This is a genomic window from Nonomuraea sp. NPDC002799 (assembly GCF_053592075.1).
In genome coordinates, this window is the sequence record NZ_JBSFVA010000003.1 from 1 (window position 1) to 55,485 (window position 55,485).

Consider the following 55,485-nt stretch of genomic DNA (forward strand, 5'->3'; position numbering starts at 1 on the left):
CGACAATGCCAGCAAGCGCATAACGGACGAGGCGACACCAACCTGGCGAGGAACGTACTAACACAAACATGGGCAAACCAAATGCCCTCTGAGAAGCGTAGAACTAACAGACCCGGTCAGCGATATGGGGCCGGGCAGCACCACATGGTTTGAACTGGTGTTTCTTTCTGACGGTTAGGTTGTTCGGCAGTACTCGTTGGTGGCTCCGCTGAGCAGGCTGCGGCGCTGAATCCGCCACTCCAACGGCACCACAACGTGCTCGTCTTCATCGGGTGGGCAGAGAGGGGTTGGCGCGACTGGAGCGGGCGGTGCACGTTGCAGTGCTCGGCCTACTCCTCCAGGACCGATCGAAGGTGGCGCTCATCGTAGATCAGTATCCGATCGGTGCATTCGGCTCGGACGGTGCGCGCGTCCGCTGACGGGGCGCCATGGAGTCATCTTCGCGCACCACAACCTCCTGCGCACTCGAGACTTGGGTGGAGTTCCCCGCCTACCCGCACCGTAGCGGAGGGGGCCAGCACAAAGCGCGAGCACGACACGTACGAGAGGCAGCCCCGGCGCCACCGCAAGGCAATCGAAGGTCTCAGACGAAGACTCAGCCCCGCCGACGATCTCTTCCTTCCTGGCCTACCTGCATGAGGAGACAACCCTGACAGGGGAAGGAGCCTCTTTCTCCTCCACTGGGTCGGTGAGCGCGCTCTCGTTCGCTACAGCGTGATCGTGACCGCTACCCGACCATCGGCCGGTGACGAGCCAGAGTTCATAGTGGAGCAGCCATTCGCTTGTCCACGGCAGGATGGTCGTGGCGAGGTACATGCTGTCGTTCCATTCCCCGGGCAGGTGGAGACAGAGATCGCCGCCCGGGTAGATGTGCGGGAGCGCGGTGGCGCGTGGGTGCAGTTCCAGCTCAGGGTCGACGACGATCACCCGGGGCCATGTTCGGTGCCGGTAGGTCACCTGCACGGTGTAGATCTGGCAGATCGGCGCTGGCTGCAGTGGCACACGGCACCAGAGACGGCCCTTGTGTACGCGGGTCTGGGCGTGCGGCAGGACCGCGTGAATCGCTGCGGCCTGCCGCCCCAGATTAAGCGCGCGCCGCGGGATGCTGGCCATAGAAGGTGTTTCTGCCCGTATGTGGACCGGTCGCAGTCGGCGACAACCTGCCGGTCCGGCCAAGTCGCAGGGCACCGCTGCTCTCGCCGATCCGGGCGGCGACCCGCTCGACGGAGGTGTGCATCGCCTTCCGGTCGAACGACTCAGTGAGACGGGTGAACACCTGCCGGTACCCCTTACCCTCCATGGCGGCCAGCTCGTCGACGAGTCTCCTGATCTCGTCGAACCACTGGTAGAACGCTTTCCTCCGCTCGGGGTACTCCTTCCACTTGTCGGTGAAGTTCTCTTCTTCATGCGCCGGGTTGGGCACCCACCAGGTGCCGTCGTGCTGCGTGATGAAGCGCGGCATCCCGTCCAGGACCTGACGCAGAGCGGTGAACAGATCGACCTCGTCCTGGTAGGCGTGAGCGGCCAGGGTGGTGACCAGGATCGACGGCGGCCGGCTGTCGGGATTATCCCCAAACATGATCATTTTGTGCCACTTCAGGACTTGGACGACCCGCTGGAGCGTGGTGCGGACCGGCCAGGCCGGAACGTCCGCGACGCTGGGGTGGCCCTTGGCCTCCAGCGCGCGCCGCGGCCTGGCCTGCTCTCGGAACCATGTGGCGTATCCCCGGGGATTGCTGTGCTGCCATTTCACCAGGTCCTTGTCGGTGAGGAGGATCCCGGTGGGTGGGTGGTCGACGTCGGCGATGGCGGGCAGGACGTCCAGATGGAAGCCGGTGTAGACGAGTTGCCAGCAGCGGCGCTTGGGCTCGATGCGGAGTGGACCGTCGGTGTGCCCCTGGCCGATCTTCCACCTGCGGTAAGCAGCCAGGTGGTCGCCGACCCGACCCTTAAGATCCTCCTGGGAGATGCTCGCCTTAGCCAGCGGGAGCCAGCACACCGAGTCGATGTCGTATTCGCCCGTCGGCCGGTCGGGACGGACGACCGTGCCCAGGAGGAAGGACCCCTGCGGGTAGATCCTCCAGTCGATCCCGCCGTTCTCGGCCAACCAAGCGCCGACCTCCTCATAGCGTTCGACGGCGCTTTCGTATAGGTGCGGTGAGATGTCGAGAACTTCGACGGCGCCGTTGATCAGATCGGAGAGCATCCCCGAGAGCGTGTCGAGCTCGGGTGACTTGGTTTCCATAATCATCCCTCACGTGCGGGGTAGTACGGGGCGAACACCGGCGCGCGGTGATCGCAAAAAAGCCGGTGGACAGCAGGAGAGACGTCCCGGCTGACATGCCCCGCGAGTCCGTAGAGGGTCTGAATGTCGACCCTGTCGAGCGCGACGGCACCGGTGGGGACGGTCGGGTTGATACGGAGCACGTTCTCCTTGCCGACGAAGTGCCGGGCCTGCTTGGCGGCGCTCTCACTCTGCGCCCGCATGAGGATCTCGACGGCGCCGCCGGCCCAGGGCAGCAGCCCACCACGATCGAGGCGACGGTGACGACTGCGGACCTCGGCGGTGGTGCCGAGACTCAGCACCCGGATGGACTTCAGCGGGACGTTCAGCGGGCCCACCGCCTCGGTCAGCGCCACCATCGTCGGATTGTTCGCCCACAGGCCGCCGTCGACGAGGCGGGCGCCGTCCAGCGGCAGGCCGGGCAGGTAGGTCGGGGCAGCCGAGGTAGCGAGAGCGACGTTGACCGCGCTCTCGCGCCAGTCGCGCTTCAGGGTCGGCAAGTGGGGCGTGCGGAAGAGGTAGACGTCGTCACCCGCGAGGTTGTAGCTGGTGATCACCAGCCGTTTGGTGCTCTCCCCGAAGGTCCGCTCGCCGAACACCTCGGCGAGCGCCAGCCGCAGCGGTTCGGTGGCGTACTTGGCCCGCACCAGATGACGCGCCGTCCGGAGCCTGCTGCGGTTACGGAAGATCCGCGGCCCGTGCTCGATGTAGAAACGGACGATCTCCTTGGCCGGGACGCCCAAGCCGAGCCCGAGGGCGATGATCCCACCGGTGGACGTGCCCGCGATGAGATCGAAGTGGTCGACGAGCCGGGTGTCGAGGTCCTCCTCGAGCCGAACCAGCACCGCGGCGGTGTACATACCGCGAAAACCCCCGCCGTCGAGGGACAGGATCTGAAAACGCTCCATCGGCACGCCCGACTCCCCGGGTACGTGATCTCGAGGAGGCCGCCTCTAGCGGCTCTCCACTATCAACAGTACTTAATACCACAACAGATTCTTCAGAGTGTACTTCACTCCAGATGACGTAACCTTTTACACGAGAAGCACCCCCGACCGGCGGGTGGGCCAGGCGATCCGACATGATGGGACAACAAGATCGGGCAAGGGGACTGAGATGAGCACGCAGGCGTTCGACCGGACACGCCTTCGAACCGCACGCGAACTCGCCAAGTGGAGCCAGGCAGAACTTGCGGCTAAGGCGAAGCTGACCCCGGCCGCGATCAGCCAGTTCGAGAGCGGTGCCACGCGTCCCAAGCCCGAGACGGTCGTGGCGCTCGGCGAACTCCTGGACGTGCCTGTCGAGTTCTTCTACACCCCAATGTCCGACAGCCACGAAGGTTTCTTTCGGAGCCTGCGCAGGACATCCGTCGTCGACCGGCGGCACGCCCGCGCAGTCGGGCAGGTCGCCCACGACCTCGTCCTGCACGCCGCCGGGGCTGGCCTGTTCCCCGCCCACACCGTTCCCATGCTCCCCGCGAGCGGCCTGGATGCTGAGGCGTCCGAGATCGAGCAGAGCGCCGCACACGTCCGGTCGCTGTGGGGTGTTGCCCCTGGGCCGATCAGCGACGTCGTCGGTCTCCTGGAGATGCACGGAGTGGCGGTGATCAGGCTTCCCCTCGGCAATACCAATGTCGACGCCTTCTCCCTGCCGTTCGTCGACCATCCGGTTGTCGTCCTCAGCACAGACAAGAACGACCGCGCCCGATCACGGTTCGACTGCGCACATGAATTGGGGCACCTGATCCTCCACGGCGAGCAGATCTGGGGCGTCAAGGAAGTCGAGACCCAGGCCCACCAGTTCGCCGCGGCCTTTCTGATGCCCGCTGAAGACATCATCGACCAACTGCCGAGTAGACCTGATTGGCCGGTGCTATTCGAGCTCAAGCGTCGCTGGCAAGTCTCCCTGGCTGCGCTCCTCATGCGGGCCAAAACACTTGGAAAGATGAACGATCGCGCCTACCTCACCGCTGTCAAGACGATCTCCGCTCGCGGATGGCGGCGGGTCGAGCCTGTCCCGCTAGGGGCTCCCGAACAGCCGTCCTCGCTCCTCGCCTTCCTCGGTTCTCCTGAGAGTGCTGAAGCCAGGGCATTCCTGCCAGCCAACGTCGTAGACAAGATCTACAGAGCATCAGCCGCATAATCCTGGTTCGTGGGCGACCGTAGCCTTTTTAATCTGCAGGTTCGAGTCGCTGTATCTGCTCTGACTACGTCGCCATGATCAAGTTTTTACTTCCGGCGACGTCCTATTTCGGGCCTGCAGCCAGGTATTTATAGAGGTGACAGGGATCGGTGGCCCGGATGGTCGGGCCACACCAACGTGACACCCACAACATCAACGCGGGCACGAGCAATCGAGTCATCCGTCCCGCACACCGCCTCCTGGTTCCGTCCGATTGGCGCCAACGATCGGCTGTTGCGGGGCCGTCTGTCTCGTTCCTCCTGCCGGCGCTCCTGCGCATCTGCGCCAGAACCGCCGCTGTCGCTTCACTCGTCAGCTTCGCGAAGAGCGGCACACCACGACACCGCGCCACAGCGGCCTGCGCACCCGTGCCACGGTGACCGTCGGATTCGGCTTGACCAGCGCCATCCAGGTGGGCGTCGATACCCCCTGTCCGACACGGCCATCCATGCGGCGGATTGATCACCACGGACGTGCTCGCCCGATCACGCCGCCGCATTGGCCGCGCCGGATGGCCGCACCAACCCGTGCATCACCGCCCGCACAACGGCGATGACGACCGGGGCCGCTGTGGCCGCTCTATCCCAGCCATCGCCGACCGTGGCCGACAGGGCCACGGCGCGATGGATGCCCGGGGCGGGGACGTGGCCCGTGCCCTCGCCCCCGCCCCCGGTTACGCACCCGCACCATGCCGAACAGTGCTTCCCTCCGCGCTGCTCACCACCACGTCAGCCCGACCGAACAGCACCGAAGAGAACAGGAACGAGACACACGATGGCCGAAGGACGCACCTTCAAACGCTGCTCCTGCCGCGACGACGACGGCAAAACGCTCGGGCAGCAATGCCCGAAACTACGCCGACCCGGCGGCGGGTGGAGCTACCGGCACGGCATCTGGAACTACCAGATCGAACTCCCGCCCGCCCCGGACGGCAAGCGGCGCGGGCCGCTGCGCCGCGGCGGGTTCGACTCCCAAGACGCCGCCGAAGCCGAACTCGGCCGGGTGCGTGACCTGCTGGCGCTGGCCGATCCGCGCGAGCCCGCCACTCGCACCCAGATCGCCGACCTGATCAAACGCACGTTGGCCGAAACCGACACGCTGCCCAACGTGGAGACGGTCCGCCGCAAGGTCAAGACCGGGCAGCATCTGACCCAGGAGATCACCGTCGAGCAGTGGCTGGCCGAGTTCCTCAACCGCAAGCGGAAGATCGAGGAGACCACCCGCCGGTCCTACGAGGGCCACATCCGCCTCTACCTGACCCCCTATCTGGGGCGGCTGCGGTTGGAGCAGCTCAAGGTGAGTGACATCGCGTTGATGTTCGAGCAGATCGAGGAGTTCAACGACACCATCGCCGAACGTCGCGCCGACCCCGACCCGCAGGTGCGGGCCACGGTCAAGCACCGGCGGCCGATCAGCATCACCACCATGCACAACATCCGCGCCACCCTGCGCCACGCGCTCAACATGGCCATGCGGCAAGACCGGCTCATCGACTTCAACCCCGCTGCCGTGCTGGAGATGCCGGCCAAGACCCGGCCCAGACCTGTGGTGTGGACCGAGGACCGGGTCCGCGCCTGGCAGCAGGACTTCCGCACCTACCGGGAGACGCAAAGGCAACGCCGGGGCGGGCGGCGGGTCGACCCGATCGACGCCTACACCAGCGTGCCGCGCCCCTCCCCGGTCATGGTCTGGACGCCCGCGCACACCCGCCGGTTCCTCCAAGAAGCCAAAGCTCACCGGCTGTTCGCCCTCTACCGGCTCATCGCGCTCCGCGGGCTGCGCCGCGGCGAGGCGTGCGGACTGCGGTGGAAGGAGGTCGACCTCGACCGCTGCACCCTGACCGTGAACTGGCAACTCGTCCAGCTGGCCTGGCAGGTCCACGAAGGCACCCCGAAAACCGACGCCTCGGTACGCACCATCGCCCTGGACACCGACACCGCCCACGTCCTGCGCACCCACCGCCAGCAGCAACTGCAGGAACGCCTGGCCATGGGCGAGGCCTGGACCGACACCGAGTTCGTCTTCACCCAACCCGACGGCAACCGGCTGCACCCCCAGCACGTCTCCGACCAGTTCCTCTGGCTGGCCTACCTGGCCGGCCTGCCGCCCATCAGGCTCCACGACCTGCGCCATGGCGCGGCCTCGCTGATGCTGGCGGCCGGGGTGGAGATGAAGGTGGTGCAAGAAACGCTGGGGCATACCTCCAGCGCGTTCACTGCCGACACCTATACCTCCGTCTACCCGCAGGTGGCCACGGCGGCGGCCGAGAAGACGGCGGCCTTGCTGTTCGGTGAGGACGGCCAGGCCGAGGCTGGGAAACTCATCTCGCTGAGGAGCTGACAGTCGGATTAAGCATCCGGCCCCGCACTCGCCGCCTACTCGCGGCGAGACGGGGCCGCTGCTCTTGACGGAGAAGCCGGGGCCAGTGAATGATCATGGAATGTGCGGGGTTGGTGCACACGAGCACGCACGGAGCACGCAACCGCCAGAGGAATATTCTAGAACGCATCCGATCCCGCATCACCGCAGGTCAGAACATGATCAAAGCGCGCCCTGCAGGATTCGAACCTGCGACCGTCGGATTAGAAGCAAGATCCTTTAGTGCGCCCAGTGCCGTCTGGTGGTAGTTCGTCCCGCCTCCACCCATTCTGCGTGTCCGGCACTACCGGGTTATGACGGTATGTGACGGGGCGTACAAGCACGCACCGAGCACGGCCGGAACTACCGCGATCACCCGGCGGCCACAACAGAGTCATCGCCCACATCGAGTTAAGTCGACTGCGAGAGGCAGTCTCAGCAGCAACCTTCACGCACCAGTCAAGCCCTGGGCGACCGAGTCGCCCTGGAACCCATTGCCTGACGAGCCGACGCCGACGAAACCGGCTCAGCGGCATCCCCCACCAGTACTCACATGCGTCTTGAACTGCATGGATAGAGTTTTCGGCAGGCGCACCCCACGCCGGGCCCCAGTGACCTTTCATCTGGCCGATCTGGACGTGGCGCTGCTGGCGCAGCTCGATCCCGGTGGACCGGGCCTGGCAGGTCTGGGCTCTGCGGGCGCTGTGGCTGTACGCCGATGCGATGTGGGATGCGGTCAAGGCCACCAAGCCGGGCGAGGGCACCCCGGCCGCCCGCAACCTCTACAACTGCGTGGCCGCGCTGCGCGACCGCGCAGGCGCTGCACAGCGGCGGGGAGTAGGCGCACCAGGTGGCCGGCGACCCCTACCCTGGCGACGACGACGCCGGGGATGTCGGCATGTGGGCCAAGCGGTTCGACGGGCCGGGCATCGCGGTGCGGCCCATGCCCACGGCGCAGATCCCGAGCCTGATCGCGATGTGTCACTGGAGTACTCGTTGAGCGACATGTGCACGGACGTTGACGTTGTCATTTATGGGCGCCGGGTACGTCGCTGGAGGTGCGATCAGGTGCCCAACTCGCGGTATTGACTGGGAGCGGTAATGAGTCAGTGGTCCTTTTCGATCGAGCATCGGACCCAGCCGGGCGCGGTGACATTCGATGAGCTCGGAAACAAGCTGTGGCTGGCAACCGAAACGGGCGACCTGGTCACCTTCCGGCTGTACAACCGGGCGGCTCAGGTACTCGGCGGCGGATACCTGGAGCCGGTGGCCGTCTTGCCGCAGCGTGACGGCCTGAAGGTCGTGGTGGTCGAACGCGCTGGCACGGTGCTATCGGCGGCACGTGCGGCGGCTGGACGCCGGGATGCGCGGGTCGTCGCCGACCTCGGACGGACAATCACAACCGCGGTGTACCTACCGGATGCTGGGCGGGTGCTGGCAGCAGGCGACAGCGTGGCCGTCACCGTCGATTTGACCGACGGGTCTGTTACGACGCTGACAAGCGGGCTGGTGAAGCCGCAGGCGGTGGTGGTCGATGAGCAGCGGCGACGCGCTGTCGTTCTTGATGAAACGCCCGAAGGCACACGGCTTCGGCTGCTGGATCTGGACAGTGGTGCGCTCACCGAACGCGCAGGGGAGCCACTGGACGGAGCTGCCGCGATGACTACGGCGCTAGCGGGTGTGGACGGAGTATTCGTGGCCACCGAACCCGGCGGTGCGCTCACGCTGGTCCGACTGGAGGCCAACGCCGAGGAACCCGGACCGGATCTCGGCGGTCCTGTTCGGGGTCTGGCGCGGTGGGGTTCGCTGGTGCTGCTGGTGACGGACACCGACATCGTCGCTCACGAATGGGGTCTGCAGCCGGGCCCGCTGGAGATGTTCACGCCGATCGGCCCGGTCTTCACCGGAGGGTACTTCAGGGCCGTAGCCGATCTCGATGGGCAGGGTCTGACGCCCGCGGACGTCGAATTTAGCGTTGAGGAGGGTATTGAGGCAGGATTCGTTTCGGCCGGAATCGAGCCGCCCGAGCCCGATGGTGGCTGGCCGATCGTCGTGGGAGCCGGGCACAGGCCGGGCGAGTATCACTTGATCGCCCGCCGCGTCGCTACCGGCGAGGAACTGGCCCGTCACCGCTTCCGCATCACCGGTTACTGGCCGGATGACAAGCGCGGCCCGACGGTCGTGGTGACCGGAGAAGCGCCGGTGGCCGTACCCCTGGCCTGGGGAGGCACATGGCAACACCAGCCTGAAGGCATCGGGGCACCGAAGGAGTGGGGGGTCGCTGTGGTCCTGGTGAACACCCTGGATCAGCGTTTCACAGACACCACCGCCCAGGCGGCGAAATCGGCGTATACCAGCCATCTCATTCTCGGAGACAAGTCGGCGCGCGGATACTACGACGAGGTCTCTTTCGGCAAAACGACGGTGTCATTGGTCGGCGATGAGGTGTTCGGCCCCATTGATGCCCCCTACTACCCCTTCGGTATCCGCCGTGAGTGGGGAACCGTCTTCTACCCCATGGGCGGCAGATGGGGCGGCTGGCGGCCTTTCCTGCAATTCTGGGACGAATGCGGCGACGCATTCTCGGCCTACCTGCATGAGCGAGCGATCGAAGACGGCGATCCCGGCTGGGCCGAGCGGATATTGCAGGCGGCCAAAACCATCGTCTTCGTGTTCCCTACGTCCGAGGCGCCGGCAACGGACGAAGATCCCGCCAGATTCGTGTGGGGAGAAGCGATGCTCGAGTACCCGCCCCGGGTCTGGTGGATGGACAGCACGAGGCACGGCGTATCAAAGCCCGGCATCATGATGCCCGCGAAACTTCCCGATCAGTTTCCGAACGTGGCGACAAAGGATCTCGCAGAGGTGCTCACGCACGAACTCGGTCACGCCGCAGGGTTGCGCGACCTCTACAAACAAGAGTACACCGCAGAGATCATTGCAGGCCGGGAAATGACCGGCTTCGATATGATGGGCACCAATACGTTCAAGTGGCCGCATTTTTCGCTGGCTCACCGGCGGCGCATGAAGTGGATCGACTCCAGCTGGATCAGAAGGTTCGACTTCGATGCCAACCCCATCGGCGGCACGGTCACCCTCCACGCGATGGAGTCCCTGTCCGCGGACTGGAGACCGGAGGACGGCCACTGCGCGGGGATCGAAGTACCGATCCGCGGCCGTGACTTCTACTATTTCGAGTACCGCAGCCGGCAGCCAGGGCAGGTCGGCGATCAGTTGTTGGACGATTACGGGCGCGGGGTGAACCACGTCGTGCTGGGGACCCACATCAACTTTGACCCTGCGTTCACACCGGAGCGCCCGCATATCCTGCTGCTGCCGCCAGACGTCGACAGGGACGGCCCGTTTCTCATCACCGCCGGCGAGGACTACAAGGAAACCGATACCGACGGCGTTCCCAGCAACGACAGTGCCTACAACTTCAGGCTGGTTCTGGACGAGAATCCGGGCGGCGACACGGTCCAGGTCAGCGTTCACTACGACCCTGTGCAAGTACCGCAACTGCGCATCGAGCCGACCCGCGGACACGACGGAGAGTGGAAGAGCCCGGACATCAACGTGATCGGACCCTTCGGCCGCAACTTCGTCACCGCAGGACGAGATCACACCATTGAGGTCATCGTGCGCAACGTCGGCAACCTGGCCGCGAAGGAGGTTAAGATCCGCGTGGCTTGGCTGCCCTTCACCACCACTCCCGGCTCCTGGACCCCGCTCCCCGACCCTCCTCCGCTCGACATCCCGGCCAAGGGCGCCGTGGTCTACAACGTTCCGTGGCGCGTGCCGAAGTCGCCGTCCCTGAACGGCGTCCCCGTGTGGCACTTCTGCGTGCGGGCCGACATCACCGCATACGTCGTGGATCATCCTTCCCACAATGAAGTCACGGTCAAGGACAACTGGTCGCAATCCAACTTCAACAGGGTCTACACCCCGTTCGGCTCACCATCCGCCCGCAGTCGCACCGGCGTCGCCATCACCAACACCTCGGCCCACTCGGCCGCCTTTCGCACGGCGGTGAATCAGAACAGCGCACTCTTCCGTACCTACCTCGGCAATACCTGGCTGCGCCTGGAGCCGGGCGAAACTCACGTCACCGAGTTGATGTACGAGTCGCTGGCCGGCGACGCGGTACATGGTTCAGCGTTCATGGATGCGTTCCACGAGAACGAAGGACTCAGCAACGACGTCGGCCTAACCACGAGCATGATCGGCCCGGGCGATTCCTGCGGGGTCGCACATCAGTGGTGTGGCGCGCAACTGAATATCGTGGCCGGGTATCTCACCAGGATCGAAAGCCTGCGCATGACCTCGGACGGAGTGTTCGGAAAGGTCATCGGCGAGCGGGACAATGATGCCGAGGTGCTGAACTACGGCGAGGTCAACGTGGTGTTTTGGCTGGCAGACCAGGAGGAGACAACCGTCGCAGCCTCTTGGTACGGCGACCAGTTCGGGGTCAACCCGCCAAACCACATCCAAGAGGCCGCCTGGGCAGGTGAGGAGGTCTATGCCGAAGCGTTCTACGCGAGCGCCGCGGTTTGGGCGTCGTGCCGTTCCAGCACTTACCGACTGGTCATGGAGAACTGAGCGCGGCCACCGAGCGTGCCCGCCGTCGATCTGCGCTTGTCTGACGCAACCCACGAGATCCGCCGGCCCGGTGACGACTTCCGCAAGCTGGGCGCGCTCCTCGGCCGCGGCCCCGCAGGCAACTCCTCAGATGAGGGCCTCCACCACATCGACGTGGGCCGCCGAGTTTGAGAAGTTGAAGCCCAAGAGAAGAGCCGTATAGATCCGGCTGCTGGGCCCCATCTTCCGAACTGGCTGGAGGCGTCTCTCAAGTCCAAGGCACAGTGTACATGGCTCTAAGTCAAATCGGTCAATGGCTAAGAGATAAAGATGCAACTGGTGCGACTATTCCTGGGGAAGGTACTTATCTTATTAGGCCCCGCTCCTACCTTATAATTGGCCAACTATCAGAGTTATTTGGATCATCTGGAGGAGTCCACGAAGATCGATTCCGCTCATTTGAGCTCTATCGTAGAACTTTGAGCGAGCCTGATATTATAACATTCGATGAGTTGCTGGCGCGTGCTGAATGGATCGCAGGGGTAGCACCTCCTCGATAAGAGCGGATAATCGCTGTCGAGTTATCGCCACGGAGCCCTTTTCTGCATGCATGACAGGCAGCGACGAAAACTTCTACAACCAGCAGCGAGCACATCAAGCCCTGCACCAAGCAGCGCCGCTGCGTCCCTGTGCGGTGCCAAAACTCGTCCATGGTATCTGACCGGGCCTTCTATCCTCAGCACTCGTGTTCCTACGCCTGCTGTATCTGCTGATGGTCCGGTTGTTCGGCTGGTTGACGCTTCTCTCGCGGGGCGACACCTCCAAGGACGTAGAGATCTTGGTGCTGCGTCATGAGGTCGCAGTCCTGCGCCGTCAAGTCTCCCGGCCGCAACCGGACTGGGCCGACCGGGCGCTGCTGGCCGCACTGGCGCGACTGCTCCCCATGCGGCTTCGCCGCCATCGGATCGTGACGCCGGGCACCTTGCTGGCCTGGCACCGCCGCCTGGTCAGCCAACGCTGGACCTACCCAAACACAGCCGGACGTCCACCGATACCGGACGAACTGCGTGATCTGGTGATACGGCTGGCCAGAGAGAATCTCCGATGGGGGCACCGGCGGATCCAGGGCGAACTGCTCGGCCTCGGCCATCGAATCGGGGAGGGCACCATCCGCCGGATCCTCGCCGCGGCCAGCCTCGGTCCAGCGCCACGCCAGACCTCACCGACCTGGCGACAGTTCCTTACTTCGCAAGCCTCCGGCATCTTGGCCTGCGACTTCCTACACGTCGACACCGTGTTCCTCAAACGACTGTACGTCTTCTTCGTCATGGAGATCGAGACACGCCGTGTACACCTGCTGGGCGTCACCTCCAACCCGACGGGCGCATGGACGACCCAGCAAGCCCGGAACCTGCTGATGGACCTGGGTGAACGCGCCGGCGCCTTCAGGTCTCTCATCCGGGACCGTGACGGCAAGTTCCCCCGCATGTTCGATGAGACGTTCGCCGCCGCTAGCGTGCGGGTCATCAAGACGCCCGTCCAGTCCCCACGAGCGAACGCGTTCGCCGAACGATTCGTGGGAACACTACGCCGAGAGTGCCTCGATCACCTGCTCATCCATGGCGAGCGGCACCTGCGCAAGGTCCTGACCGAGTACGAACACCATTTCAACCATCATCGCCCGCATCAGGGCCGCACCCTCCGCCCTCCGCTGCACGACCCCAGCGAAGTGATCGACGTAGCCACCCGGATCCACCGCCGGAGGACCGTCACTGGGCTGATCAGCGAGTACCGCAGAGCAGCCTGACCGTCCGGCAAACGGCCAGCTCAGCAGCAGTATCCGCGTTTTGGCACCGCACAGGGCCGTCTAGATCATCACCACTGTTGTTCACTCAACGTAAAAGGCCAGAAGACCTGGAGTAATCTCCAAGATCGTCTGGCCTTTTTCAACCGTCGGGACGACAGGATTTGAACCTGCGACCCCTTGACCCCCAGTCACAGATCACGAGCGCCTGAGCTGGTCTTTGCCCTGATAGACGGGTATTTTGTGTGCAGGGCTGTGCACAGATGAGCGGGGTTGAGCGCTCCGGATGTCACTCAGTTGGTCACTCAGTCTCTGACGACGATCGAGAACAATCAGAAACCTGCGTATGACACATCGCCTTATGCAACTATGCCTTGGTGACTCTAGTGTTCAGCTTGCACAGTAGATACACCATGTGGCTTGTAGCCGACCGGCGGCTGTCATACGGCGCGAATATACCGCCCACTGATGATGCTGTGAAGATCCTAAACCTTGAGACCACCGACGGCGTTGGCCTGCTCGCTTACGCCGGGCTAGGCGCCACGTCCCAAGGTATGCAACCGTCGGAATGGATGAAAGGTGTTTTACGCGGGCGCGGGCAGTTGACCTTCGAGCAAGCTCTTGGCGTTCTCTCAACTGCGGCAAATAGGGAGCTGCCTAGGCATTTGATGAGTTTCCCTAAAGATGCCAGTAGATCGCACACCATCATTGCCCCTGCCTTTATTCGAGGTGTGGGATCTAGGCTCTATAGCATTGACACTGTAGTCGACAATGGAAACACCTATCACCGATATACGAGCCATCAGCACACGGACAGACCGGGATCACCAAGTCTCCGTCTTGCTGCCAGTGGTTCGGGTGCTGAATACCTTGGCAAGATCGACAGGCAGGACGCGCGATGGAGGCGCGATCTGCTGAGGCTTCTTAACGCGCACGACCACGGCAAGGTATCGGACTACCTGGTTGCCGATCGACTGGCGAAGATTAACCATGAGACCCATAAGGCGGTCTCTGACACGGTTGGCCCACGGTGCATCGTCGTATGGCGTCGCCGACCAGACATGCGGAGACCCACATCAGGTGGTGGTCACCAGTTCTATACCGGAATCGACCGTGATCAAAATTCAGATGCCATTCCAACGATTGCCAATGGAATGGATATCCAGTCCATAGCTGGAATTTTCATGGAGCAGTTTTCCGAACATAACATGAAGCTATTCGATTCAGATATCGACACAGCCGAGATAAATCGATTGCTGGGCAAGCTCCCATCTGAGCCGGACGAAAAGCTTCGTTGATCGTCGATGTGACTGAGAGGCGCTACTTCTCCGATGAGCGGGTGGAGGAAACCTGCCACAGAGGTGGGTGGTGATCTTGGCGGTGGAACCTGCCATCTCACTGGTCGTCGAGCTTGATCACGACTGCGGTGGTTGCTATTAGGGAAGCGGGGGATGCAGGAGATCCCTCGTCTAGGGCATCGGCAGGCGACGGTAGGCAGCCAGTGGGTGCCACTTCCTAATGATCCGGGGCGGAAATACGCACAGGCAATGCATGAAGTCTGCAAGCACTCGATCGGGAGATTTCATTGGAACGAACCCCTTTTGATCCGGACCGAGAACGATGCGTCCACTTCCATCTCTCTGATTAAGGATAGTGAATTTATCTAATACAAAGATTCCGTCCGGCTGATATTCGGGATGCACTACATGCATCACCTCTTCGAACTTCGAACAGGCGGTCACTAGACTGAGATCCGATTCGAAACAGAAGACAAAATATGGAACGTGATCGAGATATCGACCCGAATCTTCGGCGAACTCTTCTCGGTAGTCGTCATCGGCAGCTCGAACTTTATGACAAGCCTTTACACTGAAGCAGTTGCTTCTAATGCTGACAATCTCAGCCGTCGTCAAGCGTGCCTTGACTTGAATAACAACGTCAACTCCCTCGACGATCAGCATCTCCGCACTTCCCTGGGATGACTTGAAAGGCTGATCGGAATTACAGATGGCGAGATCAACCTCTAGAGACTGCTTTCCAGCTGCATCGATGACGGTAGACCTTGTAGCAATCCGTCCGGAGGGCATGACTGCTTCGAGAAATGAACCTAGGATATTCTCATTCGCGACACCTCTGACAGCCGTATCTCGGTGGGAGATGCGAGCTTCCTCGAACCGATTTCGTAGGCTCTTGGACTGAATAGCCCAGAACTCGTTTATTATGTCTGGACGAGGAGAAAAAGGCCAACCTGCATCGACTGACCACATTTCAGAAATTTCAGTGCCTTCAGCGTGATCGTCCAACCGAAATCCCCTATGTGCCCAGTCCTTGCCTGCCCGTCTGCCGTCGTCCCACCTTCAGGGTAGCGGGCCAGCTGCGGGGCTGCCCGTGTCACGCGCCCGGCGCCAGGACCGAGATTGAGCGGAGGCGGCCCCGCGGCTGGTCTGCTAGGGGCTTGCCCTGGGGCGACGACATACGGGCAGGCCCCTTTCCAGCGCAGCCCTCTACGAGGCGGTAGCTGCGTAGGCTGCCCGGAGCCTGAGCGCCCCCGCCGGAGGCATGCCGTAAGGCCCGGCGTGGTGACCGCGCACGCGTGCGCTGACCGGCTCGGCTTCGTGATCCGAAAGTTGCGCTCCCCCACTGTGCTGAGGTCTGTACAGTCGTGGCGGTCCGTCGACTCGTCCGCGCCAGCCGTCCGGCGTGCTTTTAGCCGGCCGCCTGGAGCCCTAGCGGAGGGCGGCGGCGTTCGCCCTGACGGCGGCGCGTGCGGCCTGCTTGCGGGCCGCCTTGATGATGTACAGAAAGTTCTCACAGGGCGCACAGGTGCCGTTCGGTGGAAGCTCTATGCCTTGCCGGTGGGCATGCCTACCGTGCTGGCCGAGGCGGCTAGGTCGGGTACTTCGAGCACTTCGATGCCGTGACTTGCCAGGATTTCGACTCCCTGGCAGTCAGCCACAAACAGGCTCGGCTCACGCCAGGCGATGACCACTCGGGTGATTCCTGTCTCAAGGATGAGCTGGGTACATGTGCGGGGCCGTGATCGGCGTTCGGAGCACGGCTCCAAGGTGCTGTAGATCGTTGAGCCCGCGAGGCGTGATCTTTCCATCACCTGAAGTTTCGCGAGAGCAGACTCCTCGGCGTGAACGTGAGGGTCTGTCTCCCGAGAGTATCCGCGAGAGATTTCATTGCCTTCCTCGTCCACGATTACGGCACCTACTGAATAGGCAGTTGAAGACGGCGGGCACTTGCGAGCAAGCTCAATGGCGCTCATAAGCCAGTGGCGATCGCTTGGAGTTGTCTCGCTCATGATATGGAGTCCCCGGAACTTTCTTTAGGGAGGTAGCGAATCAGAACGACGTCGCCGATGGTGCGGACGTCGGCAACCTTCATCCTATGGGCGGAGCCTCCGGGGAACTGGCCGTGACCGATGAACCTCGGTGCTGCCGAGTCCCCGACAAAAATGGGGGCGACGGCTAGCTGTATCTCGTCGGCTAGGCCCTGGGCGAGGAACTGGGTATGGATCGTCTCACCGCCCTCGACCATGAGATGCCGAACGCCCCGTGAGCCCAGGTCGTCGAGCATCCTGCTTAGGTCAACAGCTGGGCCTGTATTCACTACATCCGTGAGGCCGGCCAGCGTGTCACGAACCTTCGATGCTGCGGCGTCGGGGCAGTACACGATCTTCTCGCCGCCGTGGTGCCAGAACTTGAGATCCCGGCTGAGATCGCCGCTGGCTGTGATCGTCACCTTGAGAGGGTAGGCCGGCAGTCCCCGGGCAACCCGCTGGGCTCGGCGCTCGCCTGAGTTGACCAGCAGGCGGGGATTGTCGTGGCGCATGGTGGTTGCGCCGATGAGGATTGCGTCACTGTTGGCTCGAACTTCGTCCACCCGATCGAAGTCGGTGGCATTGGAAAGCAAGAGCCGTTCAGGCGTTGCGTCGTCGATGTAGCCGTCAACGGACATGGCACAGCTCAAGAGCACGTATGGGCGCAGCATGTCGTGATTCTTTCAAGGATTGAGGGGGTCTAAGCCTGGTGAGCAATGAGACTGTTGAACGTCTGGCGGAACTCGGCCACCGCGGGCACCTTCTGCCAGCGCTCAAGCTGAGTGTCCAGACGTGTCAGTTCCGTCATGATTCGAGCTGATCCAGTTGCCTCTGCGATGCTCAAAGCTTCTGTCCCGATCTCGGCGGCGTGCTCTGGCTCGTTCGCTCCAGCGAATGCAGTGGACTCACGTGCCAAGTACACGCCTCGATCACGGTGATATCCGGCTGGTAGAGCAGCGATTGCCATACGGAACCCTTCCGCTGCTGTTTCATGTGCTCCGAGAGCGGCGAGGCTTCGGGCTCGGTGCACCTCCACATAGGACCGATCCATCCATGCCCCCCACGTGGATGTTGGATCGTCATCGAGTTGACTAAGCAGCTCGTGTGCTTCATCGAAGGTGCGCTGGGAGGCTGAGGCATCGCCAGAGAGAGCATGGCCGTATGCCTCGAACGTTGCGGCGATAGCGCCGAGACGGCTGTTGGGACGTGCTTGGGTACGGGCCGCCCCGGCTAGGTCAACAGCATGCGTTGCGTCCTGCATGTCACCTGCAAGCTGGCTCTTCCTCGCGAGGATGTAAGTCGTTGTCTCCGGGTGACCGGTGACGTAGGACCATTCAAGCGCGCGGTCCGTCCAGTACTGCGCCGAACGGAAATCGCCAGCGTCGTGATACAGCCACCCGCAGAACTCGGCGTACTGCGTCTGAACATGCTGAAGGTCACGGGCGTCCGCGCCACGAAGACCTTGACGAAGCTGCTGCATCGCGCTGATCTGGCTCTCGACGGTGGGGATCACTCGGAGAGGCCCCAAGAGGTTGTCGTTGTCGATCAGTGCCGTTCGAAGCTGCCGGAAGTGCTCGGCTGGATGCATGTCGGGAAGCGCCAACGTCCTCGCATGTGCGGAGGCCGACGGGCCAGCGGTAACCGCTGCGATTGCGCCCAGGCCCATGCCGCTGAGGAACGCGCGGCGAGGCAGAGTCACGAAGATGATCCTTCCATCTTGAGTGCGGCAGGGAACGAGCATCCCCGCTTCTGCTGACTCTCCATGGAAGTCGGGCATCGCGGCTACAACCTGGCGAGTATTGGCCACATGGCCACTGAGGTTGGCCACATCGTTAGGTCGACGAATCAGATTCGGTTTGTCATCGATCAAATCCCAGAGACGGATAAGGGCACCGCTGGCGTTGAGTTGTCGATCTACTGCTTCAGCTAGTTCGCGCGGAGGCTTTCTTTCACCTCGTTCGAGTCGAGCCAAGTAGCTGGCGTTATAACGAACGAGTTGTCCCATTCGAGCCAGAGAGAGGCCTCTGCGATCACGCCAAGCGCGCAGTTCAGCTCCCCATAGGTGCAAGGGAGAATGATCAGGGGTGAGCTCTTTTCGTGGCTGCCCCATGCTGCCTCCGCGAGGTCAATGTGGTCTGCTGCCCTGGCCACTTTCAGAGTATCGCTGATTTCGATCCTGTCTCCCAGCCTTGAGTCAAAGGGAATTGCACCAAAAGGCGGTGCGGCCCAAGACGAAGGGAAGAGCTTCATGAAGCTCCACGTGGACACGAGCAACAAGCAGGTGACGGTGTCGAAGGAGTCGGTGGAGAAGACCGACCAGAACGGTCGTCAGAAGACCGAGCGCGATACGGGCCGGCCGATGTGGTCGACGCAGGTGTTCGTCCTGGACGAGGACGGGGGCGAGGTTCTCGCTGTCACTACGGCCGGTGTACGGCCGGAGGTGAAGGTGGGACAGGTCGTCTCTCTGTCCAAGCTGGAGGCCCTGCCGTGGTCGACCAACGGGCGTAGCGGCGTTGCGTTTCGCGCGACGGAGATCAAGGTGACTGCGGTTTCGGCGGTCAAGTCCGCCTGATCCGGCTTCAGGCACACGTACTCATCTGGTGTCCCACTCGTGATGCCGCATGGAGACATCTCCGATGCATCACTTCCAGGCCAACGGCCAGTTCATTCCACAGTCATTCAACAAGCGCGGGGCCGCCGATCTGGTCCTGGATCCGGTTCCCGCAGACCCGACAACAAGGTCGGAGTACAGGAGGAGTCCTGATGAAGAGGATCGAGACCACGGACTTCACGTGTGGTAGCTGCCACAAGAGCGGAAAGATCGCCACGAGCACTCTCAAGGCTGAGGCTCCGGTCAAGGTCAAGCACTCGGCTACGGCTGGTGGCTGCGGTATGTCGACCTGGGTCGGCAAGAAGTAGGGCGTCTTTCGCCCGTCACTGCTGTAGGCGTGCGGGGCCGCAAATCTGCCCAGATCCGGCCCCGCCGCAATTTTCACCGCACCGACATTCCCCCTGCTTGGAAGGAAGTCGATCCATGGCTAAGAATAGCCGCCGTGCTCTGCCCCGGCGAGCCCCTGGCCGCCATGGCACTGTCACGATCATCGAGGATCACGTGTCACGGTCCTACCTGCGCAACGCCAAGATCGCCTTCTGGGTGATCACCTTCATCGTCGGCGTGCTGGCCGCGACCGTGCTGGCCGAGTACTGGCATCCGATCATCGCGCTCATCCTGGGTGGCGCCATCGGCGCAGCGGTAGCCCTGCCGGTCGCCGCCGTGATCGCGTTATGGCCCGTGCTGCGGGTCCTGCTGTGGTGGCTGCCGGAAATCCTCACTACCGCCGGCCTCGTTTACGGCTTCATGATCATGGCCCAGCACACCACCATGCACGTGCGCCTGGTGGTCATCATCACGCTGGCGCTGCCGTTCGCCTTCCCCCAGGTCCGCCGGCCGGTCATCAAACTCGGCTGGTGTGTCATCTCCCGGCACCGGATCCGAACCTGCTTTGCCGAATTCATCATCGGCAACAACCGCGCCTCGCTGCCGTTCGTGCTGTGGGCGCGTCCCACGTTGGTCGGGGAATCGGTGTGGCTGTGGCTGCGGCCTGGCCTGGCCATGTCGGACCTGGAAAACCGGCTGGAGCAGATCGCCGCCGCGTGCTGGGCTGACAAGGTCACCGCTGAGCGCGCCTCAGCGTCGAACTCCGCTCTGGTGCGCGTCGACATCAGCCGCCGCGACGCCCTGACCGGGCGCGTGGTCTCGCCCTTGACCGGCGAGTTCAGCACTGACGCCGCCGGCCTGGCGGCCACGCTCGTCCCCGACAGCGGGAACGGCGGGCTGGACCTCAACGACGTCACCGAAGCGTCTGTGCTGGAGGCGGCCAAGAACACGGCCAGAACCACGGCCAAGAACGGCCGGAGCGACAACGGCAAAGCGTCCGGCTCGATCCGCGACGCCGTCACGGCTGCGGCCACCAGCGCTGTGGACGACATCAGCGACTACATCGACTGAGCAGCGCTGCTGCCAGCGCATTTCCCGGTTCTCGGGACGGTCGAGCACTTCCCCGCTCGGCCGTCCCCAGGCAGCGCATGCCCACATACACCCTGTCACCCCCTCGCGTAGGGAAAGGATCAGCGGACATGTCCACCATCACCTCCCTCAAAATCACGATCGCGCGTGCTCAGCTCATTGACGGGCTGCGCGCCCTGGCCGACTTCCTCGACGGCGAGCCCGGCGTGCCCGTCAACTTCGGGGCCACCGTCAGCTACAGCGTCACTCCCACCGACGTGGCCGATGACGGCAACATCGATCAGGCCGAACGCGTCGAAGTGGACCGCGTGGCCGCCCTCCTCGGCGTCACCCCTGAATACAGCGGAGGCGGTAGCTACTACAGCGCCGTACGCGCCTTCGGCCCGGTGGAATACCGCGCCACCGCCATCACCCAGGAGCACATGGCCAAGGTCCACGCCGAGAACACCTATCACGGCGTGGTCACCCCCTAGCCCCAAGCCCGTGGCCCCTTAGCCCGTGGCTCTGCGTATCGATGGTCCGTGCGGGCCTGGCCTTCTGGCATCCCGCACGGCCCTTCTCACTCTCTCCCGGAAAGAGACACACGAGCATGACCACCATTACCCGTGCGCCCGCCGCCGGTGGGGTGCCGATCGGGCCGATCATGTCGATGTATGACCCGATCTTCGTCGGGATCGACGAGATGCGCCGACCGGTCTACCTGCCGCTGATCTACCGCAACCTTCTGGCCGCAGGAGAGCCGGGCGGCGGAAAGTCCGGCCTGGTGCAGTGCATCGGCTGCCACGCCGTGCTGTGCGACCGTACCCGGCTCGTCCTGCTGGACGGCAAACAAGTCGAGCTCGGCATGCTCGCCCCCGCCGCCGACAAGTTCGTCGGCCCCGACATCGATGAGGCCATCATCACCTTGCGCCGTCTGCAGCAGGTGATGAACAACCGCTACTCCTGGCTGATGGCCCGCCGCCGCCGCAAAATCGATCAGTACGACGACGTCAACGTCATCGTCGTCATCATCGATGAGATCGCCTACTTCTCGGCCACCGTGGGCGATGAGCGCCAGCAACGCGAATTCATCGCCCTGCTGCGTGACCTGGTCGCCCGTGGCCGAGCCGCCGGCGTCATCGTGGTCGCCGCCACCCAGCGGCCCAGCGTCGACATCATCCCCAAGTCGATGCGTGACCTGTTCGGCTACCGCGCCGCCTTCCGCTGCACCTCCACCGGCTCCAGCGACATCATCCTCGGCGACGGCTGGTCCGGCTCCGGCTACAGCGCCACCGAGATTCCGCCGACCAGTCAGGGCGTGTGCTACCTGATCGCCGAAGGCGGCACCCCCCACAAGATCAAGGTCGCCTATCTGACCGACAGCGACATCGCCCACATCGCGGACTACGCCGTCGCCATCCGCCGTGACGGCCGCCGGCCCCGCGCATCCCGGCAGCGACTCGCCGCCTGACACCTCGCCCCGAAGGGAGCACCCATGATCATCAAGGCGTACCGGGCGGATGGCAGCCCCGATGTGCGGAACTGGCGCGTGCAGTGCGACGGAGACGACTGCTTCAACACCGCGCCCATGCTCAGCTCGGCCGACTGGTTCATCACCACCAGGCCGAAGACGCCTATCTACTGCCCGTGGTGCATGCACGACCGGGCCTACGACCTGATCACCAGCGCGTTGCGCTGTCCTCGCTGCCAGGCCGCCGAACTGCGGTTCTGGGATGAGGACGACTACATCTACAGCCGCTACGGCCCGCACTACGCCGGGTGCTGCTACTGCGCCGCCGTACTGATCGTCACCGCCAGTCGCGACATCAGCGGCTGGCTCATGCCCTGACAACGCGCAAGGGCCGGAACCGCCTGGACAGCTTCTCCGGCCCCTGCACCCCCACATCTCCACCTGCGAAAAGCGAAGGACGTGGACTCATGCAGCCTACCTGCACCGTGCCGTCAGGCATGCCCGAAGCCGACCGCACCGGCAACCCCGCCTTGACATCTGATGGCCCACGACGCGTGGTCGAGAACGACCAGTACGCCGCCTTCCTACGACGCGCCATCCGCGCCTACGGCCGCCGCATCGCCACCGGCGACGTCGAAGCACTCGCCGACGCCGTCGACCTCATCGACGAACTCGACACCGCCATCGCGCACGCCGTCACCGGCCTCCGTGCACAGGGCTACTCCTGGGCAGACATCGCCCGCCCCTTAACCATCACCCGCCAGGCCGCGCAACAGCGCTGGGGCGGTGACACTCCATGACCGCCACCACTGGCGGGACTGTCTACCTGCTGCACTTCACCCAGCCATACAAACACGCCCGCCACTACATCGGCTGGACCGCCGGGAACCTCACCAGGCGACTGCGCCAGCACCGCAATCGCCGCGGCGCCCGCCTGCTTCAAGTCATCACCGCCGCAGGCATCGACTTCATGGTGGCTCGCACCTGGACCGGCGGGCGCAACCTGGAGCGCTCCCTCAAACGACGCGGCGGAGCATCACGATCCTGCCCTCTGTGCGGCATCACGCCCCGTGTCACCGGCTGGGACCTGCCCACCACCGACCTCATCTACACGGCAGAGCACAGCTCGCCGTATGAGATCACCTTCGTGGACGCCGTCTGCGCCTGCCACCGAGTCGTGAGCATCGCCGAAACTCTGCTCGCCAGCGCCTCGATCACCTGCGGCGACTGCTTCCAGCCGCTGACCCGCACCCCGGCTGACACCTGAAAGGAGCCACCTCATGCCCTCCTCCAGCAAACGAAGCGAACGCCTGGAGTCCATCGCCCAAGTCGGCATCCTGCTCCTCATCGGTGGCATGGCCGGAGCAGCGTCCTTCACCCACGTCCACGACTGGACCATGCACCACGTACCCGCCGGCACCGGCGACTGGTTCGGCTGGGCCAACGCCATCATCTCCGAACTCACCCCCACCGCCGCCGGCCTGGAAATCCGCCGCCGCAAGCGCGCCGGAGCCTCCGTCGTCTATCCCATGCTGGTCCTCATCGCCGCCGCCGCGCTGTCCATCGCCGCACAACTCGCGGTCGCCGAATCCAGCCCCAGCGGATGGCTCCTGAGCGCCGTCCCGGCCCTGGCCTTCCTCGCTCTCACCAAACTCGCCCTGTCCGGCACCCCGGCGAGCAAAACAACTCCCGATCACATCAGCGCTCCACCGGAACGCGCCAACGAGACGATCACGACAGTGACAGCGGAGATCCCGCGCACCGACACACCCGCGATCGAGCCTGTCATCGCCATCCCTGACGAACTCCTCCAGGGCGCACGCATGGCCGTCTTCGCTCACCGGCAAGGCAGCGACCAACCGGTCACCGCAGCCATCCTCGCTGACCATCTCGGCATCACCACTGACCTCGCCGCAGCCCTGCTCGGCCACCTCGACGGCACCCTCAACGGGAGCCGCCCATGACCTCCAGCTCGTCGGATTCTTCGACGCTGGCTCCCGTCCCCGGAAAGAGCGGGCAACAGCTCACTCTCCCGGGCACGGGGGCGAACATCGAAACCCGCCCTACCCGCTTTCCCGCCATTGCGGCCCTGTTCGCACAAGAGCACGCGCTGGCCCGCGCCGGTGACGGCTACTTCGACTGGCTCGATCATGTCTGGTCCGCCGCCGGATGCACCGCCCCGATTCGTCTGTATGGTGACCTGCACACCGTTGACACCCGCACCGGTGTGGTGACCGGCACCGTGCCGACCTCGGCCCTGCCCGACCGGGTCATCTACAAAGCCTGCGGCAACCGCCGCACCACCGTCTGCCCCTCCTGCGCCGAGACCTACCGCCGCGACGCCTATCACCTCGTCCGCTCCGGCCTGGCCGGCGGCAAAGGCGTCCCTGAGACTGTCACCACCCACCCGGCCGTGTTCGCCACCTTCACTGCCCCCACTTTCGGCATCGTCCACACCCGGCACGTCCGCATCCACACCTGCACCGACAAGAGTCGTTGCACGTGCCGTCCCGAACCCTGCCACGCCCGGCGCACCGCCGAATTCTGCTCCCACCACATCCCTCAAGTTTGTTTCGCCCGCCATGAATGTACTGACCAACGTATCGGCCAACCCCTCTGCCTGGACTGCTACGACCACGACCACCACGTCGTGTGGAACAACCACGCAGGAGAACTCTGGCGCCGCACTAAACAAGCCATGGAACGCCACCTCAACCGCATAGCCCGCCGCCGCGGACTACCTCGCGTCCGCATCGCCCATGGCAAAGCCGCCGAATACCAGCGACGCGGAGCCGTGCACTTCCACGCCCTCCTCCGCCTCGACGGCCTGGACCCCGATGACCCCACCGCCGTCATCGCCCCACCCGACGACATCACCGCTGACGACCTGGCTGACGCAGTCCGGCACGCCGCCACCGTTATCCGCTTCACCACCGACGGACACGAGGAACGGCCCACCGGTTGGCCCATTTCCTGGGGCGATCAGCTGGACGTCCGGTCCTTGACCCTTCGAGCAGACGCCCCCGTCACCGACACCATGGTCGCGGCCTATCTCGCCAAGTACGCCACCAAAGGCACAGAGATTACTGGACACGTTTCTCGCCGGCTGGACCGCATCTCGATCAAGCAGTATGCGAACCGACATGGAATCCATGCCGAACGGCTGATCGCCGCCTGCTGGGATCTCGGCCATCCCCGACACGCTGGATTCGACGGTCTGCGCCGCTGGGCGCACATGCTTGGCTTCGGTGGGCACTTCTTCACCAAAGCCCGTCGCTACTCCACCACCTTCGCCGCTCTACGCGCTGCACGCGTCCGCTACCGTCGTTCCCAGGACAATGGACGCGAATATGCTTCCGATGCGTTCGGCTGTCAAGCCAACGTTGACGACGAAACGACGCTCATCATCGGCGACCTCACCTATGCCGGAACCGGGTGGAAAACTACCGGAGACGCGCTCTTAGCCAACACGGCAGCGGCACAAGCCCGCGAATACAATCGAGCAGGACGCGAAGAACTTGCCTACGAACAGGCATGTAGTTCGTCCACACCGCTTGCAGCCTGATCAACTATCAGACCGTGAACGGAGTACCTTTTCATGCCGACCCGTAGGAAGCCTGTCGTTTACCCTGGTCAAGCGTTGTACGACGTCGAAGAGACCGGCGTCGTTCTCCGCCTGTCGCGCCGGTACCTCTATGAACAGATCCGATCTGGACGTCTTCGCAGCGTAAAAGCCGGACGCAATCGACGGGTGCCCGCCTCGGCTATCGCGGAGTACATCGCTCTTTTGGAGCAGGAAGCGAGGGCGGTCTGATGACTAAGCGACGTAGTCGGGGAGATGGAGGGCTGCATTGGGACGAAAAGCGTCAACGCTGGATCGCCTCGCTGACGGTCGGCTATACCCCCGCTGGAAAGCGCACTGTCAAAAAGGCGAGCGGCCAAACCAAGACCGAAGCTAAAACCAAGCTCAAAGAGATCATCCGCGACTACGAGGATGGGCTCGCGAGCGGCCCAGCCAATTACACAGTCGCGGACGCTATGAGGAACTGGCTCACTTATGGTCTGCATGGTCGTGACAAGAACACGCTCACCAACTACCGAACGTTATGCGACAAGCACATCATCTCGGACCTGGGCGCTCGCAAACTGCGGGAGCTGAGTGCCGAGGACATAGACCGGTGGCTGGTCGGTAAGGCCAAGGTCCTCAGTGCCCGTACGGTGCGACTGCTCCACTCGTGCCTGAATCGGGCGGTCAAGTTCGCCCAGGCCCGCGACAAGGTGAAGCGCAATGTCGTGGGCCTCTGCGAGATCCCCGAAGGCAAGCAAGGCCGGCCGTCCAAGTCTCTCACTCTCGACCAGGCGACTGCTCTGCTCGACGCTGCCGAGGGCACCCGTCTGTACGCCTACGTCGTGCTCTCGCTACTGATTGGTGCTCGTACGGAGGAGTTGCGGGCACTCACCTGGAGGGAGGTCGATCTCATCGGCGATTTGGATAAGGACATCCCGCCGTGGATCGCCGTGTGGCGCTCTGTACGCGAGGGAGGCGATACCAAGACCAAGCGCTCACGGAGATCACTGGCGCTGCCCAAGCGGTGTGTAGAGGCGCTCAGGGCGCACAAGGAGCAGCAGCGAAGGGAGAAGAGGGAGGCGGGGAAGAGGTGGAAGGATCACGGCCTGGTCTTTGCGTCCCTCGTGGGCACGCCGCTCGACGCTCACAACATACGAAGAGCGTTCCGGAAGATCGTGAACGACGCTGGCATGCCTGCCTACTACTGGACGCCCCGGGAGATGCGGCACAGCTTCGTCTCACTGCTGTCCAACTCGGGTGTTCCCCTGGAGGACATCGCACGCCTGGTCGGCCACAGCGGCACGGCGGTCACCGAAGCCGTCTACCGTAAGCAGATCCGCCCCGTACTCCTGCAAGGAGCTGCGGTGATGGATGACATCTTCGGCGCTAGTCACTCAGTTAGTCACTCACCAATGCAAAAGGGTGCCACCCATTCGAGTGACACCCTTATCGACCAGTGAAAATCTGGTCGGGACGACAGGATTTGAACCTGCGACCCCTTGACCCCCAGTCAAGTGCGCTACCAAGCTGCGCTACGTCCCGGCTGTGTCGGCCGCCCCTTGCGGGGCGGGACGTCATAACCTTAGCGCACATCAGAGGTGCGCGCGCACACGGAAAACAGGAGCGGAGGCCGCCTGGTGGGGCGTAAGCCGACCATTGATCGCAAGGAGCTGGCGAGGCTCGTCAGCGAGGGGATGAGCGTGCAGGAGCTGGCCGTTCACTTCGGGGTGAGCGAGTCCGGGGTGCTTCAGGCGAAGCGGGCCGCCGGGCTCGCCAAGCCGATGCTCGACCACAGCGCCGCCATCCCCTGGACGCTGGCCCGCGAGCACTCCCAGTCCGGGCCCGCCACCAATCTGCGGAATCTGTCGGCCGCGGCTCAGGGGAAGCCGCCGGCGGCCGAGCGGCTGAACACGGCTCTGCGGTGGGCGCAGCGGTTGGTCGACGCGGGGCTGGACGTGCGCTACGACGCCGCCGAAGGGTTCGGCGAGACCCCTGTGGCCCCATCCGGCTCACATGTCGCGTCCGTGCTGGCAGCCGCCAGGAAGGGTCTCGAGACTGGCTGAAACTAGTTTCGACCTGCCCATAGAGGGAAGTCGCTGGTCTCAACACAGAGACCGGAGGCGAACAATATGACCACCATCATCTGGGTGGCCGTCGTCGTGGTCGTGGTGGTGGCGCTCGCCGCAGTGGGTTTTGTCGTACTGCAGCAGCAGAAGCGTCGCACCCATCTCCGCGAACGTTTCGGCCCGGAGTACGAACGCATAGTCGCCGAGCGCGACAACCGCCGCGACGCGGAGCAGGAGCTGCTCAGCCGTGAGCAGCGGCACTCGGAGCTCGACATCCGCCCCCTGACGGATGAGTCGCGCGACAGCTACGCCGGCCGCTGGACCGAGGTGCAGGAGCGCTTCGTGGACGCGCCCGGGTTCGCGGTGACGGAGGCCGACCAGCTGGTCACCGCCGTCATGGCGGAGCGGGGCTATCCCACGGAGGACTTCGAGCAGCGCGTGTCCGACCTGTCGGTGGGCCACGCGGCGACGCTCGACCACTACCGGACGGCTCACGAGATCAGCGGGCGCGCGGCCAGGAAGGAGGCCTCCACGGAGGAGCTCCGGCAGGCCATGGTGCACTACCGCGCGCTGTTCGAGGAATTGCTGCACGAGACCACCCAAGGACGGTGACGACGATATGAGTGACGAGCTGAAGGTGCCGTCCCAGACGGCCGACGACAGGACCAGGGACGGCGCCGACGACCGGGCCGACCGGGATGACGAGTTCGGCACCCCGCCCGGCGACGCCACGAGAGGGCCGGGCGATGAGAGTGCCGGCTACTCCCCCGACGACCCCGGCCACCCCTATGCCAACGACGACGAGCGCGACCCGTACCCCCGGAGTGACCTCCCCAAGCGGGAGACGGCCGGCGACGGCGATGAGGCGGACGTGCGTCACGACGCGTACGACCGTGACAGCGTCGACGACGAGGACCCCCAGAGCCCCCGCACCGACGACGAGTACACGACCCCCGGAACCCCCGGCAGCACCACCGTCACCCCCGGCGCCCCAGAGGACGACGCGGCCTACCGCGACCCCTATGCCAGGACCGGCGACATGCTGACCGACCCCGACCCCGACCCCGACCCCGCGCACACCCCTGTCGCGGCCGACGAGCGCCCGGCGCACGCGGCTCCCGACGAGGTCTCCCTGTTCGACCAGGACCCCACCGAGGTGCAGGGCCGCTGGCGCGACCTGCAGGCGGGCTTCGTCGACGACCCCTCCGAGGCGGTGCAGCGGGCGGACGGTCTCGTGGGCGAGGTCGTGGAGTCGCTCACCAGCAGCCTCACCACCCGTACGAACGCCCTGCGCGACCGCTGGAAGGACGCCGAGACGGCGGACACCGAGCAGCTGCGCCTGGCCCTGCGCGACTACAGGAGCGTCCTGGAGCGGCTCCTGGCCCTGTCCACCCATCAGCCCCTCTCGGGCGACCGGACCCACTGAATGAGGTGAGGTGACATGCTCGCAATCGTCGCAGCGATCATCTTCGGGCTGGGCTTCCTGCTCGACCTGGTGGGCGCCCGGATTCCCGGGGGTTTCACCGGGATGACGTTCGTGCTGCTGGGTCTGGCTCTGCTGGCCCTGCATCAGGCGGGCGTCGGCACGGCCGGCATCCGCAGCGGCTACAGCAACTGGCGCGGCCGTAACCGTACCCGCCGTTGACAGCTCGGATCATGGCAATGAACGAGGGAGATCGCCGGATGCGGCGGTCTCCCTCGGCTTGAGCCCGGATGCGGCGGTCTTCCGCAGGCGAAGTCCGGACGCGGCGGGTCCCCCGCTGCCGACCGGGGAGAGACGTTCAGCCTCCCTTGCCGGGGAACCGCATGATGACGGTGCTGCCGCCTCTGCCGACCCGCAGGGTCAGGTCGGAGGAGAGCAGGCGGGCCACCCACAACCCCATGCCGCCCACGGACCCCGGGAGCGGACCGGGCTTCCAGGCGCCTTCGTCGTGCACTTCGACGATCAGGTCGCCGCTCACCAGCCACGTGCGCAGGAACCCGCGCTCGGCCCCGTGCGTGACGGCGTTGGTGGCCACCTCGTTGACGGCGATGACGAAGTCGCCGATCGCCTCGTCGGGCATGCCGGCGGCGCGTGCTTCGTCCTCGGCGAACTGCCGGACCTGCGGCAGATCCGGCAGGCGGAAGTGCAGCCTTTTCACGGGCACGCCGGGCGGCGGGCTCGTGAAGCCCGGCTGAGGCTCTACGTCCTCGTTCACCCAGCGGCCCACCTATCAGCCGACCAGCTCGGTGCGCAGCTGGTCGAGAACCTTGCGGAGGATGCGTGAGACGTGCATCTGGGAGATCCCGAACTCCGCCGCGATCTCGGCCTGCGTCATGTTGCCGAAGAAACGCAGCAACAGGATGTGCTTCTCACGGGAGGGCAGCGCGTCGATGAGCGGCTTGACGGCTTCCCGGTCGACCATGTTGCTCAGCGTGTCGTCGTCCTCGGGGATGACGTCGCCGAGCGAGGCGGCGTCGTCGTCGGTGCCGAGCGGCGCGTCGAGCGACAGGGTGCTGTACGCGGCGGAGGCGTCGAGCGTCAGCAGGACGTCCTCCTCGGTGATGTTCATCTTGGCCGCCAGCTCGGCCACCGTCGGCGACCTGCCGAGATCCTGGCTGAGGTCGGCGACGAGCCTGTTGAGCTCCGAGCGGCGCTCCTGGTAGAGGCGCGGCACGCGGATGGCCCAGGTGCGGTCGCGGAAATGGCGCTTGACCTCTCCGGTCATCGTGACGACGGCGTAACCCCGGAAGGCGTGGCCGAGGGTCGGGTCGAAGCCGTTGACGGCTTTCATCAGGCCAACATACGCGGCCTGGAGGAGATCCTCCAAAGGTTCGCCACGGTAACGGTAGCGGCGGGCGATCTCCATCGCCAGCGGCCGGTGCATCTCGACGATGCGCTCGCGCAGCCGCTCCCTGTGGCCGTCGGGGGTCTCTTCCCTGGTCATCTCGGCCAGGAGGTCTTCGGCGGTCATCTCCTCGAGGATGTATTCCTGCACAGCCATCGCTGCTCCTCATATGGATCGCAGGCGGCCTCCCCAAGGATAAAAGCCCAGGCAGAGGCACGCCTCGCTCTACTCTCGAGACGGAAGCCCTCTGCTGGACTTCGGATCCAGTGTCCCCCATGTCGTCAGAAGTATTCCTCTCTCGCGTGGTGACAGTAGGGTTGCCACGTGACAATGCCGGAGAATGGTGAAGGGTCCGCGGCGGCTCTGAGCCTGACGTCGTCGACCGTGGACGAGATCACGGTGATCAAAGTCGACGGTGTGCTCGACGCCACGACACGCGAGCAGTTCGCGGACTACCTGTCGATGGCGGGTTCGGATCTGATTCTGGACCTGGCCGGGGTGACGTTCATGGACTCGCGCGCGCTCGGGCTGATCGTCCACCATTGGCAGACGAGCCTGGCCTCGGACACCAGGTTCGCGCTGATCGGAGTCGAGTACTCCAAGTCCAAGGTGATGTGGATCACCGGGCTGGCGCAGCGGCTGCCGCTTTTCGACACGCTCGACGACGCGTTGGCCGCCATTGGGTGAGCCTCGCTCGACCAGGGTCAGCGCTTCGACTTGCGCTGGTGCTCGTCGACCAGCAACCTGGCCAGGTCGGCCACCTTGACCTGGTGGTGCTGGGAGATCCGGCGCAGCTCCTCGAAGGCGGCCTCGGCGGTGCAGTTGCTGGTCTGCATGATGATGCCCTTGGCCTGATCGATCACCGAACGTCCGGCGAGCGCCTCCTGGAGCTGGGCGGCGTCGGTGCGTACCTCGTCGAAGTCCCACATGTTGGCCATGGCCACGCCGACCTGCTCGGTCAGCATCTCGGCGAGGGAGTGCGCGCCCTGCGGGGAGAAGGCCGTGGGGCGTACGGAATAGAGGCCGACGAGCAGCAGCGCGGGTGCGACGTCGATGGGGACGACCAGCACGGAGCGCACGCCCCAGCGGGTGGCCAGCGCGTCGTAGCGGGGCCAGCGGGTCTCCTTGAGCACGTCGGCGACGGTGGCGCGGCCACCGCTGGAGCGAGCCTCGACAGAGGGGCCCTCGCCGATCTCGCGCTCGCCTTCGACGAGCATGATGAGCTCGCTGTGGGAGCTGGAGACGACGACCCTGCTGTCGCGCCAGTGCTCGGCGGAGGCTCCCGAGCAGCCGGGGACACCCGCGGCCAGCGCGGAGGTCAGGCCGCGCAGGACGCTCTCCGTCGAGGTGTCCTCGCCCAGGCGTCCCAGCGCTGCCAGGTCGCGGGCGAGACCGGGAGTGATCATCGCAGTCGATTCCATAGCAACAAGCCTCTACCCGATATGGCTACCAATATCCCGCGTAGCGTAGCGTCAGAGGATGACCATGCCGGACCTCGAGCACGCGCTGGACGCGCTGGCCGGGCGTGTCTCCTCGTTGCGCGAAGCCAGGACCGCCTACCCCTCCGACCTCGCCCCTACCCTCGACGCCGCGCTCGCGGAGCTCGACACCGCCGCCGAACTGCTGGCCGAGGCCAGGCTGGAGCTGCGTAAAGCGCCCAAGCGGGCGACCGGCAAGAAGGACAGCGGGCAGCGCGAGCTGAAGCTGCTGCGCCAGGTTTTCCGGGCCTTTCCGGTGCCGGTCGCCGTGCTGGACGGCGGCGGAGTGGTCCGTCGGATCAACCCTGAGACCTCGCGGATGCTGGGCAGCCCCGACGGCTATCTGGTCGGCCGGTCGTTCCCGCTGCTGGTGGACGTGTCCCGGCGGGCGGCGTTCCGGTCGCATCTGACGTCGGTGCTGCAGACGGGGCAGCCGGCGGCGTTCGAGACGCGGCTGGCGCACCAGGGGCGGACGCACACGGTGCAACTGGCGCTGACCCGGCTGACGATGCCGGGCGAGCCGCAGCAGATGGTGGCGGTGGTGGCGCTGCCGACCGAGGTGCAGCTTCCCGAGCCGGGCGGGCAGCGGCCCGAGCAGGCCGACGGCGCGCTGCTGCTGGCGGCGGCCAAGCGGCAGGATCTGCTGTCCAAGATGGCCGCGCTCCTGCTCGACGAGGAGTCGCTGCGGCGCCCGGTGGCGCTGCCGCGGGCGACGCGGCTGCTGGCGGCCGAGTGGGCGGACTGGGTGATCGCGGACGTGGTCCGCGACGGGCTCCCCCGCCGCTCTGTCGTGGTGGCGCCGAAGAACCAGCCGATCGGCGAGCTGGTCCGGCAGGTGGAGTCCGCCGACCCCTCGGGCAGCCAGGCCGTGCTGCAGGTGCTGGAGCGCGGCTCCGGCGTGGTGCGGGAGATGGTGGACGACGAGACGCTGCTGGGCTTCTGCGCCGACGGGCCGCTGCTGACGGCGATGGCCGCGGGCTCGATGTTGTGCGTGCCGATCGGCGCCAGGGACGGCGTGCTGACGCTGGTGCGCACGCACGACAAGCAGCCGTTCGCGCTGGCCGACCTCGCCGTCATGCAGGAGGTGGGGCTGCAGCTCGGGCTGGCGCTGCGCGCCCAGACCAGCTTCCAGAGCCGTTCGCAGGCCGCGGACGCGCTGTCGGCGAGCGTGGCGCCGCTCAACCTGCCCGATGTGCCCGGCTACGAGGCGGCGGCCGTCTATCACCCGGGATCGTCGGTCGGAGCGGAGTTCTACGACGTGTTCCCGGTGTCCGGCGGATGGGCGTTCGCGCTCGGCGGAGCGGCCGGCAAGGGCGAGGAGGCCGCGTCGGTCAGCGCCATGGTGCGCGGCGGGCTCAGAGTGCTCAGCACCTGGGAGACCGATCCCGACCTGGTGATGCGCAAGGTCAACGAGGCCCTGGTCGCGCAGGGCACCGGCATGTTCGTGATGGCGGTGGCCGGGTTCGTGCAGGGGCGGAAGATCAGCCTGTCCTCGGCCGGGCACCATCCCGCCGCGCTGCTGCAGGCCGACGGCGCCGTGCGCTTCGCGGCGGGCGGCGGTGTGCCGCTGGGCATCGCGCCGGAGGCGGAGACCGGGACCGAGACGCTGACCGTCGCCGCGGGCGAGACGCTGGTGGTCTATTCGGAGGGGCTGATCTCCTCCAGGAACGACCGCGGCGAGCCGTACGGCGAGGAGCGGCTGGCCGACGTGCTCGGCCGCTGCACGGGCCAGGCGCCCTCCACCGTGGTCAAGACGGTGGAGGCGGACCGGGCCGCGTTCTCGGGCGGCCAGGTGTGGGACGAGATCGTGGTGCTCGCGCTCCGAGGCGTCTGATCTGCGGGGGTTTGCGATCTGGGTAAACCTGGGTATTGTCGAGGGCATAGAACGACGTGCCTAAGACGCAGGCACACCTTTAATGCGCTTTCCATGCTGAGGTGTGCTGCCATGAATATCGCCATTGTCGCTTCTGCCGGGGGAAACCGGCGTCACCGCATCCTTTCTGTCGCTCGTGAGCTGGGCCGTGAGCACCACGTCACCATCTACTCCCGTCGTGACAACGCCGAGGGCAAGCCCAAGACGCGGGTGGCCCCGGGCGTCACGCTCGAGCAGATCGACGCGGGACCGGCCCAGGAGCTGACGGCCGACGATGTCGCCCCCTACCTCAACCAGGTGGGCGAGCATCTGTCGTTGCGGTGGAAGCAGGAGCGGCCCGACGTGATCCACGCCCATTCGTGGACCTCCGGCCTGGCCGCCGTGGCAGGAGCCAAGGATTTGAGCGTGCCGGTCACGCAGACCTTCCACATGTCCGACGCCACGCACAAGGAGCTGGAGCGGGCGCTCGGCCGCCGGGCCAACGCGGTCATCGCGGGCTCGGGCGACGAGGAGTCGGCGCTGATCCGGCTCGGCGTGCCGCGCAACAACATCGCCATCGTCCCTTACGGCGTGGACACCGAGAAGTTCCAGCGCCGCGGCGCGATGGCCACGCGGGGCACCCACAAGCGCCTCCTTCACGTCGGCCCGCTGAGCACCGATCGCGGCGCGCACACCATCGTGCGGGCCCTGCAGGGGCTCAACGACGTCGAGCTGGTCATCGCCGGCGGCCCCGAGCTCGAAGACCTGAACGACGACCGCGACGCGCGCCGCCTGCAGGCGCTGGCGGAGCAGCTCGGCGTCGCCGACCGCGTGACGCTGCTCGGCCACGTCAAGCGGGCCGCGGTGCCGAAGCTGATGCGCAGCGCGGACGCCGTGGTGTCGGTGCCGCGCGAGGCCGTGACGGGGATCGTCGCGCTGGAGGCCATGGCCTGCGGCGTCCCGGTGATCGCCTCGGCCGTCGGCGCGCACCTCGACTCCATCGTCGACGGCGTCACCGGCCTGCTGGTGCCGCCGGACCGGCCGGCGAGCACCGCTCGGCTGGCCCGCGAGCTGCTGTGGGACCCGACCCTGCGTACCGCGCTCGGCTACGCGGGCGCCGACCGGGCCCGCTCGCGCTACTCGTGGGAGCGCGTCAGCCAGGAGCTCATCCGCGTCTACGAGTCGGCCTGCGCCTGACTCCCCCGTCCCTACTCCGGCAGGCGGCACCAGCCGCCTGCCGACTCCATGCAGGGGCGGTCATCCGGGCTCCTGGGCGCGCAGGCCGGAGGGGCGGTCATCCGGGCTCCTGGGTGCGCAGCCGGGCGGCCTTGAGGGCCAGGTGCAGGGCCAGCCGGTCGTCGCCGTCCGTCAGCTCGCGGTGGGTGAGCCGCTCGGCCTTGCCCAGCCGGTAGTAGAGCGTCTGGCGGTGGATGCCGAGCTCGGCGGCGCTTTTCTGGACGTGGCCGCCGAGGTCGAGATAGACCTCCACGGTGTGGGCCAGCTCGGCGTCCAGCGCGGCCGTCTCGGCGGCCAGCTCGCGCAGGTCCGGCTGGCTCAGCCGGGCCAGCAGGCGGTGCACACCCAGGTCCTCCCAGCGGGCGATGGGGGCGTGCCGGGGGAAGTGCTCGGCGATGCGCAGTGCCTGGCGGGCCTCGCGCCAGCTCAGCCAGGCGTCGGCCGGGTCGGTGCGGGGGGCGCCGATGCCGGCCGCGGTGCCGTACGCGGTCTGGAGGGTCTGCGCCACCTCGCCGGCGAGGTGGGCGGGGGTGAGCAGGGCGACGGGCGAGCCGGTGCGGGCCAGGACGCCGCGCGGGAGTGTCCAGAGGGTGGCCACGCGCTCCTGCGACTCGCGGACGGCGACGGCGGCGACCGGGCCGGGCACCTCGATGGAAACGCCGGCGCGCTCCTCGGGGTCGGCGGAGAACAGGGCCAGCAGGCCGCGCCCGAGGTCCTGGCGGCTCATGGCCTCCTGGGCGAGCGCGGCGGCGGCCCTGGACACGAGCGGCGCGGCCGGCCGCAGCAGCTCGTCGGTGAGCTCGCCGGAGTCTAGCAACCACAGGTAACCGTAGGTGACATCGCCGTGACGCAGCGGCCAGCACACTCTGGCCAGAACCTTCAGCGCGGCGTCCTCGGGGATCCGGACCGGGCCGCCGGCCCTGGCGATGCCGTAGCGTTCGAAGTATTCGCGCACCTCGCCGGTGGCGCGCCGGCGCAGGATCGACTCCTGGCGGACGGTGTCGATGTCGCCGTGCTGCGCCCCGTAGGCCAGCAGGCGGAACGAGCGGTCCTCCAGCGTCGCGGACGCCCCGAGAAGGGTGGCGATCTCGTCGACGATCTCTTGCAGATCCGTGGTGTTGTGCATTTGTATGACAGCCTCCCACATGGGGCGTTACGCCCGTCGATGGCCCCCTCTGAGCTGCGTTTTCTAGACTGGAACCATGCTGGGTCAACTGCTGCTCGCCGCTTCCAGGAGCGGGCTCGTCCGCCGCTCCGTGTCAGGCTTTCCGCTCACCAAGAAGGTGGTCCAGCGGTTCGTCGCGGGTGAGAGCGTCCAGGAGGCCCGTGACGCCATCGAACGCCTGCGCGACGCCGGCCTGGCGGTGACCGTCGACCACCTCGGCGAGGAGACGCGCGACGCGCGGGCCGCCGAGGACACCGCGAACGCCTACATCACGCTGCTGCAGGCCGTCCGGCCGCTCCAGCTCGGCGCCAGAGGCGAGGTCTCGGTGAAGCTGTCGGCCGTCGGGCAGCGGCTCGACGACGCGATGGCCCTGGAGCACGCCCGCGAGATCTGCGCGGCCGCCGCGGCGGGCGGCTCGACCGTCACGCTCGACATGGAGGATCACACCACCGTCGACTCGACGCTGGGCATCCTGCGCAAGCTGCGCGAGGACTACCCGTCGACGGGCGTGGCGATCCAGGCGTACCTGCTCCGCAGCGAGGAGGACTGCCGCGACCTGGCGGCCGAGGGCTCCAGGGTGCGCCTGGTCAAGGGGGCCTACCGTGAGCCCGCCTCCGTCGCGCACCAGGGCAGGACCGATGTCGACAAGGCGTACGCGCGATGCCTGCGGATCCTCATGGCGGGGAACGGATACCCCATGGTGGCGACGCACGACGACCGCATGATCTCCATCACCGAGCTGCTCGCCGACCGGTTCGGGCGGACGGTGGGCGACCACGAGTTCCAGATGCTCTACGGAATCAGGACCGACCGGCAGGAGGCCCTGGCCGGGGCCGGCCACACGGTCCGCGTCTACGTCCCCTACGGCGATGACTGGTACGGCTACTTCATGCGCCGCCTCGCTGAGCGCCCCGCCAACGTCGCCTTCTTCCTTCGTGCCCTTGGGGGTAAGTAAATGGATGCCATCAGCAACGTTCCCGTTCCCGCGAACGAGCCGATCTTCGGCTACGCGCCGGGCAGCGCCGAGCGGGAGGCGCTGGCGGACCGCATCAAGGAGCTGGCCGGCGCCTCCTTGGACCTGACCATGACCATCGGCGGCGAGCAGCGCCTCGGCGGCGGCGCCGCCATCGACGTGGTGCAGCCGCACAACCATGCCTCCGTCCTGGGCCGTGCCAACGACGCCACGGCCCGGGACGTGCAGGACGCCGTCGACAGCGCGCTGCGCGCGGCTCCCGCCTGGCGGGCGCTGTCGTTCGACGAGCGGGCCGCGATCTTCCTGAAGGCGGCCGACCTGCTGTCCGGCCCGTGGCGGGCGACGCTGAACGCGGCGACCGTGCTGGGCCAGTCGAAGTCGGCGCAGCAGGCGGAGATCGACGCGGCCTGCGAGCTGATCGACTTCCTGCGGTTCAACGTGGCCTACGCGCGCCGGCTCTACGCCGACCAGCCGATCTCGTCGCCGGGCGTGTGGAACCGGATGGAGTACCGCCCGCTCGAAGGGTTCGTGCTGGCGATCACGCCGTTCAACTTCACCGCCATTGCCGGAAATTTGCCGACTTCTGCCGCTTTGATGGGCAATGTCGTTGTTTGGAAGCCGTCGCCCACCCAGCAGTTCGCCGCGCACTTCACCATGCGACTGCTGGAGGAGGCCGGCCTGCCGCCGGGCGTGATCAACCTCGTCACCGGCAACGGCCAGGCCGTCTCCGAGGTGGCGCTCGGGCACCCCGAGCTGGCCGGCATCCACTTCACCGGCTCCACCCCGACGTTCCAGCACCTGTGGAGCACCGTCGGCTCGAACATCGCCTCCTACCGCGGCTACCCGCGCCTGGTCGGCGAGACCGGCGGCAAGGACTTCGTGCTGGCGCACCCCTCCGCCGACCCCGCTGTGTTGTCGACCGCGCTGGTCAGGGGCGCGTTCGAGTACCAGGGGCAGAAGTGCTCGGCGGCGTCGCGGGCGTACGTGCCGCGCTCGGTCTGGAACCGGATGCGTGACGAGTTCGTCGCCACGGCCCAGTCGCTGAGCGTCGGCGACGTGGCCGCGGACCTGTCGACGTTCATGGGCGCGGTCATCGACGCGCGGGCGTTCGCCAAGCACAAGGCGGCGATCGACCGGGCGCGGGCGGCCTCGAACATCGACGTCCTCACCGGCTCGTACGACGACAGCGTCGGATATTTCGTGAAGCCGACCATCCTGGAGTGCTCCGACCCGACCGACGAGATCTTCGCCAAGGAGTACTTCGGCCCGATCCTGGGCGTGCACGTCTACGAGGACCGCGACTACGACACGGTCCTCGACCAGATGGAGGGCGTCTCCCCGTACGCGCTGACCGGGTCGATCATCGCCCAGGACCGGTACGCGATCGCGTCCGCGGCCGAGCGGCTGCGCTTCGCGGCGGGCAACTTCTACGTCAACGACAAGCCGACCGGGGCGGTCGTGGGCCAGCAGCCGTTCGGCGGAGGCCGCGCCTCCGGCACGAACGACAAGGCCGGCTCGATCTTCAACCTGACCCGCTGGGTGAGCGCCCGGGCGATCAAGGAGACGTTCGTCCCGCCGACCGACCACCGTTATCCGCACATGGGCTGATATACCGCCCATTCCGCAAGAGAGCCCCCGGTCCTGCCCCCGGGGGCTCTCTGACGTTCAGCGTGCGCTAGATCAGCGCAGGGCGAAGGCCCGCGTCACGGTGTGCTTGAGCCGGTTGCCCGCCTCGTCCCACGCCTCGGCCTTCAGGCTGACCGCGCCCTTGGTCGCGCCGAGCGCCGGGTACTTCGCGGTGGCGCTGTAGGTGCCGTCGTGCTTCCGCTTCACCTCGACGGGCCGCCAGGTGGCGCCGTCGTCGGTGCTCGCCCACAGCTTGAGCCCGGCGATCCGCGGCTGCGCCTCCCCTGACGGGGTGTGGAAGGCCTCGACCGTGAACGTGTGCGACCGGCCGGCCGCCACGGTGTTGTCCATCCGCAGCGCATCGCCCAGGTCGTAGCCGACGAACACCGCCTGTGTGGGCCCGCACTCCTTGGCATAGCCCCCGAGCACCTGGCCCACGCACATGAAGCCCGGCTGCGGCTTGCCCTTGACCGGCCGCGAGGCGAAGGTCCATTCGGCCTGTTCCGTCGCGTTCTTCGCGGTGAGCCGGTAGGTGCCGGGCCCTGCGGGAATGGTGAAGGCCGGCGCGTTCCGCAGCGCCGGGCCGAGCGGCGCCTTCGGGAGTTCCACGCCGTCCTTGGAGAACGACAGCTCGTACGCGGGGTCGAGGAAGCCCGTCTTCCAGAACCGGGTGCTGAAGTCCCTGTCCTCACCGACGCCGTTCGTGACGCCGATCTCGGCCCACAACGTGTCGCCCTCCACGCAGATGGCGCAGCGCAGGGTCGTGCCCAGCTCGGCGCCCGGCGCGGCCTTCGGGTCGGGGAGCGACAGGACGTTCGCCGGAGCCGTCGCGGCGCCGAGCACGGACGGCGTGGCGAACCACTGCTGCCTGGTGCGCCCCGGCCGGTCGAACACCTCGGTCCGGTACCGGGTCTCGTAGGTGGTCGTCTGGTCGGGGCTCTCCGCGGTCACGCCGTGCAAGTGTGTGACCTCAGGATCGACCGGGCCGACCCACTGCGGCAGGCTGCGAGGGCCGGTGAAGGCGACCGCGCCCCACGCCGACACCGTCGTCGGCTCCATGAACAGGTCGTCCTGCTTCCAGGTGTAGTGGAAGTCCTCGAAGGCGGCCGGCTGGGCGGAGTGCAGGTCCATGTCCACCTGGGCCAGGCTCCGCGCGCCGAGGTCGTAGCGCATCGAGGCGGGGATCCTGCCCTCCTCGTACGGCTTGAGCACGTAGCTGTAGGGGGTCTCGGGCGTTCCGCTCACCCGGACGGTGACCGGTCCGGCGGCGAGGCGTTCGCGCAGTTCCATGGCCTCCTTGTAGGACACCGAGGCGTTGCTGACGCCCATGGGCTTGGCGTCGCCGGTCAACGGGATCTGGATGACGTTCAGCGGGATCGTGCAGTTCGTGCCCTTCGCGGGGAAGTCGAGGATGCCGGCGGCGCCGGCGTCCCTGATCGGGCCGACCAGCTCGACCTGCAGGCCGCAGACCGGGCCGGACCACCCCTCGCCGCGTTCGGCCTCCAGCAGCACCAGTTTGCCACGCAGGTCGCGCCCGGCGAGGTCTTCGGGCCGGCCGAGGCCGACGTCGACGACCTGCAGGTCCCGCGTTCCGGTGAACGGCACGAAGTCGGGGTGATCGCTCTGCCGGCCCTGGCGCTCATGCTGCGGCGCGGCCGGGTGCAGGGTGAACCCCTTGCGCCCGGTCACGCTCATGGCCACCTCGGCCTGCCCCAGCGTCCACGCGCTGGCGAACTTGAACGCGCCCTTGGTGACCTTCTTGGTCGGCAGGACCCACATCTTGTCCCACGGCCCGGCCGGGAAGGCACCCGCCCAGGTCTCACCACCGGGGATGGTCCGCTGGAAGTAGCCGAAAGGGTTGCTGTTCAGCGGTTCGGCCGGCTTGGGGGTGTCGAAGCGCACCTGCGAGGCTTTCCTCGCGTCGAGCGTGATCTCCGTGTCGCCCTTGATGACGACCTGCGGGTCCATCAGCCAGGCGGTGTTGTTCCGGTCGTCGCCGTCGGACCAGGAGGCGAGCTGGGTCACGCTCACGGTCCCCTCGGGGACGCGGACGGCGACGGTGCCCTCGCCCACGAGTGCCTGGTCGCCGAGGAGGCCCAGGTTCCCGTCCACGTCGATGGTGTACTGGGCGCTCGGGTTGAGCGGGTTGCCGTCCCTGCCGATCGTGTGCACGGTGAGCATGTGCATGGGGGCCTCGCGCACGGCGCCCACGGGCGTGGTCAGCCGCACGTCACCGGCCTGCGCGGTGACCGCCCCGGTGAAGCGGCCGATCTCCAGCTTGGCGGGGTCCAGCGTGACGGTCGTCGTGGCCGTGCCGGACGCGGGGACGGTCAGCGAGGTCTCCGTCGTCAGCGCGCCCTCGATCGCCGGCCCGCGCACGTCGCGCAGCGCGCCGGACAGCGTGAGCGTGACCGGCTCCGAGCCCAGGTTGGTGTAGCTGATCTTCCGTTCGAGCGTGGCGCCCGCCTCGCTCACCGAGGCGAAGTCGGCGGCGGGGGTGGTGGCGAAGACCGTCTGGCGGTGCGCGCGGGCCAGGTCGACCCGGCCGGCGCCCTGCTCGTAGGCGGTGAGCGCGTCGTCCTTGGCCGTCGACATCAGGGCCGTCTTGATCAGCGGCCCCTTCCAGCCGGGGTGCTGCTGGGCCATGATCGCCGCGGCCCCGGCCACGTGCGGGGTGGCCATCGAGGTGCCGTTCGCCTTGGTGTAGTACGCGTCGACCGGGGTGCCCATCGAGGTGCCGGCCGCGCGGCCGGCCGCGATGTCGACGCCGGGGGCGGCGATGTCGGGCTTCAGCGCCATGTCGCCGAAGCGCGGGCCCTGGCTGGAGAAGCCGGCCAGCTTGTCGCTCTTGTCGACGGCGGCCACGGTGAGGGCCGCGTCGGCCGCGCCGGGGGCGGCGATCGATCCGGCCGTGCCCGCATTGCCGGCGGCGATGACGAACAGCGCGCCGCCGTCGGCGCTCAGCTCGTTGACGGCCTGGCTGACCGGGTCGGCTCCGTCGGTGGTCCCGCCGCCGAGGCTCATGCTGATCACCTTGGCGCCGCTGGTGGCCGCCCACTCCATGCCGTCGATGACCCAGGAGTCCTGACCTTCGCCGGAGTTGCCGAGCACCTTGCCGACCAGGAGGTCCGCGCCGGGGGCGACGCCCTTGTTCTTGCCGCCCGAGGCGGCCCCGCTGCCCGCGATCGTGGTGGCGACGTGGGTGCCGTGTCCCATGAGGTCCTGCACGGCCTCGTCGGGCACGAACGACCGCGACTCCGCGATCTTGCCCTGCAGGTCGGGGTGCCCGAGGTCGGCACCGGTGTCCAGCACCGCGACCTTGACTCCGGAGCCGTCGTGGCCACCCGCCCACGCCTCGGGCGCGCCGATCATCGGCACGCTCTCCGCCAGGTCCATCTTGATCTTGCCATCGAGCCAGATCTTGGCGATGCCGCCGGCCAGCCTGGCCGTGCCGGGGGCGACGGAGCCGCGGACCGCCTGCCAGAACGTGCCGGACTCGCCCTTGGTCACCTCGACCGCGGCCCCGTGGATGCTCTCCAGGGTGTGCGTGGGCGTGCTGGCCGGGATGGCGTCGGCGGTGCTCTTGAGCGAAGCCGCCGCGGGGGCGCCCTGGTACTGCACGATGACCGGGACCTGCGTGGTCCGGTCGTCGGTGTAGCCGTTCTCGGCCAGGTACTTGACGTTGAACAGCCGGCGGTCGAGCTTGCCCGCGTCGATGGCGGGCATCGCGTCGCTCGGCAGGACGTAGAGGCCGTCGGGGCCGCTCAGCGTGGCGAGCGTGGGCAGCGTGCCGTCGGCCCGGCGAACGGGCTCGGTGTCGACGGCGTACCTGCCGTCGCCCATGCCGGTGAGCCTGACCTTGTCTCCGGTGATCAGGGTGACGGCCTGGGTGCCCGCGCCCAGACCGGACAGCTTCACGGGGGGCGCGGCCGGAGCCGGAGCCGGCTCGGCGTGTGCGGCGGGCGGGGACAGCGCCGTGAGGAGCGCGAGCGCGGTCGCCACGGCGTATAAGGGCTTCTTCACGGGCACAGGGGGACTGCCTTTCCGCGGAGGGTGGGGGTCATACCGGCTCGAAGCCGTCAGGAGGTACGAGCTCTGGCTCGGAGTCCACGTCCGGCTCGGGCTCTGGCTCGGGAACTGGCATAGGACAAGCGTGATCGCTGAGCCATTCGTGGAGGTATGGGGAACCCCATGGGGAAAACTCCCCAATTCACCGGTAGAAGTGGGCCAGCTCCGTCCGCGACCGGGCGCCGACCTTGCGCATGGCCGCACTGAGATGCTTGTCGACCGTCTTCGGCGACAGGAACATCTCCTTGGCGATCTCCTGGTTGGTGCGCCCCGTGGCGGCCAGCCTGGCGACCTGCTCCTGACGCGAGGACAGCGCCGAGCCCCCCGTCTCGCGCGGCGCGGCGAGCTGCTGGAGGCGTACCCCCCAGGTCCGGCCCAGCCGGTTGGCCCGGTCGAGGTCCCAGCCTGCGCCGAGTTCCGCGTACGCCGTGGTCGCCGCCTGCAGGAGCGGGCCGGCGGCCGGGTCGCCCACCGCGTGGAGGCAGGCCGCCGCCTGCTCGTCCGCCTGCGCGGCGTCGTAGGCAGCGGGGAGCGCGCGGAAGCTCGCGGCGGCCGCGGTGAACGATCGGGCGGCCTCGGCCCACCGCTGGTCCGCCGCCTGGAGCTGCCCGCGGGCCTGCCCCAGCGCGGGAACGGCCAGCGGCGCGTCCAGCCCGCGCAAGCGCGCCTCGTAGCGGTCCACCAGCTCGGCCGCCTCACTCCCCCGCCCGGCCGCGAGCAGCGTCTCCACCAGCGCGGGGACCGCGCGCACGCCCGCGGGCCACATCTCCTTGCTCTCCCACGCGCGCACCGCGGCGGCGGTCTCCACGATCGCCGCGTCGTGCTCGCCCCGCGCGACGGCCAGCCGGAGCAGCATCGAGACGGGAACGGGCAGCAGGTCGAAGTCGCCCATGGCGAACGCGCGCCCGATGACGTCGCGCAGGGCGTCCAGCGCGAGATCCAGGCGTCCTGGCGCGGGCGACAGGCACGCCGTGACCGTGTCCACGATGAGGCTCTCGTGCGGCCGGGCGTTACCCTGCCTGCGCAGGGCGTCCACCATCGGGCGGAGGCCGTCCCACGAACCGCGGCAGTAGTCGACGATCGCCAGCACCGCCCTGGTCCGTTGCTCGCTGATGCCGGGCAGGTCGGGGTCTGCGGTGTCCAGCGCCGTCTCCAGCAGGATGCGGGCGAGGTCGTGGTGGCCGACGTAGCCCGCGTCCTCGGAGATGGAACGGTAGGCGTTGGCCTCCTGATGGTCGCGGGCGCGGCCGCCGGTCTCCACGCGGAGCTGCTCGGCGAGTTCGGCCCAGCGTGCGTCGCCCATCAGGACGAACACCATCGCCAGCTTGCCCAGGACCAGCAGCCGCATGGCGCGATCCGCGACGGCGGGCAGCAGCACGAGCGCCTGGTTCAGCCGGCCGCGCTCCTCCTCGGGTGAGACGCCCGGCACGGTCGGCAGTCCCATCACCACCAGCGCCCACGCGGCCAGGTCGGGACGGTCGCCCAGGTCTTCGACGGCTCCGGCCAGCATGCTGTTCCTGCCCGCCTGGTCTTCCCGCGTCACCTCGTAGTGCATGCCCGACAGGAATCGCAGCTCGCCGCGGAGCACGTCCGGCAGCTCGCCGCGGAGCGCCTCCGTGATCAGCTCGCGCACCGAGGGGAAGGGCAGCACGTGCAGGGCCGCCCAGCCCAGGCGCACGGTGAGCTGCGCCCGCCGTACCGGATCCAGCTCCGCGTTGCGCAGCAGGTGCTCCAGCAGCCGCGTGGCCTCGGCCTCGTCGCCGAGTGCGGCCGCCTGCTCGGCCGCCCGCGCGGCCGCGTCCACCCACTCCAGCGTCCTGCCCGCCTGCCGCAGGTGGTGCGCCATCTGCCCGAGCGGCACCTGCCGCAGCCCCTGTACGGCCGCCGCCGCGGCCGCGTGCATCGCCCGCCTGCGCCCCACCGGGATCGCCTCGTAGACGGCCTGCGCCGCCAGCACATGCCGGAATCCCACGGTCCCCGCACGTTCGGCGAGCAGCCCCGAGTCGAGTGCGCCGTCCATCGCCTCGGGCTCGGGCCGCCCGGCCGCCTGCGCCAGCACCGGGGCGGGCACCGCGAGCTGGAGCACCGCGGCGGTCTCCACCACGGCCCGCGCCTCGGCGGGCAGCCGGGACACCCGTTCCTGCACGGAGGCCCGCACGCCCACGGGGACGTCCAGCTCGTCGAGGGCCCGTCGGGCCCAGCCGCCGTCCCATTCGATCAGCGCGCCGCGGGTGCGCAGCAGCGCGAGCAGCTCCTGCACGGCCAGCGGCAGCCCCGAGGCCCGGGCGCACAGATGCTCCGCGAACTCCTGCGTCACCTCCTCCACACCCAGGATCGCCGCGGCGAGCACCCGGGTCTGCGCCGTGTCGAGCGGAGCCAGCGCCAGGTGCTCGTGCCGGACCGAGTCGGGCGGGCGCGCCGTCATCGCGCGGACCGCCGCGGCCGCCTCGTCGCCCCGGTAGCTCAGCACCACCGACAACTCCCCCTGCGGCGTGCGCAGCAGGTAGCTCAGGAACTCCACGGTCTGCTCGTCCGCCCAGTGCAGGTCCTCCACCACCAGAACGGCGGGACCCAGCGCGATCAGCACCTCGACCAGGCCGCGGAACAGCCGGTGCCGCTCGGCCGCCCGGCTCTCCAGCGGCTGGGGCGACTCGGGGAGCACCGCTTCGAGCTCGGGCAGGAGCGCGCGCAGCGCTCCGGCGACCGGTGAGAGGGCGGCGCCGGCCAGGTCGGCGGCGCGACCGCGCAACGCCTCCACGATCGGGCCCAGCGGGAACGGCTCCCTGATCTGCCCGCAACCACCGCTGAGGAAGCGGCGATCCGCCAGCTCGGGCCGGGTGGCCAGCTCGGCCAGGAGCCGTGACTTGCCGATGCCGGCCTCGCCCTCGACCACGGACACCGAAGGGGCGGCGGCCACCGCGGCGACGAGCCTTTCCAGCTCTTCATCTCGGCCCACCAGGATGGGCGACACCGATCCGCCGAACGCCCCGGACCCGTTCATCAGCACCAGCCGCGCATCTCTCACCGTGCCTTGATCACCACACTGGCCATGCGATCACGCATTCAACCCCAAATCATAAGGAATGTCACTTTGGCACCATTGATGGTTGGCGTAATGTGCAATAACCGTGTCGTTGACGCCAGAGTGGGCTCGCGACCAGCATGAAGGCATGCAAAGACGGGTTCTGATCGTCGTCTTTCCCGGTTTCCAGCTCCTGGACATGGCCGGGCCGGCCGACGTCTTCGCGACAGCGGACCTCATCGCGCCCGGCTCCTACCGGGTCGAGGTGGCGGCCGTGCGCGCCGGAGCCGTACGGGCGGGGAACGGCGTCGAGGTCACCGCCTCGGCGCTCGGCGAGGTGGACGGCCCCGTCGACACGCTGCTCGTGGCGGGCGGCCTGTCCATGGCCGAGCAGGTGCGGGATCCCGAGCTGGTCGGGGGCATCGTCACGCTCGCCGCGGGGGCCCAGCGCATCGCCTCCGTCTGCAACGGGGCGTACCTGCTGGCCGAGGCCGGGCTCCTGGACCGGCGGCGGGCCACCACGCACTGGCTGGCCGCCGACGAGCTCGCGACCCGCTACGAGAAGGTCGACGTGGACCCCGACCCCCTCTACATCGAGGACGGGAACGTCTGGACCTCGGCCGGCGTCCTGTCCGGCGTGGACCTCTCGCTCGCGCTGGTGGCCAGGGACCATGGTCACGCGCTGGCCAGCAGCGTCGCCAGGGGGCTCGTGGTGTATCTGCACAGGCCGGGCGGGCAGAGCCAGTTCAGCACGCCGATGCGGGTCATGACGCCGCGCAGCGAGCCGCTGCGCGAGCTGCAGGCCCACATCGACGCGAACCCGGCCACCGACCTCAGCGTGCCCGCGCTGGCGGCCCGCGTCGGGATGAGCGAGCGCCACTTCTCCCGCGTCTTCACCGAGCAGACGGGCCTGTCCCCCGGCCGGTACGTCGAGCGCAGCCGGGCCGACACCGCCCGGCGGCTCCTGGAGGTCACCGGGCATCCGCTCGACACGGTGGCCAGGGAGTCGGGACTCGGCACGCCGGAGACCCTCTACCGCGTGTTCCGCCGCCGCTGGCGGATCTCACCCGGCGACCATCGTCGCCGGTTCCAGTCGAAGGAGAAATGACATGCACGTCGCCATCCCCCTCTATCACCGCTATACCGCGCTGGACGCCGTCGGCCCCTACACCGTGCTGGCCTTCGCGCCTGACTGCACGGTCACATTCGTCGCCGCGCAGGCGGGCCCGGTGACCGACGACCGCGGCACGCTCACCCTGACCGCCACCGCCTCGTACGCCGACCTGCCCCGCCCCGACGTGATCGTCGTGCCCGGGGGCCTCGGCACCCTCGACGTCCTGTCCGACGAGGCCCTCGTCGGGTGGATCGCGCGGGCCCACGAGCACGCCACCTGGACCACCTCGGTCTGCAGCGGCTCGTTGCTGCTGGGGGCGGCGGGGCTGCTGACAGGGGTGAAGGCGACCTCCCACTGGGCCGTCATGGACCTGCTCACCCGGTACGGGGCCGAGCCGGTGAACGAGCGGGTCGTCACCGTCGGCAAGATCGTGACGGCCGCCGGGGTGTCGGCGGGGATCGACATGGCCCTGACGCTGCTGGCCCAGGCGCGTGACGAGGAGACGGCGAAGGCCGTGCAACTGGTGATCGAGTACGACCCGCAGCCGCCCTTCGACTGCGGCTCGGCGGCGTCGGCGCCGAAGGCGGTCATGGCGCGGGCGCTGGAGCTTCTGACGGGCTGATCCTGCGTCCCGGGCACTGGAGATTGGCGGGGCTGCTTGCGTTTCGGACGCCGGGGGTTTGCGGGGCTGCCTTCATTTCGGGCGTTCGAGGTTCTGGCGGGGGTGCTTCGTCCCGTTCGGGTGTGGAGCAGGAGGGCAACGGCGCCGCCGAGCTTTTGCCCGCTCCGTCGGCGACGCCGCGCCCAGCATGCCGACCCGCGCCCCTCGGCGTACCCGCCGTCCAGAGCACCGGCCAAGACCATCGTTCGACGCGCCGATCCCGAGCCTCGCGGTCAGGAGCCGCGAGGTCGGCGGCGCGTCCCGCTCCCGGACGCGGCCCCTGTCAGCCGTCCGCGAGATGCTCCTGCGTCCATGGAACGTTCCATCCCGGCTGGACGCGACCGTGGCCGGCCGCCGTGTCGCCGCAGCGTCCCATGTCGACTCCTTCGCCAGTGTGGTACCGCTCGAAAAAGGCCAGGTGACGATGGAGACTACGGGCTACGGGCGAACTTCGGCGTCAGGGCGGGCCCTAGGGATATCCCTAGGGTGCTCGCCCGGCCCACTGACATCATCGGCACAGGGGAGGAACGCCGCGGCGGCGGCCTGGCCGCTGCCGAGGTTGATCACGTCCGGCGGCGGACCGGCCTCCGCCTGGGCCGGCAGGTGTCAGACATGGGCCGGGCCGTTCACTCCTGCTCGTCCGCGCTTCCCACTATCGGGAGCACGTCGAAGTGCACGACGACATGACCGGTGGACGGATGGTGAGTAATCGGTGACTCGTCCACCCTCCGGTCCGATAGATCACGATATTTCTCCAGCACCTCGAGCACCTGATCCCGCAGCGCGCCGGTCTCCTCCGCCGTGAGCCGCAGGGACCGCCGCCCGAACGTACTGGCCTCCACCCACTCTGCGGGCGCGCCGGCCATGTCCTGCCGCCACCGGCCCAGCTCCTTGCCCCGCTGGCGCACCAGATCGTCCAGCAGGAACTCCATCGCGCTCCCCGCCTCCGGGTCCGGAGGCGGGTCACCGTAGCTGAACCCCCCTGGCACGAGGCGCCAGTATTTCTCCTTGCCCCGCCCCATCTCCGGAACGATCTCGATCATGCCGTGCTTGGCCAGCTCCCTCAGGTGATAGCTGGTCGCGCCGGTGTTCTGCCCCAGAAGGGCGGCGAGCCGGGTGGCCGTGGAAGGGCCGTGCTCGTCCAGCAGTTCGTGAATCCGCAACCGCAGCGGGTTGGCGAAGGACTTCAACGCGTTCGCGTCGAGCGTACGTCCGGAAAACCTCTTGCCCTTCATCTCATGCACGCCTATCTTTGCAAAGAAATCTATGCACACTTTTCCTTACACACTACAGGAGTCTGATGTGGCCGGTCTTGGGCGTTCGTTCGCTTTTCTGTGGTCGTCGACCGCGTTGTCCAACGTGGCGGACGGCGTGCTGAAGGTGGGCGCCCCGCTGCTGGCGGTGTCGATGACCCGCTCGCCCACCCTGGTCTCCCTGGTGGCTGCCGCCGCGACGGCGCCCTGGCTGCTGTTCGCGCTGCACGCGGGGGCGATCGCCGACCGAGCCGACCGCCGCCGCATCATGGCCCTGGCCAACGCCGCCCGCACCGCGATCCTGGCCGTGTCCGCGCTCCTGGCGATCCTCGGCCTGCTCGACCTGTGGGTCATGCTGGCGGCGGTGCTCGCGGCGAGCGTGAGCGAGGTCTTCGCCGACACCTCGGCTCAGTCCATCCTGCCCATGACGGTGCCGCCCGATCACCTGACCAGGGCCAACGGCCGCGTGTCCACCGCTCAGATGATCGGCAACGACTTCGTCGGCGCCCCGCTGGCGGGCCTCCTCGTGGCCGCCTTACCCACCGTCATCTTCGGCGCCCCCGCCCTGCTGTACGGAATCGCGGGCCTGCTCCTGCTGGGCATGCACGGCCGATACCGCTCGGCGGCCCCCCGAGACGGCCACCCTGCACGGCCTTCCGCCACCCTCCGGAAAACATCACACCCGCACGATTCCGCCCCCCGGACCGATCCCGTCTCTCGGAGCGGGGACCCCCGGCACGAGACCGGACCTCTGCACGGGGACGGCCCTCGGAGCGGGGGCGGCCGTCGCCCGATGCGGCAGGACATCGGCGAGGCACTGCGTTTCCTGTGGTCCCACAAGGTGCTGCGGAGCCTGGCGATCACGGCGGGCCTGCTCAACATGGCCAACGCCGCCTACTTCGCCGTCTTCGTCCTGTGGGCGGTCGGTGACGGGTCGCGGATGGGGCTGGAGCCGAACGAGTACGGCCTCATGACGACGGCCTTCGCCGTCGGGGCGGTGTTCGGGTCGCTGCTGTCCGGCCGGGCCGCAGGGCGCTTCGGAGAGCTCAGGACCCTCGTGGGGGCGTGGCTGGCCACCAGCCTGCTGCTCCTGGTGCCGGTGATCGTGCCCACCCCCTGGGCGCTCTATCCGACCGCCGTCGCCTGGGGACTGGTCAGCGCCGGGGGCAACGTGCTGGTGATCTCGGCCAGGCAACGCCTGATCCCGTCCGAATTGCTCGGGAGGGTCAATTCGGCATACCGCCTCGTCGGGATGGGCGGGATGCCGCTGGGAGCGGCGCTCGGCGGCGTGGTGGCCGAGTTTGTGGGGCTTGGAGCCGTTCTGGTGGGCGCCGCAGGAGTATGTTTGGTGGCGGTCGGGCTAGTGTGGCGCGCCCTGTCGGAGCAAATTTCTAAGCCGTTGACCAGCGCGCCCGCACTTCCTGACATATCCAGATCACGTTAGGCACCCTAGAGCCTGTACGAAGGTGACATGATTATCCCCGAGCTTGAGGGGATGGTATGCGGGAGATCGGCGGACGGTACCTCCTGAATGAGGAGGCCGGTCGTGGGGGTATGGGAGTCGTCTGGCGGGCATTCGATCAGCTCCTCCACCGTACGGTGGCGCTCAAGGAGCTGACCTTGGCCGGTGAGGCCGAGATGGTGCGCCGCCGGGTGCTGCGCGAGGCCAGGATGGCTGCTGGGCTGTCGCACCCCAACATCGTCACGGTGCACGACCTGATCGAGGAGGGCGGCAAGCTCTGGATCGTCATGGAGTACCTCGATGGGCTCTCCTTGCACCAGTTGCTCTCCCAAGTGGGCACGCTGCCCGCGCAGTCGGTGGCCGCGATCGGGCAGCACCTGCTCGCCGCGCTGCGCACCGCTCATCAGGCGGGTGTGCTCCACCGTGACGTGAAACCCGCCAACGTCATGCTGACCGGCGACCGGGTGGTGCTGACCGACTTCGGCATCGCCACCGCTGAAGGCGACATCCGGATGACGACGTCGCGGCGACTGCGCGGCACGCCCGCGTTCATGGCGCCCGAGCGGCTGCGGGGCGGGCCTGCCAGCAAGGAGGCCGACATGTGGTCCTTCGGCGCCACGCTCTACAGCGCCGTCGAGGGCCAGCCGCCCTATCCCGGCCAGGACGCCGCGACAGTGCTCGGCATGGCCAGGAGCGGGCCCTATCCGCCGGCCCGGCGTGCCGGGGTGATGCGGCCGCTCATCGAGGGCCTCCTGCACAACGACCCGGTGCGCCGGTTCACGCCGGAGCAGACGGCTGGGTTGCTGGCCGGCATGCGGGCCAGCACCTATCAGGCCGCCATCTGAGCAACGCCCAGAGAGCACGGCGCACCGCCACGGCCCGATCGAGGGGCCGGTCGCAGGGCCGTGGGCGGGGCAGGGTGTGTCAGTCTGCGGTGTCCTGGGTCTTCGCCCTGGCCTCGGCTTCGGCGGCGTCCAGGGCGGCGGCCTCTTCCGGGGTGGGTGCGGTGCCGCCGAGGTGGGTCGGTTGCCACCACGCTCCGGGTGAGATCTCCGGGTAGGTGCGCTGCGCCCGGTCCAGCAACTCCGACATCCGCGCGTGCAGGTCGGCGGTGTGGTCGTTGACGTTCTCGCCCCGCTTGGGATGCATCGGCTCGCCCACCAGGATGGTCAGCGGCACGTGGCGCTGCAGCAGGTTCCGGGGCCGGCCCTTGGTCCACAGGCGCTGACTGCCCCAGAGGGCCACCGGGATGAGGGGCACGTTGGTCGCCTGCGCCATCCGGATGGCGCCGCTCTTGATCTCCTTGACCGTGAAGGAACGGCTGATCGTCGCCTCGGCGAACACGCCGACCACCTCGCCGGCCTTCAGCATGCGCAGCGCGGTGGCGTACGAGCCGGCGCCGGCGCCGCGGTCGACCGGGATGTGGTGCATCCCGCGCATCAACGGCCCCGAGATCCGGTGGTCGAACACGTCCTGCTTGGCCATGAACCGCACCAGCCGCTTCGACGGCAGCGCGCCGAACCCGGCGAAGATGAAGTCGAGGTAACTGATGTGGTTGCTCACCAGCACCGCGCCCCCAGTCCGCGGCACGTGCTCGGTCCCTTCCATGTGGAAGCGGACGTCCAGCACGCGAAAGAGGGTCCGCGCGGCGGCGATCACCGGCGGGTACACGATCTCAGCCATGAGCAGAAGGTAGCCTACTCAGGTGGGCTTGACGGTAGTCGGGAGGCTCACCACCCCCCCGTACATTGCCGTGCGCCGTTCTCTTGATCTTCGTCTGGTCGATGTCGTAGTCGGGTGAGACGGCCCGCGTCAGCTCCTCCAGGGCCACCCGGCCTTCGAGACGGGCGAGGGGCGCGCCGAGGCAGCAGTGGCGGCCGGCGCCGAAGCTGATGGACCGGCCGGTGTCACGGGTGAGGTCGTAGACGTCCGGGTCGGGGAAGACGCTCTCGTCCCGGTTGGCCGAGCCGATCAGCAACCACATCCTGGCGTTCTCCGGCACGAGGGTGCCGTACCACTCCGTGGGCCGGGTGAGGCGGCGGGCGGTGCCGTGCGCGGATCGTACGGGTGGTAGGCGACGTCCACCCGCCCACGCTACGACGCTTGCGCGGTGATGAAAACGGGCAGATGTTCTGACCATGAAGAAGCTCATCAACACGGCAGACTCCGTCGTTGAGGACGCGCTGACCGGCATGGCCGCGGCCCATCCCACGCTGCGGATCCGTGACCGGGTGGTCTACCGGGCCGAGGGCCCCCGCCGGGGGAAGGTGGGCCTGGTGTCGGGCGGCGGCTCCGGGCACGAGCCACTGCACGCCGGGTTCGTCGGCCACGGCATGCTCGACGCGGCCTGCCCCGGCGAGATCTTCACCTCCCCGGTGCCCGACCAGGTCATCGACGCCACCAGGGCCGTGGACGGCGGCGCCGGCGTGCTGCACGTGGTGAAGAACTACACCGGCGACGTGCTCAACTTCGAGATGGCCGCGGAGCTGGTCGAGGACGTCGAGGTGGCGAGCGTGCTGGTCGACGACGACGTGGCCGTGCAGGACTCCCTCTATACGGCGGGCCGCCGCGGCACCGGGGCGACGGTGTTCGTGGAGAAGGCCGCGGGCGCGCTGGCCGAGCAGGGCGCGCCGCTGGCCCAGGTGGCGGCCGTGGCCGCCGAGGTGAACGAGCGCAGCAGGTCGTTCGGCATCGCGCTCACCTCGTGTACGACACCGTACGCGGGCAAGCCGACGTTCGACCTGCCGGAGACGGACGTGGAGCTGGGCATCGGCATCCACGGCGAGCCGGGGCGGGCACGGGTGCCGATGGGCCCGGCGCGTGAGCTGGCCCGGCTCGCCATGGAGGCGATCCACGGCGACCTGCCGCTCCGCGGCGACCTGCTCGTCATGGTGAACGGCATGGGCGGCACGCCCCTCATGGAGCTGTATGTCGTGTTCGGGGAGGTGGCGGAGTTCGTCAAGGGCAAGGGGGCGCGGGTGTCGCGTTCGCTGGTGGGCAACTACGTGACGAGCCTGGACATGCAGGGCTTCTCGGTGTCGATCTGCCTGCTCGACGACACGCTGACCCGCCTGTGGGACGCGCCGGTGGAGACGCCGGGCCTGCGGTGGGGGCGGTGATGGAGTCGGACGTGTTCGTGGCCTGGTTCGAGGAGGCGGGGCGGCTGGTGCACCGCGACCGCGACCGGCTGACCGAGCTCGACGCCGCCATCGGCGACGCCGACCACGGCGCCAACCTCGACCGCGGCCTCACCGAGGTGGGCAAGGCGCTGGCCGGCGCGCCGCCCGAGTCGCCGGCGCAGGTGCTGCTGACCGCCGGCACGACGCTGATCCGCCGCGTCGGTGGCGCGTCGGGACCGCTGTACGGGTCGGTGTTCCGGCAGATGGGCAAGACGCTGGCCGGCTCATCGCCCGAGACTCCGGCACCGGTGACGCTGGCAGTCTTCGCGGGGGCGTTCGAGGAGGGCGTCGTGGCGGTCGAGCGGCTGGGCAAGGCCGCGCTGGGCGACAAGACCATGGTCGACGCGCTGGCTCCCGCCTCGCGGGCGCTGGCCCTGGCGGTGCGGGACGGGATAGGCGTGCACGAGGCGTTCGAGCAGGCGGCCCGCGCGGCCGAGGAGGGGGCGCAGGCGACGATCCCGATGCGGGCGCGCAAGGGGCGGGCCAGCTATCTCGGCGAGCGCAGCATCGGGCACGAGGACCCGGGGGCGGCCTCGGCGGCGCTGTTCATGGCGGCGCTGGCGTCCGTGGTCGCCTGATGGCGGGGCTTGTCCCGGCCGCGCACACTGCGGCGCCGACGTCCGGGGGCGCCTGATGGTGGGGCTTGTGCCGGCCGCGCACACTGCGGCGCCGACGTCCGGGGGCACCTGATGGTGGGGCTTGTGCTGGTCTCGCACAGTGCGGGGCTCGCGGTGGAGGCGGCGGCGCTGGTCAAAGGGATCGCGGGAGCCGGCACGCCGGTGGCGGCGGCGGGTGGGACGGAGGACGGCGGGCTGGGCACCAGCCTGGACCTCATCGAGGCGGCGGTGAGCGCCGTCGACCAGGGTGACGGGGTGGTGCTCATCCCTGATCTGGGCAGCTCGGTGCTGACCGCCCGCCTGGTGGCGGAGGCGGGGCGGGTGGTGGTGGCGGACGTGCCGTTCGTGGAGGGGGCGATCGCGGCGGCGGTGGCGGCGGGTGCGGGCCTGCCGCTGGCCGGCGTCCTGGAGGCGGCCGAGGACGCCCGCACCTTCCGCAAGCTGTGAGACGGCGCGGGCACAGGCCGTAAGGCCAGCACAGGACGCAAGCCCTGAGACGGCATCGGCGCAGCCGGAAGACCGGCGCGGGGCGCCATCCGTGAGACGGCGCGGGGCCCCTGGCCCGTGGGCCGCGTGGCCTGCTGGGTCGCGGGGCTCTTCAGCCACGCGGCCACGCCGCCCACGTCGTCGGGCTCGGGGCCGGTCAGCGCTCCACGAGGGCGAGCACGCGTACGGGGCTGCCGGAGCCGCCCACGATCGGCAGCGGCGGGGCGACCACGACGGAGCCCGTCACGGGCAGGCGGTCGAGGTTGCGGAGCTGCGTGAGGCCGTACTTGCCCGCGCCCAGCAGGAACGAGTGGCACGGGAAGGCGGGGTCGAAGGAGTGGGCGGCGCCCGCGTCGGTGCCGACGGTCTCGACGCCGAGCCCGAGGATGGGCGTCTCCGAGGCCAGCCAGGAGGCGCACTCCACCGAGATGCCGGGTGTGTGGGAGCCGCTCTCGTCGGCGTTCAGGAAGGCGGCCTGGTCGGCGGAGCGGGCGTCCCAGCCGGTGCGGTAGAGCAGCCAGCCGCCCTCGGGCAGCGGCCCGTTGGCGCGCTCCCATTCCTTCACGTGCTCGATCCGGAGCAGGAAGTCGGGGTCCTTGGACGCCTCGGCGGCGAAGTCGAGCACGACCGCGGGCGCGATCAGGCTGCGCGCGGGCACCTGGGAGACGTCCTCGCCGTCGCGGGCGGTGACCCAGTGGACGGGGGCGTCGAAGTGCGTGCCGGAGTGCTCACCCGTGTGGATGTCGTTCCAGTACCAGGCCGGGCCGCGGTCGTCGTAACGGCTGATCTCCTCCAGCCGGAACGGGATCGTGTTGCCGAACGGC

At 67.6% G+C, this 55,485-nt stretch carries 52 protein-coding genes, 1 tRNA gene and 1 pseudogene (1 of these 54 only partly in view); 36 read left to right on the forward strand and 18 right to left on the reverse strand.

Annotation, left to right across the window (positions count from 1 at the left end):
* Positions 1–627: 627 nt before the first annotated feature.
* Genes ACWD0F_RS06735 through ACWD0F_RS06745 form a run of 3 tightly spaced genes read right to left on the reverse strand, consistent with a single transcriptional unit; the run spans position 628 to position 3,192 of the window.
* Positions 628–1,113, reverse strand: a complete 486-nt coding sequence (locus ACWD0F_RS06735) for a hypothetical protein (RefSeq protein WP_449872946.1) — start codon at positions 1,111–1,113, stop codon at positions 628–630.
* The gene (locus ACWD0F_RS06740; RefSeq protein WP_449872947.1) at positions 1,085–2,245 is read right to left on the reverse strand and encodes a nucleotidyltransferase domain-containing protein; all 1,161 of its coding nucleotides are present in this window, start codon (positions 2,243–2,245) and stop codon (positions 1,085–1,087) included. Before ACWD0F_RS06740 ends, ACWD0F_RS06735 begins: the two co-directional genes overlap by 29 nt.
* A gap of 2 nt (positions 2,246–2,247) precedes the next feature.
* The gene (locus ACWD0F_RS06745) at positions 2,248–3,192 is read right to left on the reverse strand and encodes a CBASS cGAMP-activated phospholipase (RefSeq protein ID WP_449872948.1); all 945 of its coding nucleotides are present in this window, start codon (positions 3,190–3,192) and stop codon (positions 2,248–2,250) included.
* A 208-nt stretch (positions 3,193–3,400) separates the two neighbouring features.
* On the opposite strand from ACWD0F_RS06745, the gene ACWD0F_RS06750 reads away from it, so the two are divergent.
* The 8 genes and pseudogenes from ACWD0F_RS06750 to ACWD0F_RS06785 all read left to right on the forward strand — a co-directional run bounded on the left by ACWD0F_RS06750 (position 3,401) and on the right by ACWD0F_RS06785 (position 14,503).
* A complete protein-coding gene (locus ACWD0F_RS06750) occupies positions 3,401–4,426 on the forward strand; it encodes a helix-turn-helix domain-containing protein (protein ID WP_449872949.1) in 1,026 nt (341 codons plus the stop codon).
* 813 nt (positions 4,427–5,239) lie between these two features.
* On the forward strand, positions 5,240–6,805 hold the full coding sequence (locus tag ACWD0F_RS06755; protein WP_449872950.1) for a site-specific integrase: 1,566 nt from the start codon (positions 5,240–5,242) through the stop codon (positions 6,803–6,805).
* Between the two features lie 868 nt (positions 6,806–7,673).
* On the forward strand, positions 7,674–7,823 hold the full coding sequence (locus ACWD0F_RS06760) for a hypothetical protein (RefSeq protein WP_449872951.1): 150 nt from the start codon (positions 7,674–7,676) through the stop codon (positions 7,821–7,823).
* 101 nt (positions 7,824–7,924) lie between these two features.
* The gene (locus ACWD0F_RS06765) at positions 7,925–11,422 is read left to right on the forward strand and encodes a hypothetical protein (RefSeq protein WP_449872952.1); all 3,498 of its coding nucleotides are present in this window, start codon (positions 7,925–7,927) and stop codon (positions 11,420–11,422) included.
* A 36-nt stretch (positions 11,423–11,458) separates the two neighbouring features.
* The gene (locus ACWD0F_RS06770; RefSeq protein ID WP_449872953.1) at positions 11,459–11,593 is read left to right on the forward strand and encodes a hypothetical protein; all 135 of its coding nucleotides are present in this window, start codon (positions 11,459–11,461) and stop codon (positions 11,591–11,593) included.
* Between the two features lie 41 nt (positions 11,594–11,634).
* Positions 11,635–11,961, forward strand: a pseudogene (locus ACWD0F_RS06775) (Shedu immune nuclease family protein); the annotation flags it as partial.
* Positions 11,962–12,146: 185 nt separating this feature from the next.
* On the forward strand, positions 12,147–13,208 hold the full coding sequence (locus ACWD0F_RS06780; RefSeq protein WP_449872954.1) for an integrase core domain-containing protein: 1,062 nt from the start codon (positions 12,147–12,149) through the stop codon (positions 13,206–13,208).
* A 410-nt stretch (positions 13,209–13,618) separates the two neighbouring features.
* Complete coding sequence (locus ACWD0F_RS06785) at positions 13,619–14,503, forward strand: hypothetical protein (RefSeq protein ID WP_449872955.1); 885 nt, start codon at positions 13,619–13,621, stop codon at positions 14,501–14,503.
* A 171-nt stretch (positions 14,504–14,674) separates the two neighbouring features.
* Here the strand turns inward: ACWD0F_RS06785 and ACWD0F_RS06790 are convergent, their stop codons facing one another.
* From ACWD0F_RS06790 to ACWD0F_RS06805, 4 genes are all read right to left on the reverse strand, one after another.
* Complete coding sequence (locus tag ACWD0F_RS06790) at positions 14,675–15,508, reverse strand: DUF6602 domain-containing protein (protein ID WP_449872956.1); 834 nt, start codon at positions 15,506–15,508, stop codon at positions 14,675–14,677.
* Between the two features lie 539 nt (positions 15,509–16,047).
* The gene (locus tag ACWD0F_RS06795) at positions 16,048–16,512 is read right to left on the reverse strand and encodes a deaminase (protein ID WP_449872957.1); all 465 of its coding nucleotides are present in this window, start codon (positions 16,510–16,512) and stop codon (positions 16,048–16,050) included.
* Positions 16,509–17,201 (reverse strand): RibD family protein, encoded by a 693-nt coding sequence (locus ACWD0F_RS06800; protein WP_449872958.1) that lies wholly within the window; start codon positions 17,199–17,201, stop codon positions 16,509–16,511. The genes ACWD0F_RS06795 and ACWD0F_RS06800 overlap by 4 nt, the downstream gene beginning before the upstream one ends.
* Before the next feature lie 29 nt (positions 17,202–17,230).
* A complete protein-coding gene (locus ACWD0F_RS06805) occupies positions 17,231–18,640 on the reverse strand; it encodes a helix-turn-helix domain-containing protein (RefSeq protein WP_449872959.1) in 1,410 nt (469 codons plus the stop codon).
* 138 nt (positions 18,641–18,778) lie between these two features.
* Between ACWD0F_RS06805 and ACWD0F_RS06810 the strand changes: the two genes are divergently transcribed.
* The 12 genes from ACWD0F_RS06810 to ACWD0F_RS06865 all read left to right on the forward strand — a co-directional run bounded on the left by ACWD0F_RS06810 (position 18,779) and on the right by ACWD0F_RS06865 (position 27,035).
* Positions 18,779–19,102, forward strand: a complete 324-nt coding sequence (locus ACWD0F_RS06810; RefSeq protein ID WP_449872960.1) for a hypothetical protein — start codon at positions 18,779–18,781, stop codon at positions 19,100–19,102.
* A 191-nt stretch (positions 19,103–19,293) separates the two neighbouring features.
* On the forward strand, positions 19,294–19,449 hold the full coding sequence (locus ACWD0F_RS06815) for a hypothetical protein (RefSeq protein ID WP_449872961.1): 156 nt from the start codon (positions 19,294–19,296) through the stop codon (positions 19,447–19,449).
* A gap of 256 nt (positions 19,450–19,705) precedes the next feature.
* Positions 19,706–20,539: a hypothetical protein gene (locus tag ACWD0F_RS06820; protein WP_449872962.1), complete on the forward strand. Its 834-nt coding sequence runs from the start codon at positions 19,706–19,708 to the stop codon at positions 20,537–20,539.
* Between the two features lie 128 nt (positions 20,540–20,667).
* A complete protein-coding gene (locus ACWD0F_RS06825) occupies positions 20,668–21,030 on the forward strand; it encodes a hypothetical protein (RefSeq protein ID WP_449872963.1) in 363 nt (120 codons plus the stop codon).
* Between the two features lie 116 nt (positions 21,031–21,146).
* On the forward strand, positions 21,147–22,007 hold the full coding sequence (locus ACWD0F_RS06830) for an FtsK/SpoIIIE domain-containing protein (RefSeq protein WP_449872964.1): 861 nt from the start codon (positions 21,147–21,149) through the stop codon (positions 22,005–22,007).
* A 24-nt stretch (positions 22,008–22,031) separates the two neighbouring features.
* A complete protein-coding gene (locus ACWD0F_RS06835; protein ID WP_449872965.1) occupies positions 22,032–22,385 on the forward strand; it encodes a hypothetical protein in 354 nt (117 codons plus the stop codon).
* A gap of 119 nt (positions 22,386–22,504) precedes the next feature.
* On the forward strand, positions 22,505–22,807 hold the full coding sequence (locus tag ACWD0F_RS06840; protein WP_449872966.1) for a hypothetical protein: 303 nt from the start codon (positions 22,505–22,507) through the stop codon (positions 22,805–22,807).
* Positions 22,804–23,274, forward strand: coding sequence for a hypothetical protein (locus ACWD0F_RS06845; protein WP_449872967.1), 471 nt, complete (start codon positions 22,804–22,806; stop codon positions 23,272–23,274). Before ACWD0F_RS06840 ends, ACWD0F_RS06845 begins: the two co-directional genes overlap by 4 nt.
* 13 nt (positions 23,275–23,287) lie before the next feature.
* Positions 23,288–23,971, forward strand: coding sequence for a hypothetical protein (locus ACWD0F_RS06850; protein WP_449872968.1), 684 nt, complete (start codon positions 23,288–23,290; stop codon positions 23,969–23,971).
* Positions 23,968–25,572, forward strand: coding sequence for a replication initiator (locus ACWD0F_RS06855; RefSeq protein ID WP_449872969.1), 1,605 nt, complete (start codon positions 23,968–23,970; stop codon positions 25,570–25,572). Before ACWD0F_RS06850 ends, ACWD0F_RS06855 begins: the two co-directional genes overlap by 4 nt.
* A gap of 33 nt (positions 25,573–25,605) precedes the next feature.
* Positions 25,606–25,821: a helix-turn-helix domain-containing protein gene (locus tag ACWD0F_RS06860; RefSeq protein WP_449872970.1), complete on the forward strand. Its 216-nt coding sequence runs from the start codon at positions 25,606–25,608 to the stop codon at positions 25,819–25,821.
* Complete coding sequence (locus ACWD0F_RS06865) at positions 25,821–27,035, forward strand: tyrosine-type recombinase/integrase (protein WP_449872971.1); 1,215 nt, start codon at positions 25,821–25,823, stop codon at positions 27,033–27,035. Before ACWD0F_RS06860 ends, ACWD0F_RS06865 begins: the two co-directional genes overlap by 1 nt.
* A gap of 5 nt (positions 27,036–27,040) precedes the next feature.
* Here ACWD0F_RS06865 and ACWD0F_RS06870 read toward each other — a convergent pair.
* Positions 27,041–27,117 (reverse strand) — tRNA-Pro (locus ACWD0F_RS06870).
* A 95-nt stretch (positions 27,118–27,212) separates the two neighbouring features.
* Here ACWD0F_RS06870 and ACWD0F_RS06875 point away from each other — a divergent pair.
* The 4 genes from ACWD0F_RS06875 (at position 27,213) to ACWD0F_RS06890 (ending at position 29,286) form a co-directional block, all read left to right on the forward strand.
* Positions 27,213–27,638: a hypothetical protein gene (locus tag ACWD0F_RS06875; protein ID WP_449872972.1), complete on the forward strand. Its 426-nt coding sequence runs from the start codon at positions 27,213–27,215 to the stop codon at positions 27,636–27,638.
* Positions 27,639–27,704: 66 nt separating this feature from the next.
* Positions 27,705–28,253: a hypothetical protein gene (locus ACWD0F_RS06880; RefSeq protein WP_449872973.1), complete on the forward strand. Its 549-nt coding sequence runs from the start codon at positions 27,705–27,707 to the stop codon at positions 28,251–28,253.
* A 7-nt stretch (positions 28,254–28,260) separates the two neighbouring features.
* Positions 28,261–29,067 (forward strand): hypothetical protein, encoded by an 807-nt coding sequence (locus ACWD0F_RS06885; protein WP_449872974.1) that lies wholly within the window; start codon positions 28,261–28,263, stop codon positions 29,065–29,067.
* Between the two features lie 15 nt (positions 29,068–29,082).
* The gene (locus tag ACWD0F_RS06890) at positions 29,083–29,286 is read left to right on the forward strand and encodes a hypothetical protein (protein ID WP_449872975.1); all 204 of its coding nucleotides are present in this window, start codon (positions 29,083–29,085) and stop codon (positions 29,284–29,286) included.
* 136 nt (positions 29,287–29,422) lie between these two features.
* Here ACWD0F_RS06890 and ACWD0F_RS06895 read toward each other — a convergent pair whose 3' ends face one another.
* Both ACWD0F_RS06895 and ACWD0F_RS06900 read right to left on the reverse strand, forming a co-directional pair.
* Positions 29,423–29,839: an ATP-binding protein gene (locus ACWD0F_RS06895; protein WP_449872976.1), complete on the reverse strand. Its 417-nt coding sequence runs from the start codon at positions 29,837–29,839 to the stop codon at positions 29,423–29,425.
* A gap of 15 nt (positions 29,840–29,854) precedes the next feature.
* On the reverse strand, positions 29,855–30,625 hold the full coding sequence (locus ACWD0F_RS06900; protein WP_449872977.1) for a SigB/SigF/SigG family RNA polymerase sigma factor: 771 nt from the start codon (positions 30,623–30,625) through the stop codon (positions 29,855–29,857).
* A gap of 174 nt (positions 30,626–30,799) precedes the next feature.
* On the opposite strand from ACWD0F_RS06900, the gene ACWD0F_RS06905 reads away from it, so the two are divergent.
* Positions 30,800–31,156: an STAS domain-containing protein gene (locus tag ACWD0F_RS06905; protein WP_449873554.1), complete on the forward strand. Its 357-nt coding sequence runs from the start codon at positions 30,800–30,802 to the stop codon at positions 31,154–31,156.
* A gap of 17 nt (positions 31,157–31,173) precedes the next feature.
* Here ACWD0F_RS06905 and ACWD0F_RS06910 read toward each other — a convergent pair whose 3' ends face one another.
* The gene (locus ACWD0F_RS06910) at positions 31,174–31,890 is read right to left on the reverse strand and encodes an ANTAR domain-containing response regulator (RefSeq protein WP_449872978.1); all 717 of its coding nucleotides are present in this window, start codon (positions 31,888–31,890) and stop codon (positions 31,174–31,176) included.
* Between the two features lie 58 nt (positions 31,891–31,948).
* Here ACWD0F_RS06910 and ACWD0F_RS06915 point away from each other — a divergent pair, with 58 nt between their 5' ends.
* Positions 31,949–33,781, forward strand: coding sequence for a SpoIIE family protein phosphatase (locus tag ACWD0F_RS06915; RefSeq protein ID WP_449872979.1), 1,833 nt, complete (start codon positions 31,949–31,951; stop codon positions 33,779–33,781).
* Positions 33,782–33,892: 111 nt separating this feature from the next.
* Positions 33,893–34,996: a glycosyltransferase gene (locus ACWD0F_RS06920; protein WP_449872980.1), complete on the forward strand. Its 1,104-nt coding sequence runs from the start codon at positions 33,893–33,895 to the stop codon at positions 34,994–34,996.
* A 97-nt stretch (positions 34,997–35,093) separates the two neighbouring features.
* On the opposite strand, the gene ACWD0F_RS06925 is transcribed toward ACWD0F_RS06920, so the two are convergent.
* Entirely contained in the window at positions 35,094–36,161 is a 1,068-nt protein-coding gene (locus ACWD0F_RS06925; RefSeq protein WP_449872981.1) for a PucR family transcriptional regulator, read from the reverse strand.
* Between the two features lie 76 nt (positions 36,162–36,237).
* On the opposite strand from ACWD0F_RS06925, the gene ACWD0F_RS06930 reads away from it, so the two are divergent.
* Positions 36,238–37,155 carry a proline dehydrogenase family protein gene (locus ACWD0F_RS06930; protein ID WP_449872982.1) on the forward strand — a complete coding sequence of 306 codons (918 nt, stop codon included), beginning with the start codon at positions 36,238–36,240 and terminating at the stop codon, positions 37,153–37,155.
* Entirely contained in the window at positions 37,156–38,781 is a 1,626-nt protein-coding gene (pruA, locus tag ACWD0F_RS06935) for an L-glutamate gamma-semialdehyde dehydrogenase (RefSeq protein WP_449872983.1), read from the forward strand.
* A gap of 72 nt (positions 38,782–38,853) precedes the next feature.
* Here pruA and ACWD0F_RS06940 read toward each other — a convergent pair whose 3' ends face one another.
* Both ACWD0F_RS06940 and ACWD0F_RS06945 read right to left on the reverse strand, forming a co-directional pair.
* Positions 38,854–42,822, reverse strand: a complete 3,969-nt coding sequence (locus tag ACWD0F_RS06940) for a S8 family peptidase (RefSeq protein ID WP_449872984.1) — start codon at positions 42,820–42,822, stop codon at positions 38,854–38,856.
* A 187-nt stretch (positions 42,823–43,009) separates the two neighbouring features.
* The gene (locus tag ACWD0F_RS06945) at positions 43,010–45,892 is read right to left on the reverse strand and encodes a helix-turn-helix transcriptional regulator (RefSeq protein ID WP_449872985.1); all 2,883 of its coding nucleotides are present in this window, start codon (positions 45,890–45,892) and stop codon (positions 43,010–43,012) included.
* Positions 45,893–46,037: 145 nt separating this feature from the next.
* Here ACWD0F_RS06945 and ACWD0F_RS06950 point away from each other — a divergent pair, with 145 nt between their 5' ends.
* A complete protein-coding gene (locus ACWD0F_RS06950) occupies positions 46,038–46,997 on the forward strand; it encodes a GlxA family transcriptional regulator (protein WP_449872986.1) in 960 nt (319 codons plus the stop codon).
* Between the two features lies 1 nt (position 46,998).
* Positions 46,999–47,625, forward strand: a complete 627-nt coding sequence (locus ACWD0F_RS06955; RefSeq protein WP_449872987.1) for a DJ-1/PfpI family protein — start codon at positions 46,999–47,001, stop codon at positions 47,623–47,625.
* 665 nt (positions 47,626–48,290) lie between these two features.
* Here ACWD0F_RS06955 and ACWD0F_RS06960 read toward each other — a convergent pair.
* On the reverse strand, positions 48,291–48,899 hold the full coding sequence (locus tag ACWD0F_RS06960) for an ArsR/SmtB family transcription factor (RefSeq protein ID WP_449873556.1): 609 nt from the start codon (positions 48,897–48,899) through the stop codon (positions 48,291–48,293).
* A gap of 67 nt (positions 48,900–48,966) precedes the next feature.
* On the opposite strand from ACWD0F_RS06960, the gene ACWD0F_RS06965 reads away from it, so the two are divergent.
* Both ACWD0F_RS06965 and ACWD0F_RS06970 read left to right on the forward strand, forming a co-directional pair.
* Entirely contained in the window at positions 48,967–50,361 is a 1,395-nt protein-coding gene (locus ACWD0F_RS06965; RefSeq protein WP_449872988.1) for an MFS transporter, read from the forward strand.
* Positions 50,362–50,417: 56 nt separating this feature from the next.
* Positions 50,418–51,224 carry a serine/threonine-protein kinase gene (locus ACWD0F_RS06970; protein ID WP_449872989.1) on the forward strand — a complete coding sequence of 269 codons (807 nt, stop codon included), beginning with the start codon at positions 50,418–50,420 and terminating at the stop codon, positions 51,222–51,224.
* A 79-nt stretch (positions 51,225–51,303) separates the two neighbouring features.
* On the opposite strand, the gene ACWD0F_RS06975 is transcribed toward ACWD0F_RS06970, so the two are convergent.
* Both ACWD0F_RS06975 and ACWD0F_RS06980 read right to left on the reverse strand, forming a co-directional pair.
* A complete protein-coding gene (locus ACWD0F_RS06975; protein WP_449872990.1) occupies positions 51,304–52,062 on the reverse strand; it encodes a lysophospholipid acyltransferase family protein in 759 nt (252 codons plus the stop codon).
* Positions 52,055–52,381 carry a cytochrome P450 gene (locus tag ACWD0F_RS06980; protein ID WP_449872991.1) on the reverse strand — a complete coding sequence of 109 codons (327 nt, stop codon included), beginning with the start codon at positions 52,379–52,381 and terminating at the stop codon, positions 52,055–52,057. The genes ACWD0F_RS06975 and ACWD0F_RS06980 overlap by 8 nt, the downstream gene beginning before the upstream one ends.
* Before the next feature lie 136 nt (positions 52,382–52,517).
* On the opposite strand from ACWD0F_RS06980, the gene dhaK reads away from it, so the two are divergent.
* From dhaK to ACWD0F_RS06995, 3 genes are all read left to right on the forward strand, one after another.
* The gene (gene dhaK, locus ACWD0F_RS06985) at positions 52,518–53,498 is read left to right on the forward strand and encodes a dihydroxyacetone kinase subunit DhaK (RefSeq protein WP_449872992.1); all 981 of its coding nucleotides are present in this window, start codon (positions 52,518–52,520) and stop codon (positions 53,496–53,498) included.
* Positions 53,498–54,136 carry a dihydroxyacetone kinase subunit DhaL gene (dhaL, locus tag ACWD0F_RS06990; RefSeq protein ID WP_449872993.1) on the forward strand — a complete coding sequence of 213 codons (639 nt, stop codon included), beginning with the start codon at positions 53,498–53,500 and terminating at the stop codon, positions 54,134–54,136. Before dhaK ends, dhaL begins: the two co-directional genes overlap by 1 nt.
* 111 nt (positions 54,137–54,247) lie before the next feature.
* Complete coding sequence (locus ACWD0F_RS06995) at positions 54,248–54,622, forward strand: PTS-dependent dihydroxyacetone kinase phosphotransferase subunit DhaM (protein WP_449872994.1); 375 nt, start codon at positions 54,248–54,250, stop codon at positions 54,620–54,622.
* A 196-nt stretch (positions 54,623–54,818) separates the two neighbouring features.
* Here the strand turns inward: ACWD0F_RS06995 and ACWD0F_RS07000 are convergent, their stop codons facing one another.
* Positions 54,819–55,485, reverse strand: the 3' portion of a protein-coding gene (locus tag ACWD0F_RS07000; RefSeq protein WP_449872995.1) for a cyclase family protein. The gene runs 107 nt beyond the window's last position; only the last 667 of its 774 coding nucleotides appear in the window; its start codon lies off the right edge, out of view; its stop codon occupies positions 54,819–54,821.

What these genes read in the sequence shown, in the direction of transcription:
- ACWD0F_RS06930 (WP_449872982.1), top strand. Translation starts at nt 36,238, where the DNA reads ATGCTGGGTCAACTGCTGCTCGCCGCTTCCAGGAGCGGGCTCGTCCGC.
- ACWD0F_RS06795 (WP_449872957.1), bottom strand. Translation starts at nt 16,512, where the DNA reads ATGAGCGAGACAACTCCAAGCGATCGCCACTGGCTTATGAGCGCCATT.
- ACWD0F_RS06740 (WP_449872947.1), bottom strand. Translation starts at nt 2,245, where the DNA reads ATGGAAACCAAGTCACCCGAGCTCGACACGCTCTCGGGGATGCTCTCC.
- ACWD0F_RS06845 (WP_449872967.1), top strand. Translation starts at nt 22,804, where the DNA reads ATGACCGCCACCACTGGCGGGACTGTCTACCTGCTGCACTTCACCCAG.
- ACWD0F_RS06815 (WP_449872961.1), top strand. Translation starts at nt 19,294, where the DNA reads ATGAAGAGGATCGAGACCACGGACTTCACGTGTGGTAGCTGCCACAAG.
- ACWD0F_RS06995 (WP_449872994.1), top strand. Translation starts at nt 54,248, where the DNA reads ATGGTGGGGCTTGTGCTGGTCTCGCACAGTGCGGGGCTCGCGGTGGAG.
- ACWD0F_RS06825 (WP_449872963.1), top strand. Translation starts at nt 20,668, where the DNA reads ATGTCCACCATCACCTCCCTCAAAATCACGATCGCGCGTGCTCAGCTC.
- ACWD0F_RS06885 (WP_449872974.1), top strand. Translation starts at nt 28,261, where the DNA reads ATGAGTGACGAGCTGAAGGTGCCGTCCCAGACGGCCGACGACAGGACC.
- ACWD0F_RS06860 (WP_449872970.1), top strand. Translation starts at nt 25,606, where the DNA reads ATGCCGACCCGTAGGAAGCCTGTCGTTTACCCTGGTCAAGCGTTGTAC.
- ACWD0F_RS06955 (WP_449872987.1), top strand. Translation starts at nt 46,999, where the DNA reads ATGCACGTCGCCATCCCCCTCTATCACCGCTATACCGCGCTGGACGCC.
- ACWD0F_RS06830 (WP_449872964.1), top strand. Translation starts at nt 21,147, where the DNA reads ATGACCACCATTACCCGTGCGCCCGCCGCCGGTGGGGTGCCGATCGGG.
- ACWD0F_RS06840 (WP_449872966.1), top strand. Translation starts at nt 22,505, where the DNA reads ATGCCCGAAGCCGACCGCACCGGCAACCCCGCCTTGACATCTGATGGC.
- ACWD0F_RS06905 (WP_449873554.1), top strand. Translation starts at nt 30,800, where the DNA reads ATGCCGGAGAATGGTGAAGGGTCCGCGGCGGCTCTGAGCCTGACGTCG.
- ACWD0F_RS06960 (WP_449873556.1), bottom strand. Translation starts at nt 48,899, where the DNA reads ATGAAGGGCAAGAGGTTTTCCGGACGTACGCTCGACGCGAACGCGTTG.
- ACWD0F_RS06785 (WP_449872955.1), top strand. Translation starts at nt 13,619, where the DNA reads ATGTGGCTTGTAGCCGACCGGCGGCTGTCATACGGCGCGAATATACCG.
- ACWD0F_RS06750 (WP_449872949.1), top strand. Translation starts at nt 3,401, where the DNA reads ATGAGCACGCAGGCGTTCGACCGGACACGCCTTCGAACCGCACGCGAA.
- ACWD0F_RS06975 (WP_449872990.1), bottom strand. Translation starts at nt 52,062, where the DNA reads ATGGCTGAGATCGTGTACCCGCCGGTGATCGCCGCCGCGCGGACCCTC.
- ACWD0F_RS06810 (WP_449872960.1), top strand. Translation starts at nt 18,779, where the DNA reads ATGAAGCTCCACGTGGACACGAGCAACAAGCAGGTGACGGTGTCGAAG.
- pruA (WP_449872983.1), top strand. Translation starts at nt 37,156, where the DNA reads ATGGATGCCATCAGCAACGTTCCCGTTCCCGCGAACGAGCCGATCTTC.
- dhaL (WP_449872993.1), top strand. Translation starts at nt 53,498, where the DNA reads ATGGAGTCGGACGTGTTCGTGGCCTGGTTCGAGGAGGCGGGGCGGCTG.
- ACWD0F_RS06835 (WP_449872965.1), top strand. Translation starts at nt 22,032, where the DNA reads ATGATCATCAAGGCGTACCGGGCGGATGGCAGCCCCGATGTGCGGAAC.
- ACWD0F_RS06855 (WP_449872969.1), top strand. Translation starts at nt 23,968, where the DNA reads ATGACCTCCAGCTCGTCGGATTCTTCGACGCTGGCTCCCGTCCCCGGA.
- ACWD0F_RS06800 (WP_449872958.1), bottom strand. Translation starts at nt 17,201, where the DNA reads ATGCTGCGCCCATACGTGCTCTTGAGCTGTGCCATGTCCGTTGACGGC.
- ACWD0F_RS06805 (WP_449872959.1), bottom strand. Translation starts at nt 18,640, where the DNA reads ATGGGGCAGCCACGAAAAGAGCTCACCCCTGATCATTCTCCCTTGCAC.
- ACWD0F_RS06865 (WP_449872971.1), top strand. Translation starts at nt 25,821, where the DNA reads ATGACTAAGCGACGTAGTCGGGGAGATGGAGGGCTGCATTGGGACGAA.
- ACWD0F_RS06850 (WP_449872968.1), top strand. Translation starts at nt 23,288, where the DNA reads ATGCCCTCCTCCAGCAAACGAAGCGAACGCCTGGAGTCCATCGCCCAA.
- ACWD0F_RS06920 (WP_449872980.1), top strand. Translation starts at nt 33,893, where the DNA reads ATGAATATCGCCATTGTCGCTTCTGCCGGGGGAAACCGGCGTCACCGC.
- ACWD0F_RS06880 (WP_449872973.1), top strand. Translation starts at nt 27,705, where the DNA reads ATGACCACCATCATCTGGGTGGCCGTCGTCGTGGTCGTGGTGGTGGCG.
- ACWD0F_RS06925 (WP_449872981.1), bottom strand. Translation starts at nt 36,161, where the DNA reads ATGCACAACACCACGGATCTGCAAGAGATCGTCGACGAGATCGCCACC.
- ACWD0F_RS06910 (WP_449872978.1), bottom strand. Translation starts at nt 31,890, where the DNA reads ATGGAATCGACTGCGATGATCACTCCCGGTCTCGCCCGCGACCTGGCA.
- dhaK (WP_449872992.1), top strand. Translation starts at nt 52,518, where the DNA reads ATGAAGAAGCTCATCAACACGGCAGACTCCGTCGTTGAGGACGCGCTG.
- ACWD0F_RS06765 (WP_449872952.1), top strand. Translation starts at nt 7,925, where the DNA reads ATGAGTCAGTGGTCCTTTTCGATCGAGCATCGGACCCAGCCGGGCGCG.
- ACWD0F_RS06735 (WP_449872946.1), bottom strand. Translation starts at nt 1,113, where the DNA reads ATGGCCAGCATCCCGCGGCGCGCGCTTAATCTGGGGCGGCAGGCCGCA.
- ACWD0F_RS06745 (WP_449872948.1), bottom strand. Translation starts at nt 3,192, where the DNA reads ATGGAGCGTTTTCAGATCCTGTCCCTCGACGGCGGGGGTTTTCGCGGT.
- ACWD0F_RS06915 (WP_449872979.1), top strand. Translation starts at nt 31,949, where the DNA reads ATGACCATGCCGGACCTCGAGCACGCGCTGGACGCGCTGGCCGGGCGT.
- ACWD0F_RS06755 (WP_449872950.1), top strand. Translation starts at nt 5,240, where the DNA reads ATGGCCGAAGGACGCACCTTCAAACGCTGCTCCTGCCGCGACGACGAC.
- ACWD0F_RS06970 (WP_449872989.1), top strand. Translation starts at nt 50,418, where the DNA reads ATGCGGGAGATCGGCGGACGGTACCTCCTGAATGAGGAGGCCGGTCGT.
- ACWD0F_RS06950 (WP_449872986.1), top strand. Translation starts at nt 46,038, where the DNA reads ATGCAAAGACGGGTTCTGATCGTCGTCTTTCCCGGTTTCCAGCTCCTG.
- ACWD0F_RS06900 (WP_449872977.1), bottom strand. Translation starts at nt 30,625, where the DNA reads ATGGCTGTGCAGGAATACATCCTCGAGGAGATGACCGCCGAAGACCTC.
- ACWD0F_RS06890 (WP_449872975.1), top strand. Translation starts at nt 29,083, where the DNA reads ATGCTCGCAATCGTCGCAGCGATCATCTTCGGGCTGGGCTTCCTGCTC.